The organism is Achromobacter sp. LC458, from assembly GCF_001005835.2.
Classification (GTDB): domain Bacteria; phylum Pseudomonadota; class Gammaproteobacteria; order Burkholderiales; family Burkholderiaceae_B; genus Achromobacter; species Achromobacter spanius_B.
Genome location: NZ_LBHW02000002.1, coordinates 56645 through 113467, shown reverse-complemented (window position 1 = coordinate 113467; position 56823 = coordinate 56645). Strand labels below are relative to the sequence as shown.

Sequence of the window (56823 nt, the reverse complement as noted above, 5' to 3'; positions counted from 1 at the left end):
CGATAGCGTGGTGGCGTTGAGGATGCCTTTGGTGGCCTCGGTGGCGGGCAGCAGGCAGACCAGCAGGTCGGTGTTGGCCAGGAATTGGCCGAACTGGGCTTGGCCCGCATAGGACGGCAGGCCGTCGAGTTGGCTGGCGCCGCGTGACCAGCCGCTGACGGGGAAGCCGACACGTGACAGCAGTTGCGCGGCGGCGACGCCCAGGTGGCCCAGGCCCATGATGCCGACGCGTACGTCCGCGGCAACGCGCAGGGAGTCGAACAGTTCCCAATGTTGGCGTGCCTGGTTATTCACCACGCGCTTGATGTCGCGCGTGAGCATCAGCGCGGACGTCAGCACGAATTCGGCCATTTCGGTTTGGGTGCGGGCGGTGACCATGCGGGCGATGCGCAAGTGCCGGGGTAGCTGGGGGTCGGCCAGGATGTGGTCGACGCCGGCGCCCGCGCTGATGATCAGTTTCAGGTTGGGGAACGTGGCGAGGCGGCCGGCGTCGGGCGCCCAGACCAGCGCGTAATCGACGCTGTCGGGCGCGACGTCTTCATGCCAGCCGACCACGTCCAACTGCGGCGCGAAGGCGTGGAACTGTGCGCGCCATGCGTCGATGGCGGCGGGACCGCCGGAATTGATGATGAGCCGCATGCAAAGGTTCCTTGTTGGCGGACGGGCGTAGCAGACGCGCGTTAGCAGACGCGTGTTAGCAGACGCGCGTCTGCTACGCGCGTACCGGCCGTACGCTGGCAGGCGCTTGCTTGCGAGCGCGCTTGCGGTTTATCCACAGGCGCGCTGCAAGATCTTATCAACGTTCGACGGTGCGATTCCAGCGGGCGTTGAAGGCGGGGCGCGCAGTGTTGATCTGGTCCCAATCCAGGATCTTGGCGTTTTCCATGTAGCCCTGGAAGCGCTTGAGCGCGTCGGCGCTGGCGGCGGACGCCTTGACGTTTTTGTTGGATGGGAAGTGGCCGCCCATTTCCAGTGCCTTGGCCTGCGCGCTGGCGGACAAGAGGTACAGCGCCAATTTTTGCGAGAGTTCGGGTTCGCTGTTCTTGGCGATGACGCATTCACCCACCATCAGGATGACGGAGCCTTCCTTGGGCTGGGCGTATTCCACCGGGATGTCGCGCTTTTTCAGGCGGGCGATGGCGGTGGGGGTCAGCGGGAAGATGGCGGCTTCGTTGGACTGGATCATTTCGGCCAGCTTGGCCGAGTTGGGGATGTATTCCAGCACGTTGGGGCCGATGGTGTCGGGCCACTTCTTGAAGCCGGGTTCATAGTTCTTGTCGTCGCCGCCCTGGATGCGGTTGAACATCAGGAAGCCGTGCAGGCCGAAGGTGCTGCCGGCGGCGGACTGGAATACGACCTTGCCTTTGTACTTGGGGTCGGCCAGGTCCATCCAGGAGGTGGGCGGTGCCCAGCCTTTGTCGGCGAACATCTTGGTGTTGTAGCCCAGGCCGGTCATGCCGATGTCGATGCCGGCGGCCATGCGGTCTTTCATCACGGCGGTGGGGTACAGCTCTTTCAGAACGGGGTCGTCATTGAGCTGTTGGCACAGGCCCATGGAGATGGCGCGCGCCATGATGCCGTCGTCCAGGAACATGACGTGCATCTGCGGGTTGTCTTTGTAGGCTTGCGCCTTGGCCAGTACGTCGGTCGACGTGCCGGGCACGACGACGATTTTCACGTTGTTGGCTTTCTCGAAATCGGGGAACACGTATTGCGTGAAGGCGCGTTCCATGTCGCCGCCGTTCATGCCGACGTACAAGGTCTTTTGCTGCGCCATGGCCCCTGCGGACAGCAACGCCAACGTTGCCGCGCCCAGCAGCCGCTTCCCCTTGCTCAGGCGCGATGCGCCCTGTTTCTTATCCATCATGGTGACTCCTGCGTTTGCTCACGAACACGTTCAGGCCGAGCCACGGCGCCGTGAGCGGCGGCCGCGTATCGTTCAATGCAAAAGGCATCGATAGGAATCGAGGACTGGCCGCGCAGGACCAGTTCGGAAAGCACTTCGCCCACGGCGGGGCCGATCTGGAAACCGGCGCCGGACAGGCCGAAGGCGTGGAACAGGCCGGGGACTCGGGCGCTGGGGCCCAGCACGGGATTGTGGTCGGGCATGTTGCCTTCCACGCCGGTCCAGAAGCGGATGACCTGCGCGCCGCGCAGCACGGGCAGCAGCCGGGTAGCGTTGGCCATCAGCGCGCCCAGGCCGGCGCGGCCGGGCCGTGCGTAGTCGGGGTCGGTGGACACGCCACGGCCACCGCCGATGACGCAATTGCCGCGCGCGACCTGTCGTGCGTAGATGCCACCGCCTTGTATGCCCAGGCTGACGTCCATGAAGAGGGGCAGCGGCTCGGTGACCATCATCAAAGGGTGGATGGACGTTTCGGGTACGGCTTCGCCAAAGTGCTCTGCAAAGCGGCCCGCCCAGGCGCCCGCGCAATTGAGCAGGACGCGGGAGCGCACTTCCAGGCCGTCGGCGCGCACGAGGAAGTGCGTGCCGTCGTGATCGGCCTGGGTAACCTTCACGCCTTCGCGCACGTCGGCGCCCAGCGCCGCCGCCGCGCGCGCGAAAGCCGGTGACACCAGCCGGGGGTTGGCGTGGCCGTCTTCGGGGCAGAAGGATCCGCCCGCGACGTCCTGGCCCAGCCAGCCGAAGCGGCGCGCCAGCTCGCGGCGGTCCAGCATTTGCAGGTGCATGCCGAAGCCGCGCGTGCGCTGGCGATACGCTTCCAACTGCACCATGTCGGCGTTGGACGCGGCCAGCTTCAAATGACCAGAGCGCACGTATTCGCCATCGATGCCGATCAGTGACGGCAGCTGGCCCCACAGTTCATGTGCGCGTCGGGCCAGGGGCATCTGTTCCAGCCCGCGCCCTTGCCGCCGCACACCGCCATAGTTGACGCCGCTGGCGCGCGCGCCGCACAAGGCGGCTTCCAGCAAGACGACGGGTACGCCGGCGCGCCGCAGGAACAGCGCGGCGCTGCCACCGACGATGCCGCCGCCGATGATGGCCACTTCGGTGTCGATGCGCCGCGTCATGTCGACACCTTGTCCTGACGTTCCAGGCACACCACGCGCACGGGTACCGGTTTGACGGGCGGCTGGTTACGCAAGCGGCCCACGTCGGCGGGCGTGCGGCCGCAGGCTTGCGCCAGGACCTCGGCTGCCGCCGCGCCGCACATGCGGCCCTGGCAGCGGCCCATGCCGACGCGTGTCAGCGCTTTGAGGCGGTTCAGTTCTTGCGCGCCCGTGTCGGTGACGGCGCGTCGCACCGTGCCGGCCGTCACGTCTTCGCAGCGGCAGATGACGGTGTCGTCGGCGATGGTTGCGGCCCAGTCCTCGGGAAAGGGAAAGGCGCGTTCCAGCGCGGAGCGCACTCGGCTGTTGGCGGCCAGGCGCGTTTCCAGCAGGCGGGCACGCGCGGTGTCGATGGGTTGGCCGATGTCTTGCAGCAGCGCCAACGCGGCGCGTTCACCCGCAAGTTCGGCGGCGTCGGCGCCGGCGATGGCGGCGCCGTCACCGGCGACATAGACGCCGGGCACGCTGCCGCGTCCGGCGGTATCGCGGCGTGGCGTCCAGTTTCTATCGCGCGCATTGAATTCGAATTCGCAGCCGACCAGGCTGGCCAGTTGGGTTTCGGATCGCAGCGCCAGGCCGTAGGCCACGGCGTCGCAGGGCACGGTGTGTTCGCGCTTGGCCTGGCGATAGGTCAGGCCCGATACGCGGTCCTTGCCATGCACGGCGACGGGCCGCACGCCGCGATGCAGCGGCACGCCATGCGCGCGCAGCCAGGCCATGGTGTACATCCCCTTGGCCAGCAGCCCGGGCGCGCGCAGCATGCCGGGCAGCGCGGCCAGGCGGTCGGTAAAGCGCGCGGTGTCCAGCACGGCGGCCACTTGCGCGCCGGCCTTGGCGTATTGATAGGCCACCAGGTAAAGCAGCGGCCCGGTACCCATGAAGACCACGCGCGATCCGATGGCGCAGCCCTGGAATTTCAGCGCGACCTGCGATCCGCCCAGGGTGTAGACGCCGGGGGTCAGCCAGCCGGGAAAGGGCAGCACGCGGTCGGTGGCGCCGGTGGCAAGGATCAGGTGGGTGTAGGGCACGGCGGTGCTGACGCCGTCTTGCATCACGTCCAGCGTCTTGCCTTCCACGTTCCACACCAGGCTGCCGGGTCGATAGTCGGCGTGCGGCTGCAAGGCGGCCATGGCGCGATGCACGGCATCGGCCTTGCGATGTTCAAAGCCGTACAGCGCGGACTTCGGGCGCTGGAATCCGGGTGGTGGCTGGCGATAGATCTGGCCACCGGCGCGCGGCGCTTCGTCCAGGATGACGGGCCGCAGGCCGTGCGCGACCAGGGCCTGGGCGGCGCGCACGCCGGCCGGGCCGGCGCCTACGATGACGGGCATCACGATGCTCATGCGATGTCGTCCTCGGGCCAGGGTGCCGCGGCCAGCGTGCCGGGCACGGCAGCGGGCGCCATGGGCAGACTTAAAAGGCGCATGCCGGGTTCGACAAACGTTGAGCAGGCACGCAGGCGCGAGCCGTCTTCAAGCTGCATCCAGCAGTCCTGGCAGGCGCCCATCATGCAGAAGCCGGCGCGTGGGGCGCCGCTGAATTCGGAATGGCGCACGCAGTCGGCCTGGGTCAGCACGGCGGTCAAGACAGTGTCGCCGGCCAGCGCGGTACAGGCTTGCCCGTTCAAGGTGAACGGGACGGCGGGCCGGCCCGATTCCGCCAGGCGTTTCAGTATTGCCATGATGCCGGCGCCTCTCTTTTCGCCAACGGCAAGCGTTTCATTGCTGCCCCACCAGCACGCGGTCCAGGCCGTACACGCGGTCCAGCAACAGCATGGTGACGGCGGTCAACAGGATGACCAGCGCCGACACGGCGGCCATCATCGGGTCGATGGATTCCGTGGCGTACATGTACATGCGCACGGGCAGCGTGATGGTGGACGGCGCGGTGATGAAGACGGACATGGTCAGTTCATCGAAGCTGTTGATGAAGGCCAGCAGCCAGCCGCCGGACACGCCGGGAATGATCAGCGGCAGGGTCATCTGGAAGAACACGGTGGCGCGGCTGGCGCCCAGCGACAGCGCGGCGTGTTCGATGGAGCGGTCAAAGCCGACCAGCGCGCCGATCACCAGCCGCATCACATACGGCGTGATGACGACGACGTGCGCGGCGACCAGCCAAGAAAAGCTGCCGGCCATGCCCATCAGCGCGAAAAAGCGCAGCAGCGCCACGCCCAGCACCAGGTGCGGAATCATCAGCGGCGACAGGAACAGGCCATTCAGCACATCGCGGCCCGGGAAGCGGTAACGCGTAATGGCGATGGCGGCCGGCACGGCCAGGCACACGGCGATGGTGGCCGACAGAAAGGCCAGCCACAGGCTGTTCTGAAACGCCTGCATGAAGTTGGGATGTTCGAACACCGCCCGGAACCAGCGCAGCGAAAATTGCGTGGTGGGCACCGTCAGCGTGGAGTCGGGCGTGAACGCCACCAGGCACACGATGACCAGCGGCGCCAGCACGAAGGCCACCACCAGGAAGTTGAACGCCAGCGCGAAAGGGCCGTTTTTCTGCATGTTGGTTCCTTGTCGGCTAGCCCAGGCTGCGTCGGTAAGAGCGTTCGACAACGCGGTTGTACGCCATCATGATGATGACGTTGAGCACCAGCAGCACGATGGCGATGGCCGCGCCCAGCGGCCAGTTCAGCTCGGTCAGGAATTCGTCGTACACGACGGTGGCGACCATCTTCAGCCGTCGTCCGCCCAGCAGCGCGGGGATGGCGAACGAGCTGGCCGACAGGCCGAACACGATCAGGCTGCCCGACAGGATGCCGGGCATGGCTTGCGGCAGCACGATGCGCGTCAGCGTCTGAAAGCGCGATGCGTTCAGCGACAGCGCGGCGTGCTCGACGGTGGGATCCAGCTTTTGCAGCGACGTCCACACGGGGATGACCATGAAGGGCAGCATCACGTGCACCAGGCCGATGATGACGGCGGTGGGCGTGTACAGCAGCGGCCCCATGCCCAGGGCGGCGGCCGCGCGACCGATGGCGCCGCCTGGTCCCAACAGCATGCTCCAGCCGAACGCCCGCACCACCAGCGATATCAACAGGGGCGACAGCACGACCAGCAAAAAGATGGACCGCCACGGCTTGCCCATGCGGGACAGGATGTAGGCTTCGGGCGCGCCGATCAGCACGCAGATCAGCGTGGTGACGCCGGCGATCCAGAAAGTGCGCCAGAAGATCTCCAGGAAGTAGCTGTCGGTGACCACGGCCAGATAGTGTTCGAACGTGTGGCCGGGCAAGATGCCCGCGCCGTAGTCGAACGGCCGAAACGACAGCACGAAGGTCAGCGCCAGCGGCGTCAGCACCAGCGTCAGAAAAACAATGGCCAGCGGGATGGAGCCCAGAATGGCCAGCAGGCCATCATTGCGCGGCTTGGGGCCGGTGGCGGCTTGAGTCAGCGTCGCCATGTCAGGCTGCCTTTTCCACGGCAGGCGCGCGCAACACGCGCAGTACGCCCTCGGCCCAGTCCAGCCCGATGGCCTCGCCATCGTCATGCGGGCGGCGGCCGTCGTTGGGCGTCAGCACGGTCAGCGCCCCCACCGGAGAATCCAGGTCGTACATCCACTGGCTGCCCAGGAAGTAGCGCGTGCTGACCACACAGGCCAGCTTGCCCTGGCCGGCGGGCACCGGCACCAGTTTTTCGGGGCGCAGCGACAGCTGCACGTTGTCGCCGTGGCGCAGGCCTTCGCCGTCGACCAGCACCCGCAGCGCGCCAGTTTCGATTTCGGCTTGCGCGCCGCAACGCGTGACGCGGCCAGGCAACAGGTTGGTCTTGCCGACAAAGCGCGAAATGAATTCGGTTTGCGGATGTTCGTACATGCGAAACGGCGCGTCCACCTGTGTGGCGCGGCCGTCCTGCATGACCACGACGCGATCGCTGATCGACAGGGCTTCGGCCTGGTCGTGCGTGACCATCACGGTGGTGGTGCCGATCTTCTTCTGGATGCCGCGCAATTCAAACTGCATGTCTTCGCGCAGCTTGGCATCCAGGTTGGACAGCGGCTCGTCCAGCAGCAGCACGGGCGGGCGGATGACCAGCGCGCGGGAGAGCGCCACGCGCTGGCGTTGGCCGCCCGAAAGCTCGCGCGGATAGCGGTCTGCGTGCTTGTCCAGCTTGACCAGCGCCAGCGCCTCGCGCACGCGTTCCGCGCGCTCGGCGCGTTCCACTTTGCGCATCTTCAAGCCGAAGGCCACGTTGTCGGCCACGGTCAGGTGCGGAAACAGGGCGTAGCTTTGGAACACGATGCCCAGGCCGCGCGTGTTGGGCTTGGCATGGGTGATGTCGCGCCCATCCAGCGTGATGACGCCCTGGGTCACGTCGGCAAAGCCGGCGATCATCTGCAAGGTGGTGGTCTTGCCGCAACCCGAGGGGCCGAGCAGTGAGACGAACTCGCCCTTTTCAACGGTCAGGTTCAGGTCGGAAACGACGCGCAGGTCGCCGTAGTTCTTCGAGACGTTGTCCAGCCGCAAAAATGACATTTTCCAAACCCCGTCGCCCGATGCGGGCGTTGTGCCGCGCGTTGGCCCGGTTACCCGGCGCGTTAGCGGCTTATCGATGGGGCAGTCTAGGAGTTGCCAAAATACATGGTCAATTAGGGTTTTCCGAACAATCGAATTTATCGGCTGTTATTTCCGTTCATAAGAATTTACTGCTACAAATGATGCTGGATATTTTGTTTATCGGAATTCAATAATGAAGAAAACTGAGACAGCGGACGATTCCAGCGGCCAGGGGGTCTTGCAACGTGCGTTTGCGGTGCTGCGCGTGTTGGCCGATGCCAAGGGTGAAAAGCTGCGGCTGACCGACATCGCCGCGCGTACCGGCCAGGCGCAGGCCACGGTGCATCGCGTGCTGCAAGGCTTGATGCAGGAAGGCGTGGTGGAGCAGCCCGCGCAAAGCAAGGGCTATCAGCTGAGCGTGGCTTTCTTTGCACTGGCAGCGGCAGCAGGCACGCATCAATCCAGCTTGCGCACGCTGTATCGCCCGGCGATGCTGCGGCTGTCGGGCATGCTGAACGACACCATTTTTCTGCTGGTGCGCAGCGGCTTTGACGCGGTCTGCGTGGACCGGGTGGACGGGGCTTTTCCGGTGCGTTCGCATACCGGCGACATCGGCGGGCGCGTGCCGCTGGGCATGGGCCAGGGCGGCCTGGTGCTGCTGGCCAGCTTGCCGGAGGCGGAACGCGAAGAGGTCATCCGCTTCAACATTCCCCGGCTGCACCATCTGGGTTTCGTCGATGAAATCTCGATGCGGGTGCGCATCCAGGAATGCCAGCAATTGCAGTACGCGCGCAGCCAGGGGCAGGGCGTGTTTCCGAATATCGCGGGGCTGGCGGTGCCGGTCCAAGACCGCAACGGCGTCACGGTGGCGGCGCTGAGCGTGGCCGCCCCCATCGAACGCATCAACGACGAGCGCCTGCCGCTGATCGTTGAGATGCTGCGCCGGGAGGCCGACGCAGTGGGCGCCCAGATCAATCCCTTCGACCCGGCGTTGCGGCGGCCCAGCCAGTACCTGGGCGCCGGCAACGGCGCGTAGTCCGCGTCGTGCGCGGTGCGCTTGGTGTGCGGGGTGCGCGAGGTGCCGGGTATGTAGGTAGGGGGCCGCCGCGAACGGCGGTTCAATCACATCGCATGGCGCGCACAGGCGCCGCGTCTCAGGTCGGGTACGTGCCGGGCAGCAGGATGCTGCGGTCGCCCACTTCAAGATTACGGCGGCCGCACAGCGCCATCGTCGTATCCATTTCCTTGTAAAGCAGCTCCAGCACGCGGGTCACGCCCGCCTGGCCGTACGCGCCCAGGCCGTACAGGAAGGCGCGGCCGATCATTGTGCCGCGCGCGCCCAGCGCCACCGCCTTCAGGATGTCCTGGCCGGAACGGATGCCGCCGTCCATCCAGACTTCGATCTTCGAGCCCACCGCATCGGCAATCGACGGCAACGCCGCGATCGACGACATGGCGCCGTCCAGCTGGCGCCCGCCGTGGTTGCTGACGATCAGCGCATCGGCCCCGCTATTGGCGGCCAGGTGCGCATCTTCCACATCCAGGATGCCCTTGATGATGAGCTTGCCGCCCCAGCGCTGCTTGATCCATTCCACATCGTCCCAGCTCAGGCGCGGGTCGAATTGCTCGGCCGTCCAGGAGGACAGCGACGACAGGTCGCTGACGCCCTTGGCGTGGCCGACGATGTTGCCGAACGTGCGGCGCTTGGTGCCCAGCATGCCCATGCACCAGCGCGGTTTGGTCGCCAGGTTGATCAGGTTGCGCAGCGTGGGCTTGGGCGGCGTCGACAGGCCATTCTTGATGTCCTTGTGGCGCTGGCCCAGGATCTGCAAGTCCAGCGTCAGCACCAGCGCGGTGCAGCCGGCGGCCTTGGCGCGGTCGATCAGGTTGGCCACGAATTCGCGGTCGCGCATCACGTACAGCTGGAACCAGAACGGCTTTTTGGTGGCCTCTGCCACGTCTTCCAACGAGCAGATGCTCATCGTGGACAAGGTGAACGGCACGCCGAAATCCGCCGCCGCCTTGGCCGCCAGGATCTCGCCGTCGGCATGCTGCATGCCGGTCAGGCCGGTGGGCGAAATCGCCAGCGGCATCACCACGTCATGGCCCACCATCGTGGTGCGCAACGACCGGCCTTCCATGTTCACCGCTACGCGCTGGCGCAGCTTGATCTTGTGAAAATCGCTTTCATTGGCGCGGTAGGTGCCTTCGGTCCAGGCGCCGGAATCGGCGTAGTCGTAGAACATGCGCGGCACGCGCTGTTGCGCAATGGCGCGCAAATCTTCGATGCAGGTGATCGTAGAAAGGTTAGCGGTCATGAGAGGTCTGAGGAGTGATAGAGGTGCGCCAGCTGCGTTTCGTATTTTTAGAATCTGGAGCCGCCGGCTGCGGGCGGCCTCGCCGCAACGCCTGGGTAACAGGACCTGCGGCGCCGCCCAGTATACGCGCCGAGGCCGGCAAGCGCTGCTTGCCGGCCCCGTTCGCCCCCCCTCTGACCGGGGCTCTTTCGGCCCCCTGTCCACCCAAGCTATCGCGGCCAGACCTTGCTGACCGCGCGGATCGTTGCCCACGCCACCCAACGCGGGCTGGTCAGCCGCGCGCCCGGCAGCCGGCGCATCACATCCACGGCCAGACCGCCGCGCTTGTGCCATTGTTTTTTACGCGTCTGGCTGTCGGTCCAGCGGCCTTCCAGCCACGGAAATTCACGGCGGCCCGGCTTGTAGACCGGCGGCGTGTTGTAGATCAGGATGTACGCCAGACGCGGCGACGGCGACGTATTCGGCCCCGTGAAATGCAAGGTGCGCGCGTCATGCACGGTGATGCCGCCCGGGTCCAGCGGTTCGGCCACGGCCTGGTCGCGGCGAAAGTCGCCGCAGCATTCCAGTGGATGCAGGCTCTTGTCGCCGCCGGGCGAGCGGTGTTCCAGCACATCCCATTTGTTGGACCCGGGGATGAATTGCATGCAGCCGTTTTCCACGGTTGCCGGTTGCAGCGCCAGCCAGATGCTCAGTTCGTTGTAGACAAAGTCGGGCGAACGGAACGCCTCGTCCTGGTGCCACGGCGTCTCGGGGCCGAACGGGCCGGGCTTGAGCAGGGCGTGCTCGCCATACAGCGCCGCCTCTTCGCCCAGCAGTTGCCGCGCCAGGTCCAGCGTGCGCTCGTGGTAAGTCGTCTTGAGCAGACCGGGGGCATAATGACGCGGATCGTGCAGGCTGGGAAACTTGGCGGGCTTGGACGGGTCGTCCCGGCTCACAAAGTCGTACTGCGCACCCTCGTTGTATCCCGTCTTGTTGGCGAACAGGTCCAGCAGGGTGCGGCGGATATAGCCCACCTCGTCCTGCGGACACATGTCCTTCAGGGCCAGGTAACCCTGATCCCTGTAGCGCGCTGTCTCAGCTTCCGACAACAAACTGGTCTCTTCCATAATGGCTTCTCCAAGCTCTGGTAGCGGGTGTTCCCGTTGGCACGTTTTGACATGAGCACTAACGTATCGCTTCGATGCCCATGGGGCCTATAGACCATCCGCTGTAGCCATATCCGCCTATTCATCCCATTGGCGGCGCATCATCCGAAGGAAAATCCATGCAAGACCCTAAAACCGACCCCCATATCGAAACCGTTCTTGTGTCAGTCAGCGGCACGGTGCAAGGCGTGGGGTATCGCCACGCGACCGTGCGGCGCGCTCATATGCTGGGTGTGACGGGCTGGGTGCAGAACCTGCTGGACGGCACGGTCGAAGCCCTGGTGCAGGGCACGCCCGACCAGGTGGACCACATGCTTGAGTGGCTGCGGCGCGGCCCGCCGGGCGCCTCGGTAGAAGAAATCACGACGCGCCGCGAGTACACCGACAAGCGTTACATCCGTTTTGAGCAGGTGTAGGCAACAAATCCGGGTCGCCGTGAAGGGCTAGTCCGGCCGGCCGAGGGATGAGTGTTGCATTACCGGGTTTGGCAGGCCGGAGGGGCGGGGTTGTGACCCGTTCCGGTCACGGGTTTCGATCACCGGTTCCGCAGCCAGCGCCCGCCCACCTGGTTAATGATCAGCCCGGTCAGCACGCCGGCCGCCCCCAGCCATTGCAACGGCTGCAACTGCTCGCCAAAGGCCATCGACGCCGCCCACAGGCCCACTACGGGCACCAGCAGCGAAAATGGCGCGATCTTGGCGGCGGGGTGGCGGGTCAGAAGGCGGGTCCACAGCGTGTAGGCCACCAGCGTGGCCAGCACCGCCAGGTACAGCACCGACAGCGCCTCGCCCCAGCCCATGCCGGTAATCATGCCCACCACCGGCTCCCAGCCGTCGATCAGCACGGCCAGCAACAGGAACGGCAGCACCGGCGCGGCGCTGCTCCAGGCGATGAACGCAAAGGGGTCGTAGCCGGGCGCCTTGCGGCTGGCCAGCCGCACGATCATGTTGGACGCCGCCCACATGAACGCGCCCCCCAGCGTCAGCGCAAAGCCCAGCATCGTCATCTGGCCCGGCCCCTCGCCGCGCCCGCCGGCGATCACGGCCAGCCCCAACGCGGCCACGCCCAACCCGATCCAGTGATGCCGCCGCGCCCGCTCGCCCAGCACGGGCGCAGCCAGCAGCAAGGTGAAGAACGCCTGCGTCTGGATGACCAGCGAAGCCATGCCGGCCGGCATGCCGAATTTCAGCGCGGTGAACAACAGGCCGAATTGGCCCAGCCCCTGCACCAGCCCGTAGGCGGCGATCCAGTGCCACGGCAGCTGTGGCCGGCGCACGAAAAGGATCAGGGGGAAGGCGGCCAGCGCGAACCGAAGCGCGCCCAGCATCATGGGGGACAAGCCCCGCATGCCGACCTTCATGACAACAAAATTAAGACCCCAGATGACCACGACCGCCAGTGCGCAGAAATAGTCTTTTCGGGTGAGATGAGTCGTGGACATGCGGCATTATCGCACCGCCGGAAGGTGCCGGCGGCGTCGATAAACACGAGTTTTCCAGCGCAATTTTCAGCGCCGGACCGTGGGGTTTTTTCAGCGCCTTTTCAGCGTTTTTTCAGCACTGCCGCAAAGGCTTGCACCGCGGTGTCGATGTCCTCGTCCTCGATGTGGCGATGCGTCACGCAACGCAGCCGCGTGCGGCCCCACGGGCGCGTCAGCAGCCCTTCGGCCTGCAAGGCGGCGACCCACTGCGTATTGGTCATGCCGGAATCTGCCGTCTCGACCTGCACGATGTTGGTTTGCGGCACCGTAGCCGACAGGGCCGGCGCCAGGCGGTTGATGCCGTCGCTCAAGCGGCGCGCGCGCACGTGGTCTTCAACCAGCCGCCCCGTCATCGTCTGCACCCCTTCCAGGCCGGCCGCCGCCATGATGCCCGACTGGCGCTGCGTGCCGCCCAGCATGCGGCGCAGCGTGCGCGATTTGGCGATCACGGCCTTGCTGCCCGCCAGCACCGCACCCACCGGCGCGCTCAGACCCTTGGACAGGCACAGCGACACCGTGTCGGCGTACTGCGTGATCTCGTCGGCGGGAACGCCCAGCGCCACGGACGCATTGAACAGGCGCGCACCGTCCAGGTGCACGGGGATACCGCCCGCCTGCGCCATGCCATGCACCGTGCGCATATGGTCCAGCGGCAGCACCGTGCCGCCGGCGTTGTTGTGCGATGTTTCCATCGCCACCAACGACGTCTTCAAGCGGTGGCCGCCCGACAGCAACGCCTCTTCCACACGGTTCAGGTCCATCGCGCCGTCCGTGCCGGACACGCCTTGATAGAACAAGCCGGTGAAGGTGGCCGCGCCGCGCTCCGACGTGTACATGTGGGCCGACGATTCCAGCACCACCTGTTCGTTGCGCTGGGTCTGCGCCAGCACCGCCAGCAGGTTGGCCATGGTGCAGCTGGGCACGAACAGCCCGGCCTCCTTGCCCAGGAGTGCCGCTACGTGCGCTTCCAGCGCGCGCACCGACGGGTCGCCATCCAGGCCGTCATCGCCAATCGGCGCGGTACGCATGCGCTCGTACATAGCCGCGGTGGGGTGGGTGACGGTGTCGCTGCGCAGGTCGACAGGCACGGTCTGATTGTCGGCGGGAGTCCGCTGGGTCATGGGAATCAATGCTGCAAAATTTTGGAAAGAAATTGGCGCGTGCGCGGGGCACGCTCCTCGACATTGCCGAAGAATTCGTCCTTGACGCAGTCTTCGACAATCTTGCCGCCGTCCATGAAAATCACACGGTCGGCAACGCGGCGGGCAAACCCCATTTCGTGGGTCACCACCATCATCGTCATGCCTTCGCTGGCCAGGTCCGTCATGACGTCCAACACTTCGTTGACCATCTCGGGGTCCAGCGCCGAGGTGGGTTCGTCGAACAACATGACGACCGGGTCCATCGACAACGCACGCGCAATCGCCACCCGTTGTTGCTGGCCGCCCGACAGTTCGCCGGGATGCTTGTCCTTGTGCGCCGACAGGCCCACGCGTTCCAGCAGCGTCAGCGCCCGCGCGCGGGCCTCTTGCTTGCCGCGCCCCAGCACTTTGGTCTGGCCCAGGCACAGGTTTTCGGTCACCGACAGATGCGGGAACAACTCAAAGTGCTGGAACACCATGCCGGCCACCGAACGCAGCTTGGGCAGGTTGGTGCGCGGGTCGCCCACCGAAATGCCGTTGACCACGATGTCGCCCTTTTGAAAGGGTTCAAGCGCGTTCACGGTCTTGATCAGCGTGGACTTGCCCGAGCCGGACGGCCCGCACACCACCACGACCTCGCCCTTGCCGACTTTCGTCGTGCATTCATCCAGCACCTGAAAGGAGCCGTACCACTTGCTGACCTGGTTGATCTCGATCATCGGGGTATTCGGAAACAGTTGCATCGTTAAACCCTATCGCAGCACGCGGGTGCGCTTTTCCAGCAGTTTGACCAGGCGGGACGCCGTGAAGCAGATCACGAAATACACCACCGCCACGAACAGGTAGAGCTCGACCAGGCGGCCATCGCGCTGGCCGATCTTGGAGGCCGCGCCCAGGAAGTCGGTCAGCGACAGCACGTAGACCAGCGAGGTGTCCTGGAACAGGATGATCACGCGGGTCAGCAGCGCCGGCACCATGTTGCGAAACGCCTGCGGCAGCACCACATAACGCATGCCTTGCCACGGCGTAAGTCCGATGGCCATGCTGGCCGAGACCTGGCCACGCGCAATGGACTGGATGCCCGCGCGCATGATTTCGCAGAAGTACGCGGCCTCGAACATCGTGAACGTGATGACCGCGGAATTGAACGCCCCCACGCGCAGCGGCGTCGGCGACCCGACCACCCACGCCGCCATGTACGGCACCAGGAAATAGAACCAGAAGATCACCAGCAAGAGCGGGATGGAACGCATCACATTGACGTAGATGCCCGCCGGTACCGACAGCAGCTTGAAGCGCGACAGCCGCATCATCGCCAGCACCGTGCCCAGCGCCAGGCCCATCACGGCGGCCAGCGCCGTCAGCGTCAAGGTGAACGTCATGCCCGTCTGGAACAGGTAGGGCAGTGCGGTCCCGATGACGTCGAAATCAAATTTACCCATCGCGATCCCCTACCGGCCCAGGCCGGCGGTATTGACGGCGACCGGGCCGCTCTTGCTGGCCGCGCCGATCAATCCGGGCACCGCGATATGCCGCTCAAGCTGGCGCATGCCCAGCACGACCATGCCGTTGAGGATCAGGTAGATCACCGTCGCGGCGGAAAACGCCTCGAAGATGTGGAAGGTGAATTCCTGCATGGACCGCGCCTGGCCGGTCAGCTCCAGCAGGCCGATGGTCAAGGCCACCGACGAATACTTGATGGTGCCCATGAATTCCGAGGTCAACGGCGGCAGCACGATACGGAACGCCTCGGGCAGGATGATGTAGCGGTACACCTGCACCTCGGTCAGCCCCAGCGCGGTACCCGCCTGGAACTGGCCGCGCGGCAACGACTGGATGCCGGCGCGCAGCTGCTCGGCCACACGAGCCGACCCATAGAAACCCAGGCACAGCACGGCGGGCACAAATTGCCCCCAGGGTTGCGGCATCTGCTTGATCGCCAAGCCCCAGGCATGCGGCAGCAATTCAGGCAGCACGAAGTACCACAGGAACATCTGCACCAGCAGCGGCACGTTGCGAAACAGCTCGACGTAGGTCGCGCCCAACACATTCATCACGCGCGATTGCGCCGTGCGCATCACGCCCAGCCAGGACCCCAGCAACAGCGAAAAGACCCACGCCGTCAGCGCCAGCGCCAGCGTCCAGCCCACCCCGATCAGGATGGTTTCCAGGAAGGTGTGCACGCCGTCCGGCGACATCTCCAGGAAGACGCTCCAACTCCAGTTGTAGTTCATGCCCGTGCCCTAGATGGCGGCGCCGGTCACGGCGCCTTGCCCCAAAACCGCCGCGGGACGCCTGGGCGTCCCGCGGACTACCTGCTGTTTACTCGTACGCCTTGGGGTCACCCGAATCGGTCGGGTTGGCCAGCGCGCGCTTGAGCGCGTCGCTCATCGGGTACTTCAGGTTGATCTGCTTCGGGGGAATCGGCGAATTGAAGTACTTGTCGTAGATGGCGGCGACCTTGCCGGTCTTGATCAGGTCGAGCACGGCATCGTCCACCACCTTCTTGAAGGCGGGGTCGTCCTTGGGTTCCATGATGCCGTAGGGCGCCATTTCCAGGCCCTTCTTGCCGATCACGAACGCGTCGGGGTTCTTGGACGAAGCCACGGCGCCGTACGCGATGCCGTCATCGTTGGCAGAACCCGCGGCACGGCCCGATTCCACCATCAGGATGGTTTCGGCGGTGTCCTTGGTGGGCGCCATCGTGATGCCCAGATTGCCCTTGGCGTTCAGCCCGGAGATCAGGCGGAAGGTCTGGCCACCGGCCTGGGCGGCGATGGTCTTGCCGCGAAACGATTCCAGGTTGTTGGGATCGACGCCGCCATCCTTGCGCGCCACCAGCACCACCTGCGCCACGAAGGTCGTGGGCGCGAACGACACCAGCTTGTGGCGGTCCAGGTTGTTGGTGGTGTTGCCGCATTCCAGGTCGATGGTGCCGTTGGCCAGCAGCGGGATGCGCGTGGCCGAGGTCGTCGGGTTGTAGCGCACGTCCAGCTTGGGCAGCTTCAACGCGGCCTGGATATGCTTGGCCACTTCCTGGCAGATCTCCACCGTGTAGCCGATCGGCTTCTGGTTGCCGTCCAGATACGCAAACGGCACCGAGGTCTCGGGGTGGCCCAGGGTGATCACGCCGGTTTCGCGGATCTTGTCCAGACGGCTGGGGCCTTCGGCGTGGGCGGTGGCCGCGCTGCCCAACAGGGCGGCAGCGACGGAGATCGCGGCAAATGCTTTCATCTGATTCCCTTGGCGCCGTGCAATCGGCGCGTATTTGTATTCACGATCGGCGGCACCGGTTTGGCCGGCGTCCGCCACGTCCCGCGATGAGCCCCGCGGCTGGCAAAAAGTATCAACTAGCAGTATGGTTTTATCCAGTTCCAATCAGGTATTCCTCTATACGGATTTGATATGGCCATTCCACGGATGGGCTTAAGACACATCGAGGCCTTCCGAGCCGTCATGATGACCGGCTCGATGACGGCCGCGGCACGGCGCGTGCACACCTCGCAGCCGCACGTTAGCCGCTTAATAGCGCAATTGGAAGCGATCACCCAGTTTCCCTTGTTCGACCGCAATGGCAGCCGCCTGAGCCCTACGCAAGACGGCTCGCGCTTCTTTCAGGAGGTGGAAAAAACCTTTATCGGCCTGGCCGGGCTGGAGTCGGCGGCAGCCAGCATCCGCTCGTTCAGCGCCAGCCGCCTGAGCGTGGCGGCCATGCCCCGGCTGGCCGGCGGCATGCTGGCGCGCATCGTCGCCGCCTTCAAGACCGAGTACCCGGACGTGATGGTGTCCATCCATTCGGGCAGCGCCAGCGCGGTGCATAACTGGATCAGCTCGGGCTTTTGCGACACGGGGCTGGCGATGTTGTCGGGCGACAGCCCGGGCATCCAGGTCGAACCCGTGCTGACGATGAGCTGCGTGGCGGTGCTGCCCAAGGGGCACCGGCTGACCAAGCTGAAAAAGCTGAAACCCGCCGACTTCGCGGGCGAGCCCTTCATCGCCTTTCCCAGCGCCACGCCGCTGCGCGAGAAGATCGACGCCGTCTTCAAGGCCGCCAAGGTGGAACGGCAGACCGTGGCCGAAGCGGGGCTGGGCTCGTCGGTATGCGCGCTGGTGGGCGCGGGGCTGGGCGTGGCGCTGATCAACCCCTTGGCCGCGCGCGAAGAGTACGAGGCCAACGGCGTGGAAGTGCGCCCGTTCAGCCCGTCGGTGCCGGTGACGGTGGCGCTGCTGTACCCGCCGTATCACACGCGAACGCGGCTGGTCAGCGTGTTCTCACGGTATGCGCATCAGTTGATGCAGGAAGAGATGGCGGATCTGAAGGCGCGGCCGGCGCGGTAGTAGGGGCTGTGGAGCGACGCGCGCGGCTAGCGGCGTGCGGCTAGCAGCGCGCGGCCAGCGGCGTGCGGCTAGCAGCGTGCGGCGTGCGGCCACTAGCGGCGTGCAGCGTGCGGCATGCGGCCGCGTGCGGCTGCATGGGGGACGCGCGGGGACGCGCGGTGGGCGGCTGAGTGCTACCGCGGCGCTGCTTGGACTCGACCGTCCGCGTGCAGATAACGCATCGTACCGTCGGCATGCATGGCAGGCACGGCCTGACCCTGGCTCCAGCATTGCGCAATCGCGGATGGCACGCCATGCACGCCGTCCCCCGTATGCAGGGCCGCCGGCACGCCGATCCACGCATACACCGGTTCATGCAGCCACGCACCGTTCGCGTCGGCGATGCCGATGTGCAGGCCATCCGGGCTGTGCTCGCTGGCGAGTTCGTTGGCGTGTTCGCAGGTGTGTTCCGGCGCTACGGCGCACAGCCAGCCGTAGCTGCCGTTCCACATCAGGCCGAACAGCATCTGCTGCGTGCAGGGCAGTGTCTCGCGCCGCTCGGCCGTGTCGTAAACGCCCTGGAACCATTCATTCCATTCGCCGTGATCCACGCACTGCAGCACGCGTACATAGCGGCCGACCTGGCCTGCGGGGGGTGGCGTGATGTCGGCGGGGTCGGGCGCGGGCAGCCAGATGATGTCGGCCAGATCGGTATACGCCACGGGAACGACGACATCGCCCTGGCCGTCCACGACGCCGCGACGATCGTCATGGGTCAGGACGCGTATGCGCATCTTGCCGCTTATCCACAAGCCGGCAGGATCGGACTCCGAATCCACGGGCGCCAACCCGGCGTACTGGGCGTCGAGCACCAGGCCGCCTTGGGCGTCGATCAGACCGCACAGGTCGCCGCGTTGCATCACGTAGGCGTGCAGCGCGTCGTCCCAGTTGATGTCGTCCCACACGGGCGGGCTGGCCCAGGCCCCGCGCCGGTCGATCAGGCCCCAGCATTCGGCTTGAAAGGCGGGCGCCAGCCCCCCTGGGGAAAAGTCGCCGGCTGATTCGAAAGCGGCGGGTATCGCCCACGCCCCCGACCTATCCACAAAGCCGATCTGCTCGCCTATCCGCGCCATCGCCAAGCCCTGTGAATAACTCCATACCTCGTCCAGCTGGCACGGCATCAACAGGCGGCCGCTAGTGTCGATCAGACCCAGCTTGTCGTCCTTGAGAACGGCGGCAACGCCGTCTTCAAAACGCCAGATGGAATCGAATTGCGGTGGCACCACCACGCGCCCGTTCTCGCCGCGTCCTTCACGCACGCCCCATAAGTTGTCCACAGCAAAGCGATGCAGGCCATCGCCAAGGTGGGTGTCATGCCGCTTGGCCGGGGAGCCATTGACGGCCCCTTTGTCGTTGTTGTTGTTGTCGTTGTCGTTGTCGTTGTCGTTATCGTTGTCGTTGTCGTTGTCGTTGGGATCGTGTGCGTCACTAGCGCTGGCTTCATCGTCGCCGTCGTCCGCGCCCTCGTCCTCGTCCTCGTCCTCATCGAAATCTTCATAGCGCACCCGCCGGGCGGGCTCTTGCAGGTCAAAGTAGGGATGCGCCAAGCCGCCCAAGCCGACACGCCAGGCCCATCCGGATTCATCGTCGGCGCCCGTTACGCCCAGCAAGCGCAACACTGCCGCGATATCGTCCGCCCGCATGCCGTCCTGCAAAGCCTGCCAACGATCCGCGCACACCGTCCGCGCGTGCGCCAGGTACGCATCCGCGCCATCCGCATGCAGCCATGCCAGCTCATCAAGATTGGCGCTTATCCACAAGCCGGCCACGTCGCCTGGCGCGGCCCCGGCAGCCCGGACCGCCTTGGCAAGCCGCGCATCGATCCGTTCGACCAGGTACGCCACCGCCGCATCCAGCTGCACACAATGGGGCGCATCGCCGCTTGCCGCGTGGCCCCGCACGAAGTCCGCCACCAGGCGCAAGCGATCAAGCCCGGCCTGCGCGGGGGCCGCCAACGCCGCCGTGCCCGCATCGCCAAACACGCGCTGGGACGCATCGGCGGCCCGCAAGGTGCCCTCGGCCAGCAACACCTGCCACAAGGTCGGCAGACTGCCGTTGGCACCGGCAAGCGCTTCTGATGACACCGTGCGACCATCCCGGTCCGCCTGCAACGACAACCACGCGCGATTACCCATACCTGCATCCTTCAAGCACATCGGCCGCGCACCGTCCGCGCGCGACCCGTCAAAAAGAAAGGCCAGCCCTTTCAGGCTGGCCTTGGACTGCCGCTGGCAAACGCTTACGCGTCGATGTTGCCTGCCGACAGCGCATTGCGTTCGATGAACGCCCGGCGCGGTTCCACGTCGTCGCCCATCAGGGTCGTGAAGACCTCGTCCGCCGCGATGGCGTCTTCGATCTGCACGCGCAACAGGCGGCGCACCTTCGGATCCATCGTGGTTTCCCACAGCTGTTCCGGGTTCATTTCGCCCAGACCCTTGTAGCGCTGCTTCGAGATGCTGCGGTCGGCTTCGCTGCGCAGCCATTGCATGGCTTCGCGGAAGTCAGACACGGTCTGTTCCTTGCGCTTGTCGCCTTCACCGCGCGCGGCCAGCGAACGCGAACCGACCTTGCCCAGGAAGCTCTTGGCGGCCTTGGACAGGATGGCGTAGTCCGAGCCGTTGATGAAGTCGGCGTCGATGATGCTGACGCGCACGTTGCCGTGGTGCATGCGCTGCACCGACAGGCGATGGCGTTCGGTGGCTTCGTCAAATTGCGGCACCACTTCCACGCCGTTGCCGCTGACCGGGTCGCGCATGGCGTCGGCCAGGCGCTTGGCGGAATCGGCGGTGGATTCGGCCGTTTCCAGGTTGATCTCCACGCCTTCGGCCATGGCCGACAGCGCGCCCACGTCGAACACCTTCGACAAACGTGCGATAACGCCGTCGGCCGCCACGTACTGGCTGGCCAGGTCGGTGAGCTCGTCGCCACGGATGATGTTGCCGCCCGAGATGATCTCCGCATCCTTCAACGCCAGTTGCAGCATGAACTGCGCTTCTTCCTGGTCGTCCTTCAGATAGCGTTCTTCGCGGCCAACCTTCACCTTGTACAGCGGCGGTTGGGCGATATACACATAGCCGCGCTGCACCAGCTCGGGCATCTGGCGATACAGCAGCGTCAGCAGCAGGGTGCGGATGTGCGCGCCGTCAACGTCCGCGTCAGTCATGATGATGAGGCGGTGGTAGCGCAGCTTTTCCACGTTGAAATCGGGGCCAATGCTGGTGCCCAGCGCCGTGATCAGCGTCGCGATCTGTTCGCTGGCGATCAGGCGGTCAAAGCGCGCCTTTTCCACGTTCAGCACCTTGCCGCGCAGCGGCAGGATGGCCTGGAACTTGCGGTCGCGGCCTTGCTTGGCCGAGCCGCCTGCGGAGTCACCCTCGACGATGTACAGCTCGCACAGCGCCGGATCTTTTTCCTGGCAGTCCGCCAGCTTGCCGGGCAGGCCCGCGCCTTCCAGCACGCTCTTGCGACGCGTCATTTCGCGCGCCTTGCGCGCGGCTTCACGCGCGCGGGCGGCTTCGACGATCTTGTTGCACAGCGCCTTGGCGTCGTTCGGGTTTTCAAGCAGCCAGGATTCCAGCGTACGGGCCACGGCTTCTTCAACGGCCGGACGCACTTCGCTGGAGACCAGCTTGTCCTTGGTCTGGCTGCTGAACTTGGGCTCGGGCACCTTCACCGACAGCACGCAGGCCAGGCCTTCGCGCATGTCGTCGCCGGACGTTTCAACCTTGGCTTTCTTGGCCAGTTCGTTGTCGGCAATGTACTTGTTGATGATGCGGGTCATTGCCGCGCGCAGGCCGGTCAGGTGCGAGCCGCCGTCGCGCTGCGGGATGTTGTTGGTGAAGCACAGCACGCTTTCGCTGTAGCTGTCGTTCCACTGCATCGCCACTTCCACGCCCACCGACACGCCGCCGGCGGCCGACTCGGTGCTGACCGAAAACACGTTCGGGTGCAGCACGGTCTTGGCGCGGTTGATGTATTCAACAAAGCCCTTCACGCCGCCCGAGAACGCAAAGTTCTCTTCCTTGCCCTGACGCTGATCCACCAGGCGGATCTTCACGCCGTTGTTCAGGAACGAGAGCTCGCGCAGGCGCTTGGAAAGGATCTCGTAGTGGTATTCGATGTTGTTGAAGATGACCGGGTCGGCCAGGAAGCGCACTTCCGTGCCGCGCATGTCCGTCGTGCCCGTCACGGCCAGGGGCGCGACCCGCGCGCCTTGGCGGAATTCCATCTGGTGGACCTGGCCGTTGCGGCGGATGGTCAGGCGCAGCCACTCGGACAGAGCGTTCACGCAAGACACGCCCACGCCGTGCAGGCCGCCGGACACCTTGTACGAGTTCTGGTCGAACTTGCCGCCGGCGTGCAGCTCGGTCATGACGATTTCGGCCGCGCTGCGGTGGAATTCGTCGTCCTTGTGGATGTCCGTCGGGATGCCGCGGCCGTTGTCCGTGACCGAGATCGAGTTGTCGGTGTGGATCGTGACGACGATGTCGTCGCAATGGCCGGCCAGGGCTTCGTCGATGGCGTTGTCCACCACCTCGAACACCATATGGTGCAGGCCGGTGCCGTCGGACGTGTCGCCGATATACATGCCGGGGCGCTTGCGCACGGCCTCCAGCCCCTTGAGCATCTTGATCGAGTCAGCGCCGTAGCCGCTGGTCTCGGGAGTGGTGTTCTGCTGATCTGACATGTCTGGTTCGATAACGCTTTAAAGAACGGCCTGGCGGCCGGACCGCCCGCGAGCCCTCAGGCCCGCAAGCGGCACAAACCCACAAGAGGGGTGCGGATCAAATCCGCATGGGCATGACGACGTACTTGAACTGGTCGTCTTCGGGCAGGGTGATGAGCGCCGATGCATTGGCATCGGGCATGACCGACCACTGGATGTTGTCGACTTTCACGTTGGCCAGCACATCAAGCAAATAGCCCACGTTAAAGCCCACGTCCAATGCTTCATGGCCGTAGTCGATGTCGATTTCTTCCTGCGCTTCTTCCTGCTCGGCGTTGGAAGACGAGATCTTCATCTGGTTCTGCGCAAGTTGCAGGCGCACGCCCTTGAACTTGTCGGTGGTCAGGATGGCGGCACGCTGCAGGCTGCCCTGAAGCGCTTCGCGGCCCACCATGAAGTGGCGCGTGTAGTTCGTGGGAATCACACGCGTGAAATCGGGGAACTTGCCTTCGACCAGCTTGGACACCAGTTCCACGTCGCCGAAGCGAAAGCGGATCTGGCCCGGCGCCACATCAATGGAGACCACTTCGTCGGAGTCTTCCAGCAGGCGCTGCATTTCCAGCACGGTCTTGCGCGGCACGATCACTTCGTGGCGTTCGGCGATGCCATCGGCTTCCGTCGAGCAATGCGCCAGACGGTGACCATCGGTGGCGACGGCGCGCACACGACCCGGTTCAAACACCAGCAGCATGCCGTTCAGGTAGTAACGGATGTCTTGTTGCGCCATGGCAAAGTGCACCATGTTGAACAGATGGCGCAGCGTGCGTTGCGGCATCGTCAGCGAGACGTCCCATTGCTCGGGCTGAGCCACGGTGGGGAACTCGCTGGCGGCCAGCGTCTGCAGCGCGAAGCGGCTCTTGGCCGACTGCACCGACAGCTTGTTGCTGGCCAGCGCCAGGCGCACGTCGCCGGTATCCGGCAGCGCTTTCAGGATGTCGAGCAACTTGCGCGCGGCAACCGTGGTGGACTCGTTGTCCTGGCCCACGCCGAAGTCGGCGTGCGTGGTGATCTGTACTTCCAGGTCGGTCGCAATGAAGGCAACCTTGTTGCCTTCCTTGCGCATCAGGATGTTCGCAAGAATGGGCAGGGTATGGCGTCTTTCGACGATGCCCGCCACAGTCGACAGCGGTTTCAGCAATGCATCGCGTGTGGTTTGTACGAGTTGCATGTTCATCCTTTTAGAGTTTGTTCCAACACGTGCAGGGTATGGTTGAGCTCCGCTTGTTTTGCGCGGGCGTCGGAAATCTTGCGTACGGCATGCAGTACGGTGGTGTGATCGCGCCCCCCGAACAGATCACCGATTTCCGGCAGGCTTTTCTGCGTCAGCTCCTTGGCCAGGTACATCGCAACCTGACGCGGCAAGGCGATATTGGCGGGCCGGCGTTTCGAGTACATGTCCGCGACCTTGATCTTGTAGAAATCCGCCACCGTCTTCTGGATGTTTTCCACCGTGATCTGGCCGTTGGACACGGACAGCAGGTCCTTCAGGGCTTCCTTGCAGACATCCACCGTCAGCACGTCGCGGCCGTGGAAGCGGGCGTAGGCCAGAACCTTGCGCAGCGCGCCTTCCAGCTCGCGCACGTTGCTGCGCAGATGCTTGGCAATGAAGAACGCCACTTCCTCGGGCATGGGCACGCCTTCGGACTCGGCCTTGCGCAGCAGAATCGCCACGCGCATTTCCAGCTCCGGCGGCTCGATCGCCACCGTCAGGCCGGAGTCAAAGCGCGAGATCAGGCGGCTGTCGATGCCCGACAGTTCCTTGGGGTACGTATCGCTGGTGATGATGATCTGCTTGCGCTGCGCGACCATTGCTTCGAACGCGTAGAAGAATTCTTCCTGCGTGCGGTTCTTGCCGGAGAAGAACTGGATGTCATCGATCAGCAGCAAGTCCAGCGAATGGTAGTAGCGCTTGAAGTCATCGAACGCCTTGCGCTGGTACGCCTTCACCACGTCGGACACGTATTGGTCGGCATGCACATAGCGCACCCGCACGCCGGTACCGGCAGCGACCATCGCGTTGCCGATGGCGTGGATCAAGTGCGTCTTGCCCAGGCCCACGCCGCCATACAGGAACAGCGGGTTATAGGACGTGCCGGGGTTCTCGGCCACCTGCAACGCCGCGGCGCGCGCGAGCTGGTTCGCCTTACCCGTCACGAAGTTCTCGAACGTGAGATCCGTATTCAGGCGCGAACGCTCGTACACGATGTTGGCCGCGTCGGCGTTGACCGCTTGCGCAGCCACCGTGGTGGCGGGGGGGGGAGGGGCGGCCGTAGCCGGGGCCTGCATGGGCGGCGCGCCGCCCGCGGGCTGTGCAGCGGACAGGTGCGATTGGTCGGGCTGCGGTGCACGCACGGGCGCGACCGGCATGCGCGGGGCGGCTCCATGAGAAGGCAACTCGAACAAGACCTGTACCGGTCGCTTGAACCACTCCGCGGCCAACGCTTCGATCTGGTGGGAAAAATTCTTGCGCACCCAATCCAGCTTGAAGCGGTTGGGCGCGGCAACGCGCAGCACCGCCTGCGTTTCGTCGTACGCAAGCGGGACCAGCGGTCGTATCCACGCGCTGATTTGTTGGGGGGGGAGTTCCTGCTCAAGACGACTGACGCAGGTCTGCCAGAATTCTTTCATGTCGCTCTTATTCAAACCTCGATTCTACCTTGCCTGGGCTGGGGTTATCCACAGGGTAGGACATAAGCGTCTACACTGCCCTGGCTTAACTGTTTGACAAGACAGGGAAAACTTGCTGAAATGGTGGGCTTTTCCGAATTCTGTCTGTCAGAAGGTTTCACAGAGAGCTTAGCCGGAGTTGTGGCAAGTACCCTCCTTTCATAGGTTTGGGCGCTTACTGCACTGTCCGGTTTTTAGCTTTGCTGAATAGGTCGCCTGGGGAGAAATCCCTTGTCCAGAGCCCCGTCTATGCGTTGTTTTTTGCACATGTTGCAAAAATGCTCACTAGATACCCGCTTCTGAATCCGCGACCTGGAACCCTCCGGGCAGGTCCCTTCTGACTTTTGTTCTTTTTGTGGATCGTCCATGAAACGTACCTACCAACCTTCCGTCACCCGCCGCAAGCGCACCCATGGCTTTCGCGTGCGCATGAAAACCCGCGCTGGCCGCGCCATCCTGAACGCCCGCCGCGCCAAGGGCCGCAAGCGTCTGGCTGTCTAAGTTCTGGTTTTCCGGTTCCTTTCCGGAAAAACCTGACTATTTGCACGGACCGGCCATATTGCAAGACCTCTCGCAATCTCGTTCTGGTTCCGCGCAAACGCCTGACCCGCAGTCCATGCCGCGCTCCACGCTTCCCCCGGAGGCGCGGCTGCATCGCCCCTCCGAGTTCGCCGCTGCCCTGAAAGGCCGGCGTCTTGCTCGAGGGGCGTTATTCATTGTGACTTCGGCTCCCAATGATCTGCCCCCCGGCCAGGATGCCTGTGCACGACTGGGGCTGATCATCGCCAAGCGCTTCGCCGCCCACGCCAGTACGCGCAACGCCATCAAGCGGGTCATCCGCGAAGCGTTCCGCCACCGGCGTCTGGCGTTGCCGGCCAAGGACTACGTCGTGCGTTTGCATAGCAAAGTCGCGCCCACTTCGCTTACCTCGCTAAAACGCTTGGTCAGAGCCGAAGTGGACGCTCACTTTGAGCGGATCCTGCGATGATTTTCAAAGCACTGCTCATTCTTCCGATCCGGTTCTACAGGTTCTTCCTGAGTCCCTGGATCGGCAGGCAGTGCCGCTTTACCCCCACTTGCTCGGCGTACGCGATTGAAGCAATCGAACGCCATGGCGCCTGGCGCGGCTTTTGGTTGGCGGTCCGGCGCATAGGCCGTTGCCATCCGTGGTCGCCCGGCGGCTGGGATCCGGTTCCGCAATCCAAGGGAACCAATGGCCCCCCGTGCTGCTCCCACAGCCACCGCACCGAGCACGATTGACGCTAAACTGGCGGGCTTTGCTGGCCCGTATTCACTTCAGTAGGCACCATGGATATCCGACGAACCGTCCTCTGGATGATTTTTTCCTTTTCGCTGTTGCTCCTCTGGAACAACTGGCAAATCCATAACGGCAAGCCGTCCCTGTTCGGGGGCCCGACGCCCGCGGCCAGCACGGCTGAACCGCAGGCCGGCGCCAATAACGCCACGCCTTCGGTGCCCAGCGCCCCCACATCCACGGCCACCGCGCCGTCGGCCGTGCCCGGCGCCACCGCACCCGCTGCCGCGCGTTCGGAAGAAGTCGTCATCACTACGGACGTGCTGCGCCTGACGTTCGACACCATGGGCGCCCAGTTGGTGCGCGCCGAGCTGCTGAAGTACCCGGCAACCGGCCAGGCCGACAAGCCCACCGTGCTGCTGGACCGTTCGGCTGGCTTGAACTACGTCGTGCAGTCCGGCGTGGTCGGCGCGCCCAATGGCCAGAGCTTCCCCACGCACCAGACGCCTTTCCGCGTCACGTCCACCGAACGCCAGATGACCGGCGACAACCTGGTCGTGTCGTTCGAAGGTGAATCGGGTGGCGTGAAGGTCACCAAGACGTTCACCCTGCACAAGGGCCGCTACGACATCGACGTACGCCACGACCTGGCCAACGTCGGGTCCGCCCCCGTCACGCCCGCGCTGTACCTGCAGCTGGAACGCGACGGCAACGACCCGGCCGACACGTCCAGCTTCTATCACACGTTCACCGGTTTCGCCGTCTACTCCGAGCAGGACAAGTTCCAGAAGAGCACGTTCAGCGACATCGAGAAGAAAAAGGCCAACTACATCAAGCAGGCGGACAACGGCTGGATCGCCGTGGTGCAGCACTACTTCGCCACTGCCTGGGTGCCGCCGCAAGGCAAGCCGCGTACGAACGAACTGCTGGAAGTCCAGAAGAACCTGTACGCCGCCCGCAGCATTGAAGCCGTTGGCGAAATCGCCCCCGGTTCGGCCTCGCGCGTGGACTCGCACCTGTGGGTCGGTCCGCAAGACCAGAAAGCCATGGCGGCGCTCGCCCCCGGCCTGGAACTGGTGGTCGACTACGGTTGGCTGACCATCATCGCCAAGCCGCTGTTCACGCTGATGACCTGGCTGCACTCGTTGCTGGGCAATTGGGGCTGGACGATCGTGGCGCTGACCGTGCTGATCAAGGCCATCTTCTTCCCGCTGGCCGCCGCAAGCTACCGCTCGATGGCTCGCATGAAGCAAGTGGCTCCGCGCCTGCAAGCCCTGAAGGAAAAGTACGGCGACGACAAGCAGAAGCTGAACGCCGCCATGATGGAGATGTACCGCACCGAAAAGATCAACCCGCTGGGCGGCTGCTTGCCGATGGTGGTGCAGATCCCGGTGTTCATCTCGCTGTACTGGGTGCTGCTGGCCAGCGTAGAAATGCGCGGCGCGCCGTGGATTCTGTGGGTCCATGACCTGTCGATCCGTGACCCGTACTTCATTCTGCCCGCCATCATGATGGCCACCATGTTCCTGCAGATCAAACTGAACCCCACGCCGCCGGACCCCATCCAGGCCAAGGTCATGATGATCATGCCGCTGGTGTTTGGCGGGATGATGTTCTTCTTCCCGGCCGGCCTGGTGCTGTACTGGTGCGTGAACAACACCTTGTCGATCGCGCAGCAGTGGTCCATCACCCGCTCCATGCAGCGCAAGACCGAAGCGGCGGCAAACCGGTAAATCCGATCTGCCTGACCTATGAAGTCTCAAAAAAACCGGTCCTTGTGGCCGGTTTTTTTTATGCGCGCCGGGCGTCCCGACGCTACAGACTGTTCCTGGAGATGAGTCCATAGTCGATAGGTTTTAATAATCGACAATGCTGTTTCAATCAACTTCACAAACGCAACCTTGGCCCCTATGATGTGTCCCACATACTGCCCTGCGCCCCCGCGCCGGGCGGTATCCACAACACGGCACGGGCCCGCACCGGCTCGCGCCTCCCAGAATTACGTACGGAGTGTGCTATGACCGACAAGAAGAATCTGACCACCGCCTCAGGCGCCCCGGTGGCAGACAATAACAACACGCTCACCGCCGGCCCGCGCGGCCCCGCGCTGTTGCAGGACTTCTGGCTGATTGAGAAACTGGCCCACTTCGACCGCGAACGCATCCCCGAACGCGTGGTTCACGCCAAGGGCTCCGGCGCCTATGGCACCTTCACCGTCACGCACGACATTTCGCGCTACACGCGCGCCAGCATCTTTTCGCAGGTCGGCAAGCAAACTCCGTTGTTCCTGCGCTTTTCGACCGTGGCCGGCGAACGCGGCGCGGCGGACGCCGAACGCGACGTGCGCGGCTTTGCCATCAAGTTCTACACCGACGAAGGCAACTGGGATCTGGTTGGCAACAACACTCCGGTCTTCTTCATCCGCGACCCGCTGAAGTTTCCCGACTTTATCCACACGCAAAAGCGCGATCCCAAGACCAACCTGCGCAGCGCCACCGCCGCCTGGGATTTCTGGTCGCTCAGCCCCGAATCGCTGCACCAGGTCACCATCCTGATGAGCGACCGCGGCATTCCCGCCAACCTGCGCCAGCAGCACGGCTTTGGCTCGCACACGTTCAGCTTCGTCAACAAGGACGGCGAACGCTTCTACGTGAAGTTCCACTTCAAGTCGCAGCAGGGCGTGGTCTGTATGAGCGACGAAGAAGCCGCCCAGGTCGTTGCGCATGACCGCGAAAGCTCGCAGCGCGATCTGTTCGAGAACATCGAAAACAAGAACTTCCCGAAGTGGACGCTGAAGGTGCAGATCATGCCCGAGGCGGAAGCCGCGACGTACCACATCAACCCGTTCGACCTGACCAAGGTCTGGCCGCATGGCGACTACCCGCTGATTGAAGTGGGCGTGCTGGAACTGAACAAGAACCCCGAAAACTATTTCGCGGAAGTGGAGCAGGCCGCCTTCACGCCGGCCAACGTCGTGCCGGGCATCGATTTTTCGCCGGACAAGATGTTGCAGGGACGCCTGTTTTCCTACGGCGACACGCACCGCTACCGCTTGGGGATCAATCACCACCAGATTCCGGTGAACGCACCGCGCTGCCCGTTCCACAGCTTTCACCGCGACGGCGCGGGCCGTGTCGACGGCAACGTGGGCGGCACGCTGAACTACGAGCCCAACAGCGCCGGCGAGTGGAAGGAAACGCCGTCCGCCGGCGAACCGCCGCTGGCACTGGACGGCCAGGCCGCGGCACGTTGGAACCATCGCGTGGATGACGACTACTACTCGCAGCCGGGCAATCTGTTCCGCCTGATGACGCCGGAAAAGCAGGAGCTGCTGTTCGGCAACATCGGCCGCCACATGGCGGGCGTGCCGGAAGAAATCCAGCGCCGTCAGCTGGAACACTTCAAGAAGGCCGATCCGGCCTACGCGGCGGGCGTGGCCAAGGCGCTGGGGCTGACGCTGTAACCCTATAAGGCGATAGGGCGATAGGGCGATAGGGCGATAAGCCTGTAAGCCCGGCAAGCTGCCATCCCGTGGCACGAGAAAAAAGGGCGGTTCCACATGGAATCGCCCTTTTTATTTAACGCTGCATGCCCCAGCGCCGCACCGTCAAACGCTCCAACGTGTCGAACGCCAGGTTTTCCACAAGCAGGCCGATAACCACCACCGCGGCCAGCCCGGCGAACACGCGATCTGTGTATAACTCGTTGCGGTTCTGAAAGATGTACCAGCCCAGGCCGCCCTTGCCGCTGGACGCGCCAAAGACCAGTTCCGCGGCAATCAACGTGCGCCATGCGAATGCCCAGCCAATCTTCAGCCCGGCCAGGATCGCCGGCAGCGCAGCCGGCACCAGAATCTGCAACACATAGCGCAGCCCCGTCAGCCCGTAATTGCGGCCTGCCATGCGCAGCGTTTCGGATACGCCCAGAAAGCCGGCATACATGTTCAGCGCCAGCGCCCACAGCACGGAATGGATCAGCACGAACACCAGGCTGCCTTCGCCCAGGCCGAACCACAGCAGCGCCAGGGGCAGCAGGGCAATAGCCGGCAGCGGGTTGAACATGGCCGTCAAGGTGGAAAGCAGATCGCGGCCAAAGCGCGTCGACACGGCCAGCGTGGTCAGCACGAAGGCCAGCACCACCCCCGCCAGATAACCCTGCACCAAGACGCGCAACGACTGGCCGGCGCGCGCCAATAGCTCGCCGTTGGCAATGCCCTGGGTGAACGCCTGCGCGGTCTGCCACGCGCCGGGCAGCAGCAGGTCGTTATCGGTATAGCGCGCCGCCAGCTCCCACACGCAGGCCAGCAACACCAGGATGAACGTTTTGCGCAAGGCGGCGTGCTGCCACAGCCGCTCTTGCCAGGGCAGGGGCGTCTGGGCGGTCTGCGCGGGCAAGGGCGGCAGGTCGTATTCCACCTCGGCGCGGATCGGGGGCGTGGCGGCGTGTAGCGTATTCATCGGTCGCCCCAGCCTTAAGCCGCCGCGCGCTCGGCCACCGCAGGGGAAGCCGCCGGCGATTCGAACAACAGGTCGTGGATGCGGCGCGCGGCAGCCTGAAAGCCGGCGGAGCCCTGCGTCTGCAAGCCATAGGCATGCGCATTCAGTTCCGCCCGCACCCGACCCGGATGGGGTGACAGCAACAGCACCCGGCTGCCCAATACCAGCGCCTCTTCGATCGAATGCGTGACGAACAGCAAGGTAAAGCGCACGTCATCCCATAGCGCCATCAGTTCTTCCTGCATGCGTCGACGCGTCAGGGCGTCCAGCGCGGCAAAGGGCTCGTCCATCAGCAGTACTCGCGGTTGCATGGCCAACGCCCGTGCAATCGCCACTCGTTGCTTCATGCCGCCCGACAGCGTGTGCGGATAGGCGTCGGCAAACGCGGCCAGACCCACCTTGTCCAGATAGTGCATGGCGCGTTCATCCGCTTCGCGCCGCCCCAGCCTGCGCGACGCCACCAGCGGAAACGCCACGTTCTGACGCAAGGTTTTCCAAGGTGGCAACTGATCGAATTCCTGGAAGACGACAATGCGGTCGGGCCCGGGCCCCGTCACGGCCTGCCCATCAATCGCGATGCGGCCATCCGTGGGTGGGATGAAGCCGGCCACGGCCTTGAGCAGCGTCGATTTGCCGCAACCCGACGGCCCCAACAGAATGAATCGATCCGCTGCATGCACGTCAAAACTGACCTCGTGCGTGGCGCGCACGCGCCTTTCACGCGTCTTATATTCGATCGTCACCTTATCCACAGCCAGCAAGGGCGACGCTTTTTGAACGTTATCCACAGGGCCGGGCGCGATCGATGACATGTCAGCTTCCTTGCGCGGTCACCGCGTCGTCGAAGAAGTAGTCACGCCAGCTGGCCGGCGCGTTCTTGATGGCGCCCACCTGATGCATGAATTGCGCCAGCGCGTACGTGTTCTGCGGTTCCAGCTTGAATTGCACGTCCGGATTCTTGATGACCTTGATCAAGAACTCGCGGTCCTGTTTGGCGCCGGTCACGCGCAAATACGTGTCGGCGGCCTTCTCGGGATTGGCGGCGGCGAACGCGGCCGCTTCTTTCAATGCCGCCTGGAACGCCTTGTACGTCTTGGGGTTGTCGCGGCGGAATTTCTCGGTGGCGAACAACACGGTGGACGAACTGGGCCCGCCCAGCACGTCATAGGAATTGAGCACGATGCGCGCGTTGGGGTTTTCGGCCAGCTCTTGTTCCTGGAAGGGCGGGTTGCCGAAATGCCCGGTGATTTCGGTGCCGCCCGCAATGATGGCGGCGGCGGCATCCGGGTGCGGCAACGCCACGGAAATCTTGTCCAGCTTGTTGAATTGCGCGTCGCCCCAGAGCTTGGCCGACGCCAGCTGCAATACCCGCGACTGCACCGATACGCCCACCGCGGGCACCGCGATGCGGTCCTTGTCGGTGAAGTCGGCAATGGTTTTCACATTGGGGTTGTTGGTGACCAGGTAATAGGGAAAATTGCCCAGCGACGCCACGCCCTTCACGTTCTGCTTGCCGCGCGTGCGGTCCCAAATCGTCAGCAGCGGTCCCACGCCTGCGCCCGCGATATCCACCGCCCCGGACAACAGCGCGTCGTTCACAGCCGAGCCGCCCGACAGCTTTGCCCATTCAACCGAGATATCCACACCTTCGGCCTTGCCGTGCTTTTCGATCAGTTGCTGGTCGCGCGCCACATTCAGCAGCAGGTACACGATGCCGTATTGTTCCGCGATGCGGATGCGCCCTTCGGCCATGGCCGGCGTGGGCGAGGCCAGCGCCAACACCGCCAAGACCAACGCCAGACCCGCGCCGGTAGCGGTTTGGATCAGACGATCCCGAAGTGCAGATGACATGCGCATGGTGTTCCCTGTGGATAAGTGCTTTGTGTCGGCGCCGGCGCGTTTTCAGAACGGCACATCGCCTTCGATGGTCGTGCGGTACAGCTTTCGGCGCAGGTGGTCCGGCGTGCCGCCCGCCAGATGGATCAGCGAGCGGTTGTCCCAGAACACCAGATCGTGCGGCTGCCAACGGTGGCGATAGATGTGTTCGGGGCGCACGCTATGCGCGAACAGTTCCGCCAGCAACGCGCGGCTTTCGTCTTCGGGCAGTCCGACGATGCGCGTCGTGAATCCTTCGCTGACGAACAACGCGCGACGGCCGTTTTCGGGATGCGTGCGCACGACCGGATGCACCACCTCTTGCACCTGCGCAATCTGTTGCGCGCTGAGGTTAGGCCGCCAGTTGCCTTCTTTTTGCAGCTGCCCGTACTGCGCCAGGTACGAGTGCACGGCCCGCTTGCCGACGATGGCATTGCGCAACGCCGCGGGCAGCGTGTCATACGCCAGGTGCATGTTGGCGAACAAGGTATCGCCGCCTTCGGAGGGCAGTTCCTGCGCGTGCAGCAACGAGCCCAGGCTGGGCAATTCCTTGTATGAAATATCCGAATGCCAGTACTTGCCGGCGTCGCCCAAGCCGATGGGCTTGCCGTCTTCCACGATGTTGGACACGGTAAGGATTTCGGGATGGCCAGGCAGATGAAACTGATGCAGCACATGGATCATCAGCGGACCAAAGCGGCGGCTGAAATCGATATGCTGTTGCGGCGTGATCCGTTGGTCGCGGAACACCAACAGGTGGTGGTCCAGATGCGCCTGATGCACGCGAGAGAAGTCCGCCGTGGTCAGCGCCTGAGACAGATCCAGGCCAATGAGCTCCGCGCCGACGGGGCCGGGCAGGGGCTTGATATCAAATGACTGCGCCCGAAGGGCGGGGGCGGCGTCTACTTCGCGCCGCAGGGCGTTGCTCTGGGACATCGATCGCTCCGTGTTGCCTTGCGGCCTATCTGGAACGATCGATTATGGAAACCTCGCCTTGTATCTCAAACGAAGTTATCGGCGTTTGATCAAAGCTGCACGTCATATAGAAAAAGCCGCGAGACAAAGGCTCGCGGCTTCATGCCTGTCGCGTATTAGCAAATAGCCGATCGGTTATTGGCGGGCGTTACGCAGCCGGCAAATAGGCCTCGACCAGCTTCACCCAATACGTGGCGCCCACCGGCAACAACGCGTCGTTGAAGTCATAGTTCGGGTTGTGCAGCTGGCACGGACCCATGCCGTGATAGCTTTCCATGCGGTGATCGCCATCGCCATTGCCCAGGAACAGGTACGCGCCGGGGATCGCTTCCAGGAAGAAAGAAAAATCTTCCGCGCCCATGAAAGGCGGCATGTCGCGCAACACGTTTTCCGCGCCGAACGCGTCTTCAGCGACCTTGGCCGCAAAGGCCGTTTCGTTTTCCCAGTTCACCAGCGGCGGATAGGCGCGCACGAAATCCAGCTCGCCCGTGCCGCCATAAACCTGCGGCAAGGTCGTGGCGATGCGGCGCATGTCGGCCTCGATCTTATCCAGCGTTTCCACCGAATACGTGCGCACGGTGCCGCGCAGCACGGCCTCTCCGGGAATCACGTTGTAGGCATCGCCCGCGTGAATCTGCGTGATCGACAGCACGGCCTGTTCCAAGGGGTTCTTGCTGCGCGAGATCACCGTCTGCAAGGCGTGCACCATGTCGGCCGCCACGATGATGGGGTCGACCGACGCATGCGGTTGCGCGGCGTGGCCGCCCACGCCCTTGATGACGATGTCCCACCGGTTGCTGGAGGCCATCGTGGGGCCGGCCCGAAAGCCAAACTGGTTGACCGGCATGCCCGGCATGTTGTGGATGCCGAATACCGCGTCGCACGGAAACTTGTCGAACAGCCCGTCCTGCATCATGGCGCGCGCGCCGGCGTTGCCGCCTTCTTCGGCCGGCTGAAAAATGAACACGACGGTGCCGTCGAAATTGCGATGGGTGGACAGGTATTGCGCCGCACCCAGCAGCATGGCGGTATGCCCGTCATGGCCACAGCCGTGCATGCGGCCGCTGATGGTGGACTTGTGCGCAAAGCGGTTGTGCTCGGGCATGGGCAGCGCGTCCATGTCGGCGCGCAAGCCGATCGTCTTCTTGCCGCTGCCGCCGCGCAACACGCCGACCACACCGGTCTTGCCCAAGCCCGTATGCACTTCCAGACCCCACGCACGCAAGCGTTCGGCTACCAGATTGGACGTGCGCGTCTCTTGGAAGGCCAGTTCGGGATGGGCGTGGATGTCCCGTCGCAAGGCAGTCAACTCGCCGTGCGCGCGTTCGATTTCGTCTATGGTTTTCATGGCGTTGGAATTAGGAATTAGGAGATTCAGATACGGCTTTCAATCGCTCAATCGCGGGCGCGCAATGCAAACACGCGTTTTCATTGAAGGATTCTCGCGCTTCGCCTCGTTCACGTCCAGTACGGCCATGCATGTGGGCTAGGCCATATCGTTCAAGTGACAGGCGCTGTACTGGCCCGGCGATATCTCGCGCAACAGGGGGCGCTCTTCTTTGCAGCGCGGCATCGCATGCGGGCAACGCGGATGAAACGCGCAACCGCTGGGCGGATCCAGCGGAGACGGCAGCTCGCCCTTGATCGGCTGATATGTGCGCCGCCCGGGCGTCAACGTCGGCAGCTCCTTCAACAGGGCCTGCGTGTACGGATGATTGGCGCGTTGAAAAACGGTGTCGGTCGGGGCAAGCTCGACCACGCGGCCCAGATACATGATGGCCACGCGGTCCGAGATGTGACTGACGACGCTCAGGTTGTGGCTGATGAACAGATACGTCAAATCCAGGTCATCGCGCAGCTGTTCAAACAGGTTCAGCACCTGTGCCTGGATGGACACGTCCAGCGCCGCGACGGCTTCGTCGCACACGATCACGGATGGCTTTAAAGCCAGCGCCCGCGCAATCCCGATACGCTGGCGCTGCCCGCCCGAAAACTGATGCGGATAGCGTTGCGCGAAGGATGGGTCCAAGCCCACCTGCCGCATCAATCCCGCCACGTAGTCGGCCTTGTCGCGGGATCGAATCAAGCCGTGCGCAACGGGCGCCTCGCCGATGATCTCGCGCACGCGCATGCGTGGGTTAAGTGATGCGTAGGGGTCTTGGAAAATCATCTGCACGCCAAGCTCATAGGCGCGCCGCTGTGTGCCCGTCATGGACTTCACGGCTTTGCCCTGATAGTGCACGTCGCCGGAAGTGGGCGGCAAAATGCCGGACACGACACGGCCCAGCGTGGATTTCCCGCAGCCCGACTCCCCCACAATGCCGATGACTTCACCCGGCTGCACGTCCAGGTCCACGCCGGCCACGGCATGCACCACTTGCGTCTTCAAGCCCGCGCCCAGCAGGTTGGCGATGCGGCCGGCCAGGTCCACGGGCTGCACAAAGCGCAGCGCTACGTCGCGCAGGGACAGGATGGGGGTGGCGGCGTCGCGTTGTGCTTCGCTCATTTGGGGTCTGGGTCTCCGGCATGCCAGCAGCGCACCCATTGCGCCGGGCGAACTTCAACGGGCTGCGGTTCGATCAGACAGGCGTCGGTAGCGCGCGGACAGCGCCCCCGGAACGCACAGCCTTGCGGCAGGTTCAACAGCGAGGGGGTCATGCCAGGAATCGGCACCAACGGCTTGCCACGCGATTCCGGCGTGGGGATGGATGCGATCAAGCCATGCGTGTACGGATGCATGGGATGCGTGATGACGTCGTGCGTGCTGCCCGTTTCCACGACGCGCCCCGCGTACATTACGGACACGCGGTCCGCCAGGCCGGCCACCACCGCCAGGTCGTGCGTAATCCAGATCAGGCCGGTGCCGGTCTCGCGGCACAGCTTCTGCACTTCAAAAAGAATCTGCCCCTGAATGGTGACGTCCAGCGCGGTGGTGGGCTCGTCGGCGATGATCAGGCGCGGGGAATTAAGCAGCGCGATGGCAATCGCGACACGCTGGCGCATGCCGCCCGACAACTGATGCGGATAGGCGCGCAGGCGCTCTTGCGGCGACGGAATGCCCACCATCGTCAGCGTCTGCAAGGCCCGCGCGCGCGCCTGCTCGCGCGACACGTTGTGATGCGCGCGCACGGCCTCGATCATTTGCGTATCCACGCGCAGAACAGGGTTCAGCGTCATCATCGGGTCTTGGAAGATCATCGCGATCTCTTCGCCGCGCAGTTGACGCCAGCGCGCGGGCGTCGCGCCGCGCAGGTCTTCCCCATTCAGGCGCAGGTGGCCTTCAACGATGCGGCCGGGCTCATCCAGCAGGCCCATCAACGAGAAGCCCGTGATGCTCTTGCCCGATCCCGATTCGCCGACCAGCCCCAGGATCTCACCTTCAGCCAAGGTCAGGTCCACGCCGTCAACGGCTTTCACCACGCCATTGCGCGTGAAGAAATGCGTTTTAAGTCCCTGGACCTCAAGTACAGGCCGGGCCACGGCCAGGGGCGATTGCACGGCGTTTGTCTGCATCGCGTTCGCCCTTAATTTGCGTGACGCGGGTTAAGCACGTCGCGCAGGTGGTCGCCCACCAGGTTGATGGCGATGATGGCCAGCGCCAGCGCGATGCCGGGAAAAAACGATATCCAGTACTGGCCGGACAACAGGTATTCAAAGCCGTTATAGATCAGCATGCCCAACGACGGCTCGGTCACCGGCACGCCAACGCCCAGGAACGACAACGTGGCTTCCAGCGCGATGGCGTGCGCCAGGTCGATGGTGGCGATGACGATCAGGGGAGGCATGCAGTTGGGCAGCACATGGCGAAACAGCACGCGGCCCCACGACAAGGACATGCAGCGCGCCGCTTCCACATATTCCTTGCCGCGTTCCACCAGCGCCGCGCCGCGCGCGGCGCGCGCGAAGTACGCCCACTGCACAACAATCAGCGCGATGATCACCTTATCCACACCCTTGCCCAGAATCGCCAACAGCATCAGCGCAACGAGGATGGCGGGGAAGGACAACTGGATATCCACAATCCGCATGAGCAACGCATCGATGCGGCCGCCAAAATAGGCGGCGATCAGGCCCACCGTCGCACCGATGCCAAACGCTGCCAGCACCGAGATCGTGGCCACCATCAAGCTTGTGCGCATGCCGTACAGGATGGCCGACAGCAAGTCTCGCGCTTGGCCATCCGTGCCCAGCCAGTGATGCATGGACCCGTCACTGCTTTCGCTGCCGGGCTTGAGCTTGGAATCCATGATGTCCAGCGATGCCAGGTCGTACGGGTTCTGCGGCGCGATCCACGGTGCCAACACCGCCGCGCCGACGATGACCAGCAGCATCACCAGGCCCAGGGTGGCAAGCTTGCTGGCGAAAAAATCAGAGACGAAGCGGCGCCAGGGCGTTTGTTCTTTTTTGGCAGCGATGGGCACGGCGGGGCTGGCGGGGCTGACGGGACTATTCATCGGCGGCTATCCAAGCGTACGCGGGGGTCCAGCACCGTGTAGATGATGTCCACCACCAGGTTCAACATGACCAGAAAGAACACGATCAAGAGCAGGTAGGCCACGACCACGGGGCGGTCCAGGTTGATGATGGAATCGATCAGCAGCTTGCCCATGCCGGGCCACGAAAAGACCGTTTCGGTGACCACGGCAAACGCCATCACCTGGCCAAATTCCAGGCCCGCGACGGTCACGACGGGGATCAGGATGTTCTTTAACAGATGCACGCCCAGCACGCGTTTTTCCGACAGGCCCTTGGCGCGCGCGAACTTGATGTAGTCCATCGGCAGCGCTTCGCGCGTGGCGGCCCGCGTCACGCGGATGATCATGGCGCACTTGGCGATGGCGATCGTTGCGGCGGGCAGCGCCAGGCTCATCCACCCGCTTAAGGTCAACACGCTGAGCTGCAACGAGCCGATGCTGACGGTCTTGCCGCGCCCACCCGCAGGCACCCACCCCAGCATCACGGCGAACACCATGATGAGCATCAGGCCGACCCAGAAGTTGGGCAAGGAAAAGCCCAGCACCGATCCCGTCATGATGGCGCGCGAGCCGGGCGCTTGCGGCTTCAAGCCCGCCAGGATGCCCAGCGGCACGCCGATCAGCACGGACAGCAGCATGGCCACACAGGCCAATTCCACGGTGGCCGGCATGCGCTCAAGGATGAGGTGCATGGCGGGCTCGCCCGTCAGGAAGCTGTTGCCGAAATCGCCGCGCACCGCCTGGCCCATGAAGATCAGATATTGCCGCCACAGCGGCAGATCCAAACCCAGCGATGCGCTGATGGCGGCGCGCTGCGCCTCGGTGGCTTCCGGGCTGGCCAGCATCGAGACCGGATCGCCCACCATGTAGATGCCCGCAAAGACCAACGCCGACATGACCAGCATGACGACGATGGTTTGCAGCAGTCTTCTTACGATTGTTGCCAGCACTGGAGACCGCCCGCGTTGCGCGTTACTTCTTCAGGGTTGCGAACTGCGCAAGCGTGACCTGGTCGGGGCGGCCCTGGTAGCGGATGTCGCCCTTCATCGCCCATACCGACAGTTCAAAGTGCACCGGCAGCATGGCGTAATCGTCCATGGCCATGTTGCTGGCCTTGGACAGCAACTCGGCGCGCTTGGCATCATCCATGGTGGAAGACGCTTCCTTGCCCAGCTCGTCCATCTTGGGATTGGAATAGCGGCTGCGGTTGGTCGTGCCCAGACCCGCTTCCGGGTTGCGCGTGACCAGCAAGGACGTCAGCGCGTTGGACATTTCACCGCTGGTCACGGACCACCCTGCCAGATACGCCGAGAACTGATAGCTGTCGCGATTCTTGAAGAACACCGGCGGCGCCATCGCGTCCACGCTGGTCTTCACGCCGATGCGCGTCCACATCGATGCGATGGCTTGCGCCACCTTCGAATCGTTCACGTAGCGGCCCGACGGCGACCCCAGCGTGATCGAAAAGCCGTTGGGATAACCGGCTTCCTTAAGCAGGGCCTTGGCCTTTTCCACATCGGCCTTGGGTGCCTTCGAATGCTCTTTGCTGGAGCCGAACATGGGGTAGGGCAGCAGGTTGCCGGCGGGCAGCGCCACGCCCCCCATCACGCGTTCCACCAGGGCATCGCGATTGATGGCCAGCGACAGCGCTTCACGCACGCGCTTGTCCTTCATGGGGTTCTTATCGGTGCCCTGGATACCGGGTGACGGCTCGGCGTACTGGTCCAGCGCCACGTACACGACGCGCACCGACGGCGTCTCTTCCACAAAGAGCTTTTTGTCCGCCTTGAGCTTGGGCAGATCGTCGGTGGGGGGGTCCTCGATCATGTCGACGTCGCCGGCAAGCAATGCGGCCACGCGCGCGGCGGCATTGCTGATCGGGCGATACACCACACGGTCCCACTCGGGCTTCTTGCCCCAGTAATTCTCATTGCGCGCCAGCACGAATTCGGCGCCGCGTTTCCATGACACGAACTTGTACGGACCCGTGCCCACCAGGCCATCGCCGCTATTCAATTCGGTGGTGGTCTTGCCTTCAGCCGCCGGGCCCGACGCGGCCTTTTTCGACATGATGGGCAACTGCGCAAGGTTCACCAGCAGGTTGGGCGCGACTTCCTTCGTGGTGATGCGTACGGTCATGGGATCGACCGCTTCGGTCTTCGCCACCGAGCCAAGATACAGCGTGAAGGGCGAGGGGCTGTTGGGTACTTTGGGGACTCGGTCGTAGGTAAATACGACGTCTTCCGCGGTGAACGGCGTGCCGTCCGAAAACTTGACGTTGGGACGCAGCTTGAACGTCCATACCTTGCCGTCAACCGTCCACGATTCGGCCAACGCGGCCTTCGGTTTCAACTGGGCGTCGGTAGCAACCAGGGTGTCGAAGATGGTTTGGGAGATTTGCGTGTTGGGCGTCAACGCGTGGTACTGCGGATCCATCGATGAGGGCTCGGTCTTCAAAGCGATCACCAGATCGCGAGCCATAGCGGAACTGAATGTGCCAAAGGCCAACATCACCGCGGCCGAGCCGCAGGCCAAGACACGCGAAAACCGAGATGCCATCGTGATCTCCCAGAGTTGTTTCGGGTTTTGAACCTCGGGGCCACATTAACCAGCAAACAAGGAGCCGCGCAACAGTTATATTCCCCTATTGTTCTCGCTTCCCCGCCTCTCAGATATGTCCGCTTACGCCCCTATTGCCGCCATTGCCACCGCCCCCGGAAGAGGTGGCATCGGCGTCGTGCGCGTTTCTGGTGCGGACCTGTCCGAATTGGTGCGGCGCATTTTCCAACGCGAACTCACGCCGCGCCACGCGCACTATCTGCCGTTCAAATCCATCGACGGCGAACTGCTGGACGAAGGCATCGCCCTCTACTTTCGCGCACCGCATTCCTATACCGGTGAAGACGTGCTTGAGCTGCAAGGCCACGGTGGCCCCGCCGTGTTGCGGCGCGTGCTGGAAAGCTGCCTGGCGGCCGGGCGCGACCTGGGCGTGCGCCTGGCCGAACCCGGTGAATTCACGCGTCGCGCCTTTCTGAACGACCGCATGGATCTGGCGCAGGCCGAAGCCGTGGCGGACCTGATCGATGCGTCTTCCGTGGCGGCCGCGCGAGGCGCCATGGCGTCGTTGTCCGGCGAATTTTCATCGCGCGTGAACGACCTGTCCGACCGCATCATTCACCTGCGCATGCTGGTCGAGGCGACGCTGGATTTCCCTGAAGAAGAAATCGACTTCCTTGAAAAGTATCAGGCGCGTCCCACCTTGGACGCGCTGACGGCGGACCTGTCCAAACTGATCGCGCAAGCCCGCCAGGGCGTCATCCTGCGCGAGGGCCTGCATGTGGTGCTGGCCGGCCAACCCAACGTCGGTAAATCAAGCCTGCTCAACGCGCTGGCAGGCGACGACATCGCCATCGTCACCCCCATTGCGGGCACGACACGCGACAAAGTGGTGCAGGAAATCCATATCGACGGCGTGCCATTGCACATTGTGGACACGGCCGGATTGCGCGAAACCGAGGACACGGTTGAGAGCATCGGCATCGCGCGCACCTGGCAGGAAATCGAACGGGCTGACGTTATTTTGCATCTGCAGGATGCAACGCAGCCGGGCGATGAACTGGACGCGCAGATCACCGCGCGCCTGCCGCCCCGTACCCCGGTGTTGAAGGTGTTCAACAAGGTGGACCTGTTATCCACAGCGTTCACGCCGGGCGCGGGTGAACTGGGTATCTCAGCCAAGCGCGGGGCCGGCCTGGACGCGCTGCGCGCCGAACTCTTGAACATCGCAGGCTGGAACCCCGGCGCCGAATCACCCTGGCTGGCGCGCGAACGTCACCTGCACGCCTTGCAACAGGCGGCTGAACATTTGGAATTGGCCGGCGAACACGCGGGTCAGGACGACCGGGTGCTGGACCTGTTTGCGGAAGAGCTGCGGCTGGCGCATGAAAGCCTGACGAGCATCACCGGAAAATTCACCAGCGATGATTTGCTGGGCGAGATTTTCTCCCGCTTTTGCATCGGTAAGTAACCGGACAAGGGCCTGATTTGAAAGGCCATATAGCAGATCGCTTTCCCGATCTGCTCCTCGATGCGCGTCCCTACGCCTCGTCAAGAAAACAGGATCTACCTCACGCGCTTATCGGACTGTTCTTATTTACCGGGTCTGGCAGTTGCTTCTAAAAGTGGTCATCGCTAATTGACGCCATCGACGACTACCAAAGTGGGTCGTCCCCAAGAGCACGCCATGCCCTCACCATCTGACTTGCCCACAGCCACCATCTGGCGGTTACTCCAAGCCCGCGCCGCTGCCGCCGCGACAAAGCCGCTGGCAAGAGACCCTGCAACCATACCGGGACTGGTATGCAGGGTTACGAGGCCGGCTGGCGACGCCCTATGGGATGTTCAAGGCTCCCCTCACCATCCCGCTCTGGCTGGGCTGGCTGCTCATCAACGCATTTCCGGACAGCGTTGAAGCCTTCATCCAGTACAACGTGCCGTACACGCCGTTCCCCAAGGAAATCGATAAGTTGTGCGGCTTCGGTGAGAAGCGCAAGCCGGTGATCCGCGTAAACGGAGAACGCATTGATCCATGAAGTGCTGCCGGGCGTATGACAGACAAGGAAATCTGAGGTCCGACTGAACAAACTGAGCTTTTGCTCACGTTATCCATTCAGCTTTCTTTTCAATATTCCTTGCTAAATTTCACCTTTCGGCGTCACCTCTCGACGTCAGTTTTCGCCGCTACTTTCCACACCGCACGCTGCGCGCGCTCGTTGTTCGCCAGTGATTTCGCATACACCGACTCCGGCCGTATCCGATGTGCAATGACGTATCCCGTAATGCAGGCCAACATCAGCGGCAGCATCACTTCATAGCTCAGCGTCATCTCAAAAATCATCAGCGTCGACATCAGCGGCGCGGACGTGGTGGCGGCCAGCAACGCCCCCATGCCGACAACGGCATAGCTGGAAATTGCCGACACATCACCCGCCGGCAACAGCGCTTGCAACCCGCTCGCATACAGCGCACCCAAGGCCGCTCCCACAAACAGCGTCGGCGTGAACACGCCGCCGACCGCGCCCGACCCCACGCTGGCGCCCGTGGCCACTATCTTCATCAGCAAGATGGCCGCCACGGCCTGCCAGGCCCATTGCGTATGCAGCATGCTGTTGACCACGCTGTAACCATTGCCCCAGACCTGGGGGTTGACGACCGATAAGGCACCGACCACCAGTCCGCCCAATGCCATCCGGAGCCAGAGCGGGAAGGGCAGCCGCGAAAACGTGGCGCGCGACAGATCCAGAAATCGCAGGAATTGAGGCGCGACCAGGCCAGCGGCGACGCCCAGACCCAGGTAATTGATCACTTCCCACCCCGACACAAATTCAAAATGCGGCATATGGAAGACAGCGTCGTAGTGCAGGATCTGGCGCGTGACGATGTTGGCCACCACTGACGACACCACAAGCGGCACCAGCGTGGCGGACGAAATTACGCCAAAGACGATCTCGGATATGAACAAGGCGCCCGCAATGGGCGCGTTATAGGCGGACGTGATGCCTGCCGTGGCCCCACAGGCGACCAATAGGCGCAGATGGCGGGGCGGCAGCAGCAGGAATCGGCCGGTCAGCGATGAAAACATGGCGGCCAGCTGGACCATCGGACCTTCGCGCCCGATCGACGCCCCGGAGCCGATTGAAAAAATGGACGACAGGCTGCGCGCGAGTGTCTGGCGCAGGCCAATGACGCCGCGGCCAATGGAAATGGCTTCCATATAGTCGGCTGCGCCCCGCTTTGGCAGCCACCGGGCAGCCATTTGCAGGACGAGACCGGCGACGGCGCCCCCCGCAGCGGGCAGCAGGAACCGTTGCCAAGGGTCCAGCCCCCGCGCCAGCGACACCATGCCGCGCGGAACCTCTTCGCCGCCCAGCAACATCTGCGTCCAGCCCAGCAGTTCGCGAAACACCACGGTTGCCAGGGCGCCGAACAGCCCCATCAGCGCCGCCGCGCACAAGGTGGCGGGCAGATTGTCGGCCACCAAGCGGGCCCTTAACCGGTAAACCAAGCCGTGTTTCGCCCTGGATTTCATGATGCTTTTTTCTATAGCCATCGCCGGATTTTACGGCGGAAGCTGCTCACTTTTTGTTCAGTCCCCTGTCAAGAAAGCGCCGGCGCGCCCCCTCGAATGCCCGGTCGCCCAAGTGCCTCAAAAGGCGATTTTGACCCCCTGCAAGAGCGAAAAACCCGGTAGGCAACGGCCGGTTTTTCGGGGTAAAAGTGCCGCTTTCCACCCCAATTCCCATGGCCGACCCTGTGGATAACTCCTAAGTAGCCAGGTTGTGCACATTGTGTGGAGGCAAGTTGAACAAGGTGGTGTTTTTGGGGGTGGCCGAAATGTTGTCCAACTTCAACTTTTTTCCCACACAGAGTTCTTGCACAGGCAAAAACCGCTGCAAGCTGATGAAAAGAATGAGGTTTTCAAGGTTAAGGTAGTTATCCACAGGCCTTATTAATCATTAGTCTTTATATAAAGAGAAATAAAGGAAAAGCCAAACATGCTTTCCCATTCCGCCCAGCCACTCCCCCCCGGACTCCGTCCATGCGCATCCTTCTGATAGAAGACGAAGCCGAACTTGCTCGCTGGCTTTCAAGAAGCCTGGCTCGACACGCAGGCTTTGTCGTCGAATGGGCTGACGACGGATTGGTCGCCGAAAGACGGTTGGCAATCGAAGAATTCGATGCGGTCGTCCTGGATCTGGGACTTCCCGGTATGGACGGCCATGCCTTGCTGGCAAAAATTCGCGCGCGAGACGATCGAACGCCGGTGTTGGTCTTGACCGCGCGCGATTCCTTGGCCGAAAAAATTGGAACGCTGCATCTGGGTGCAGACGATTTCCTGCCGAAACCGTTTGTTGTGGAAGAGTTGGAAGCGCGTTTGATCGCACTGATTCGGCGCAGCCGGGGACGCGAACACCCGCGTCTGTCTCTGGGAAACCTGGTTTTTGAGACTGCGGCTCAAAAATTCATGGTCTCGGGACAGACTTTGCAGTTATCCCCACGTGAACATGCCGTACTTCGGGTGTTGATTCAGAAAAGTGGCGAGCCCATCAACAAGCAGCAAATTCTTGACCGCATCGTGACGGACGATGCGGACATCAACCTGGAAGCCATCGAAGTGCTGGTACACCGCCTGCGCAAGAAATTGGCGGATACCGGTGTGCAGATCGTGACCATGCGGGGCATGGGCTACTGCCTGGAGAACCTTGTTGACAACTAGAAATCCGAGAAAAACGGGTTTTTTCGCGGGAAAAAAACGTAATCGCACCCTGAAAACGCAGTTGCTCTGGTGGCTTATCCCCACGTTGGTCCTGGTGATGATGGGCGCGCTGTGGCTGTCGAACCATCAACTGCGCAACCAGGTCGACATTGCCTATGACCGATCGCTGGCTGGCGCGCTTCGCGCGATTGACCACAACATATCCACAGCCAGCGGTGGATTAGCCATGGAACAGCCTTACCTGATGCTTGAATTTTTTGAGCTGACGGCCAATGGCAGCGTTTTCTATCGCGTGGCAACCGAAGACGGGCTGGCCGAAATCGGGCATCCCGGCTTGCCGTTGCCCGAGCAGCCGCTGGAATCGGGCGAACCGCGTTTTTTTTACGCGACCTACCAGGGCGCCCCGGTGCGCGTCGCCGCGCTGGCCCGGCCGATGGATCCGCCCCTGTATGCAAACAAAGGGGGACGGGTAATCGTGCAGGTGGCCGAGGGGCTGGAAAGCCGCCAGGCGTTCATGCACCAGGTGCTGTTGCGCTCGGTGGAACGGGACCTGGCCGTGATTCTGATCAGCGTTCTGGTCATCATCCTGGGGGTTTTCATGGCGCTGCGCCCCTTGGTTCGACTAAGGCAGGAGGTGGAAGGGCGTTCTGGAGACGATTTAAGCCCCGTCAGCGCATCCGAGATGCCGGGTGAGGTCCTGCCCCTGGTTTCGGCTGTAAACCTCCACATGGCCCGTTTTGCGGCCCAGGCGAGGGTGCAGAGCCAGTTCCTTGACGACGCCTCGCACCAATTGCGCACGCCCTTGTCGGTTTTGCGTACCCAAACGGCCTATGCCCTGCGCGAAACAGACCCCCAGGAGGTCCGTACAGCCCTTCTGGCGATGCAGGAGGGCCTGGACAGGGCCGTGCGCGCCACCAACCAAATGCTCGCCCTGGCGCGCGCTAAGGACGCTTCCGTGGCCGAAGGGGGGTTTACTGCGGAACCGGTGGATCTGGTCGAGCTGGCCGACGCCGTCATCCGAAGCCTGCTGCCCGCCGCGCGAGCGCGTCAGCTGGACATCGGGCTGGAAGCGGAAAGTCGGCCGGTATGCGTCAGCGGCGCGGAGTGGCTACTGCGCGAGGCCGTCACGAACCTGGTCGATAACGCCATCCGCTATGCGCGGCCGGCCGGCGAGGTCACCGTGACGGTGCACGTGGAAGGGAGCCAAGCGCGTCTGGCCGTCGAGGACGACGGCCCGGGGATGTCCGCGGACGACATCGCGCGCGCCTGCGTGCGTTTTCGCCGGGGTGCGGCAGGCAAGAACACGTCGGGGGCGGGCCTGGGCTTGGCCATTGTGGGCACCATTGCCGGAATACTGGGCGCCACCCTCGTCCTGGAAAACCGCAAGCCCTTGCCGGGCTTGCGTGCGGCCCTGGTGTTTTCCCTGGCGCCCGCCCGCAACCGCGATCCCGATGCTGCGCCGCGTCACGAAATCGCGCGAAATTGAAAGGGTTTGGAAAGCTTCGATTTTGTACGGTAGGGTTCGCTGGGCCCATGCAGGCAAGGCATCGCCGGCCTGGCGGCATCAGCCATACCTAGACCTATAAAACCTGGAGAAGAGACAAATGCAGACCAGCCTGAAGCTGCGCCTGGCCGCCGTGGCCGCACTTGGCGCGATGACCCTGTCCCTGGGCGCCGCCCACGCCGCCGACGAGCCGCGCCGCCCCGAATGCATCGCACCGGCCCAGCCGGGCGGCGGCTTTGACCTGACCTGCCGCCTGGCGACCGAGGGCTTGAAGCAAAGCGGCGCGATCAAGAACACGATGCGTATCGTCTACATGCCGGGCGGCATCGGCGCGGTGGCCTACAACAACATCGTGGCGCAGCACCCCAATGAACCCGGCACCATCGTCGCGTTCTCCGGGGGTTCGCTGCTGAACCTGGCGCAGGGCAAGTTTGGCAAGTACAACGTCGACGACGTGCGCTGGCTGGCGGCCATCGGCACCGACTACGGCGTGGCTGTGGTGCGCAACGATTCTCCGTATACGGACCTGAAAAGCCTGATGGACGCGTTCAAGCAGGATCCCACCAAGATCGTGCTGGGCGCCGGCGGCACGGTGGGCAGCCAGGACTGGATGAAGGCGGCGTTGACCGCCAAGGCGGCGGGCGTGGACTTCAAGAAGATGCGCTTCGTCGCATTCGAAGGCGGCGGCGAAGCGGTCACCGCGCTGCGTGGCGGGCATATCCAGGCGTACATGGGCGACGCGGCCGAAGCGTTCACCATGCTGGAAGGCGGCGCACCGATCCGCGTGCTGGCCGTGTTCAACGACCAGCGCCTGCCCGGCAAGTTGGGCACGGTGCCCACGGCCAAGGAACAGGGCTACGACATCGTCTGGCCCATCATCCGGGGCTTCTACGTGGGTCCGAAGGTGTCCGACAGCGACTATCAGTTCTGGGTCGACGCGTTCAACAAGGCGACTGCCTCGCCTGAGTTTGACAAGCTGCGCCAGCAACAGGGCCTGTTCCCCTTCAACAAGACCGGGCCCGACCTGGATGCCTACGTTAAGAGCCAGGTCAAGGTCTATGGCGAACTGGCGGATTCGTTCGGCCTGATCAAGAAGTAAGCCGGCCGCAAGGCCTTCCCACCGATCGCGCCTTGCCGGCGCCCCCGCGCCGCCGCGTTTGTCGGTGGCGCGCGGGGGCGGCTGCGTCCGCGCATTCATTCACAACGGAAAGTGGATCATGAACGATCGAATCCTGGGCATCGGCGCACTGGCGCTGGCCGCCTTCATGACATCAGCCGGATGGGGCATCGAAGCCCCATTCGCCTACGAACCGGTCGGCCCGCGCGCCTTTCCCCTGTTGGTGGCGGCCATGATCGGCCTGTGTGGCCTCTGGCTGATCTACAAGGGCGGCCACCCCGTTGAATCAAACCCGCCGGGCGCCAACGGGCGCATCGCGCTGATGATGGCGTTTACGGTCGCCTACGCGTTCCTGTTCCAGTGGCTGGGATTCATCGTCGCGACCACCCTGATGACGATCTTCGTCGGCCGCCTGTTTGCCGGCAGCTGGATCAAATGCGCCATCGGCGGCATCGTCATGAGTCTTCTCTTTTTTGTGTTGTTCGACAAAGTGCTGGACGTCGTCCTGCCGGGCGGCTTGCTGGAGACCCTGCTATGAGCAGCATTCTTGATCATCTTTCGATCGGATTCGGCGTTGCGTTTTCGCTGACCAACATTTTGGTTGCCATGATCGGTTCGTTCATCGGCACCCTGGTGGGCGTGCTGCCCGGCCTGGGGCCCGTCAACGGCGTGGCGATGCTGATTCCCATCGCGTTCGCGATGAACCTGCCGCCGGAAACCGCGTTGATCCTCTTGGCCGCGGTGTACGTGGGTGCGGAGTATGGCGGCCGTATCACGGCAATTTTGCTGAACGTACCGGGCGAGGCAAGCGCCATCATGACGACGCTTGATGGTTACCCGCTGGCGCGACAAGGCATGGCCAACGTGGCGTTGTCGCTGTCGGCATGGTCGGCGTTTTTCGGCGCCATCGTGTCGGTGGTGGGCATCATCCTGCTGGCGCCGTTGTTGGCCAAATGGGCGTTGGCGTTCGGGCCGGCCGAGTACTTCGTGCTGATGATCTTCGCCTTCTGTTGTCTGACCAGCTTGCTGGGAAAACAGCCGGTCAAAGGCGTGCTGGCGGCGATGATCGGCCTGTCGATTTCGGTGGTCGGCGTGGATGCGAACTCGGGCGTATATCGCTACACGTTTGAATCGGTGCACTTGGCTGACGGTATTGATTTCGTGGTGGTGGTTATTGCGTTGTTCGCGGTCAGCGAGATGCTGGAAATGTTGGAAAAGGTGATGGCTGGGCATAGCGTCGAGGTCACGCCCAGTGGGCGCAAGCTTTTCAATCTGAAAGAGCTGGCGTTCACGTGGTGGAGCGTGGTGCGCAGTGCGCTGGTGGGCTTCGGCGTGGGGGTGTTGCCGGGGGCGGGCGCAAGCGTGGCCGCGGCGGTCGCGTATTCGCAAGAAAAACGCATCATCGAAGCCAAGGATCCCGATGCCAAGTTCGGCAAGGGCGACATGCGCGGCTTGGTCGCGCCGGAGGCGGCCGCCACCGCATCAGCGATCGGTTCTTTTGTGCCGATGCTGACGCTGGGCGTGCCCGGGTCGGGCACGACGGCGGTCATGATGGGGGCGCTGACGCTCTACAACATCACGCCGGGGCCGGTGCTGTTCGATACCAAGCCCGAACTCGTGTGGGGCCTGATCGCGTCGTTGTTCGTGGCAAACGTGCTGCTCTTCGTCATGAATGTGCCGCTGGTGCGCCTGTTCTCGAAGGTACTGTCGGTGCCGGGGTGGCTGATGGTGCCGGGCATTTTGTGCATCAGCTATATCGGCGTCTATGCCATCAACGCCGGCACGTTCGACTTGCTGCTCGTGGCTGGCATCGGCGCGCTGGGATACTTCCTGCGCAAGTTTGGCGTGCCGATGGCGCCGCTGGTGCTGGGCGTCGTGCTGGGCAACATGATGGAACAGAACCTGCGCCGTGCCTTGTCGATGACCGATGGCGATGTGCGAGTGTTGTTCGCCAGTCCAGTGTCGATGTCGATGTGGGCGGCGGCGGTTGCGGTCGTCGTAGTTCCGCAGGTTCTTCGCCGCGTGCGGCGTGCGCGAAAAGCGGCGGAGAACGCGGCTTGACGTAGGCAACAGGGGCGCTTTTAAGCGCCCCTGTTGTTTGATTTATGAATATGAGTAATCGCTCATATTCCGGTGCTTTGGTTTTTGTTTTGGTTTTGGTTTTGGTTTGGCCTCTGGCTAGACTTGCGCCAATCGTTCCAAGGCGGCGTCCAAGGTCGCGTCTTTCTTTGCAAAGCAGAAACGGACGATATGGTGGTTGGATTCCGCCGCGTCGGGTTGGCGATAGAAAGCCGAAACGGGAATCACGGTCACGCCGTGGTTGACGGTCAGGTCGCGGGCGAAGTCGGCTTCGTTCTGCTTGGAAATCTGGCTGTAGTCCGCCAGCAAAAAGAACGTGCCCGGGCTGGGCAACGGCCGGAAACGCGTCTTGGCCAGGCCTTCCGACAAACGATCGCGCTTGGCTTGGTAGAACGCCGGCAGATCCAGATAAGGCTTGGGATCACGCATGAACTCGGCCAGCGCGAACTGCATCGGCGAGGGCACCGTGAACACCATGAATTGATGCACCTTGCGCAGTTCGGCGCTAAGTTGGCGCGGCGCGCAGCAGTAGCCGATTTTCCAGCCGGTGGTGTGATAAGTCTTACCGAAAGAAGAAATCACGAATGCGTGTTCGGCCAGCAACGGACGACGCGCGACGCTGGCGTGCGGCTTGCCGTCAAACACGATGTGTTCGTAGACCTCGTCTGACACCAGCAAAACGCCGGTGTCCCGAACGATGGCTTCCAGCGCATCCAGGTCGCTGTCATCGAGCACGGCGCCCGTGGGGTTGTGCGGAAAGTTCAGCATCAACAGGCGCGTCTTGGACGTGATGGCGTCACGCACGCGCTGCCAATCGATGCGGTAGTAGGGGTCGGCTTCGGTGGGCGCGCGCAGCGGCACCGGTACCGCGGTGCCGCCGGCCAGACGGATCGCGGGCAGGTACGAGTCATAGCAGGGCTCGATGACCACCACTTCGTCGCCGCTGCCGACGGCGGCCAGCACGGTGGCCATGAGGGCTTCGGTGGCGCCGCTGGTCACCGTGATCTCGGTTTCCGGGTCGTAGGCGTGGCCATACAGGGCCTGGGTCTTTGCCGCGATGGCTTCGCGCAAGGGCGCCACGCCGGGCATGTACGGATACTGGTTATGCCCGTTCGCCATGGCCTGCGTGACCAGCGCGCACAGCGCTGGGTCGGGATCAAAGTCGGGAAAGCCCTGACCCAGGTTGATGGCCTTGTGCTCGATGGCCAGGCGGCTCATGACGGTGAAGATGGTGGTGCCAACGTCGGGAAGTTTGGATCGGATCATGGTGGATGCGAGGGAATGCGCGATGGGCGAAGAGAGTTTTCGTAAGTATCCCACTAACTCATAATTCGTTTTTTTCGCAATGAGCGAAAGCGATAAACGTGGATGGGATCGTGCGGCGGAACATGTTGTTGAGGGTGGCGGGGGGATTGTCGATTGCGTCGGTGGGCGCGCTGTTGGCGGTGTGGGCGCATATGCCCTTGCCTTGGATGCTGGGCGCCTTGCTGGCGACGGCTGCAACGCGCATTGCCGGCGTGGGAACCGCCTGCCCGCGCCCGGCGCGCAATGGGGGCCAGTGGGTGATCGGCACGTCGCTGGGTTTGTATTTCACGCCGCAGGTGGTGGAACACATCGGCAGCAACGCCGGCCCCATCATCGTCGGCATGGTGTTCGCCCTGGGGCTGGCGTTCATGGGTACCGCGATGCTTCGCCGCTATACGGATGCCGACTTTAAGACTGCCTGGTTTGCATCGGCCATCGGCGGGGCCAGCGAAATGGCCAGCCTGGCGGAACGCCACGGCGCGCGCATTGACCGCGTTGCCACAGCTCATAGCGTGCGCGTCCTGCTGGTGGTGATAACGGTGCCGTTTATCTTCCAGTGGTGGGGCGTGGCCGGCCTGGATCCGACGGTGCCTGGACCCCAGAGGGTGCACGGCTCGGGCCTGGCCGCATTGGTGCTGCTGACGTGCCTGGGCGGGCTGGCATTCATGAAGCTGCGCTTGCCAAATCCGTGGGTGCTGGGGCCCATGGTGGTGGCAATGCTGTTAACTGTTTTCGGCATTGAACTGTCCGCGCTGCCCGACTACGTGCCCAAGGCGGGACAGCTGCTGATCGGCTGGTCGCTGGGAGACCGTTACCGCCCGGATTTCTTTCGCGCGGCGCCGCGTTTTATTGCGGTGGTGGCCGCCTTCACGCTGGGCGCCCTGGTGCTGGCTTTTGGTTTGGGCGCACTGCTGTCGTATTGGTCGGCAGCCCCGGCCCCGACGCTGATATTGGGGACGACGCCGGGGGGCATTGCTGAAATGGCCATCACGGCCAAGGTGCTGCAACTAGGCGTGCCGGTGGTCACCGCGTTTCACGTTACGCGCATGGTTTTCGTCGTGACTGTGACGGGGCCGATTTACGCCGTTCTTGCGCGGCGGCAAGCCTAATTCCGCAGTGCGGGCCTTGGGCCGAGTCTGAAAAATGCGACATTGGGGTAAACAACAATATGAGTCGCCGATGCCGGATGAGTATGCTGATTCCGCAGTTGATTCAAGCAGCGCGCGGACTCGTTCTGTTGCTTGGCGACGAGCGAGAACACAGCGGCAACGCAGGGTTTTATACCGGTCGTTCAGTTCTCACGGCGTCCCCCTTGATTCATTGCATTTCAAGTTAATTACAGGACGCTAGAGAAAATGGCTCAGAAGGGCAAAGTTAAGTGGTTCAACGCTGACAAGGGTTATGGCTTCATCACCCCGGATGTTGGCGGAACCGAAGTTTTCGCACACTTTTCCGCCATCCAGGGCCGCGGCTATCGCAGCCTGAACGAAGGGCAGGAAGTCGAATTCGAAGTTAAGGATGGTCCGAAAGGACCTCAAGCGGCCGAAATTCGCCCGCTCTAAATCGGGAAATCCCTTTTCCCGTCTGCCAGGTCCAAACCTGGCTACAACGCCCCAAGATCTCCGGATCTGGGGCGTTGTTTCATTTGTGCGGCCTTATGGTCAGCAACGCCTGTGGGTCAGCGATAGCTTGATGTTAGTGTCCACTAACATGTTCTCAAACCTTGGATAACTCTGTGGATAATTATTTTTGAGCATCGAGGTTTGGGTGCTCATTAATGAAGCACCGTGCTCGGCATATACGGGGTTTTGCACAGATTTTTGGTTTTTACCATTTACTCGATGGCGCCGGCCAAGCAAGGCTCAAATGGCGGCCTGCCATGCCCTCGTATCAGAAGAAAACCAGCATTTCCCCAGGGAAAATGGGCGCTTGGCGGCACTTTTCAATGGGGCCGTCTTTCGGATGGGGCCGCCGTCGGTGAGGGGTTTAGCGGCCGTTTAGACCGGCCTTTTTTTCATTTCGGCGCGGTTGTTCACAAAGATATCCCCATCCCGGTTATGCACAGATTCTTGCCCGAAAGCCGCCGAAATAGCCTGCTCAGCCTGTGGATAGAATTGGGGATAGGAACGCGGGCCGGCCCGTTTTGGCATCGCGTCCAGCCCGCCAGATTGTGCTTTCGCTGTTCGCTGTGGGAGTTTTCTGCCCAGGCCGCGTCAATCGCGAAACAGGTTCTCTCCAAGTGCGGAAGAACTCTGCGAAGCCGGCCGAGCGAGTTTTCCACAGGGTTCACATGAAACCGCCGCCTCTCCTCCAAATGGATGATGGCGCACGGCGTTTCCGCCGGGCAAGATACTTGTGCAATCAATAATTGCTGCGCCCGTGCTTGCGGAAAATACGCGTGACAAAAACGGTAAGTCTGCACAAGTTTGTGGATAAACCGTGCGCGAGTTTTCGTCGCAATTTGACTTGCCGCTGCGGATCTAGTTCCCAGCAATGGCGATCGCTTCAAATTAAAAGTTGGCAGGACTTGTGGGCGGTATTGCGTGCGGATTGGCATCTTATCCACAAAGTTGTCCACGTGAAAAATAGCGTTCGCTTGGGTTTGGCTTAATGCCAGATTACTCGCGCGTCTGACGGGGAATTCCTCTGATTTGAAGCGGGTTCTCCTATGAAGCCCGCTCTAGTAATTTAAATGCCAATGCTGATGTTGCCGTCGCGGACTGGCTGGTTTGAATCACGGTAAGGCCGCTTGGTTGTCGTCGGCCCAACAAGTTATCCCCAAAGTTGTTCCACGTGAATTCGCCTGCGGTTATTAGGTCTTCAGCTCGCCGGTTGTCGATAAGTCGTTCGTCTGGGTTTCGGGAATGGAGTCGACTTACTCACATGACGGTGTGCATAACCTGGAGCCATTAGGTGGCCTCCGTCTGATTGGCTCGTTCTCGGAAGTTCGACGCTGGCGCGACTGTGAGAGTTCAAATTCGGGAGCAGTACATAAATGCTCTGTCGGGCTTCTTGCGTGGTGATGCAAGCGGTGATATTTCCTGGGCTCAATTTTTGCTGTACAGAAAAGTTTGCCTTCGCACTCCCCGTGGTCTCGTCGGTGGACGGTTTCCCTAAATAAAAAAATAACGGCTTGTTCTGGGTAAGGGGTAGGGTAGGGGGTAAAAAACGCTTTTTTTTTAGGTATGGGCGTTGCGTTTTCTTTGCAGTTAATTGGCTGAGTCATCGCGCGCTCGAGGCCAATCAGGTCGATGCACCGTCGCAAGTCTGGATAGACCTCGGCCTACACGCGAGGATGTTCCACGTGAAACACCCGCGCTATGGCGATTACGCGACAAGGAGGGGGGTGTTTCACGTGGAACAAATACCCCAGGCGTTATTGAAGAGATTGTGGTCCTTTCCCCCTCGGGCGCTCAACCGATGTTTCACGTGAAACGTCGCCCGCTACTACTCTATCGGACCGTGGATACAGGGCAACCATTCCACGGAAAAGGAGTCGCTGTCTTTTCTGCCCACTACGTTCGGCATGGTTCGATGTTTCACGTGAAACATCGCGGACGCCCGGTTGTTCCACGTGAAACATCGGGGTGGGTTCAGGATCAAGGGCGAGGAACCTCCACGCCGACCCCCCGTCAGCTTGCCAGCGTGCTTTTCGTTCTTCACATTCGGCGATATGTTCCACGTGAAACATTGAACGGGACGCCGGCACTTGCCGACATATTCGTCGATCGCGCCTCACCGCGCGTTGTCAATAACAGACGCCGCAGCTGCAACAGCACGCTCAATCTGAGTGCCGGAATGTTTCACGTGAAACATGCAATCCCTGCCTCTATAATGAGCACCGAACGCCTTCTTATCTTTCCTTCCCATCATGGACTATCCCCGCGAATTCGATGTCATCGTCGTTGGTGGCGGCCACGCCGGCACTGAAGCGGCACTGGCTGCTGCCCGCGCTGGCGCGCGCACGTTGCTGTTGACGCACAACATCGAAACCCTAGGCCAAATGTCTTGCAATCCCTCCATTGGCGGGATTGGCAAGGGCCATCTGGTTAAAGAAGTCGACGCCCTGGGTGGCGCGATGGCTTTGGCCACGGACGAAGCGGGGATTCAATTCCGCATTCTCAACGGCTCGAAGGGGCCGGCTGTGCGCGCCACGCGCGCCCAGGCCGACCGAGTCCTGTACCGTCAAGCGATCCGGGGCCGCCTGGAGAATCAGCCGAATCTCTGGCTGTTCCAGCAAGCGGTGGAAGACCTGATGGTGGAAGGGGACCGTGTCGTTGGCGCTGTGACGCAGGTCGGCCTGAAGTTTCGTGCAAAGACCGTCGTCCTGACGGCCGGTACCTTTCTGAACGGCCTGATTCACGTGGGACTGCAAAACTATTCGGGCGGCCGGGCGGGTGATCCTCCCGCCATTTCCCTGGGCCAGCGACTGAAAGAACTGAAGCTGCCGCAGGGGCGCCTGAAGACCGGAACGCCCCCGCGCATCGACGGGCGGACCATCAACACCAGCATCCTGGAAGAGCAACCCGGTGACCTGGACCCGGTCCCCGTGTTCTCTTACATGGGCAATGTGTCCATGCACCCCCGCCAGCTTCCCTGCTGGATTACGCATACCAACGCGCGTACCCACGACATCATCCGCGGTGGCCTGGACCGTTCCCCGATGTACAGCGGCGTCATCGAAGGGGTGGGCCCGCGATACTGCCCGTCCATCGAAGACAAGATCCATCGTTTCGCCGACAAGGAATCGCACCAGGTCTTCCTGGAACCCGAAGGGTTGGATACGCACGAGGTCTATCCCAACGGCGTCTCCACCAGCCTGCCGTTCGATGTGCAGCTAGAGCTGATCCACTCTCTGCGGGGGCTGGAAAACGCGCACATCATGCGCCCGGGCTACGCGATCGAATACGACTACTTTGATCCACGTGGATTGAAGAGCACCCTTGAGACCAAAGCGATTGGCGGTCTGTTTTTCGCGGGTCAGATCAACGGTACGACTGGGTACGAAGAAGCTGCCGCGCAAGGCCTGCTGGCA

General features: G+C 63.1%; 51 protein-coding genes (2 of these 51 only partly in view). 19 read left to right on the top strand and 32 right to left on the bottom strand.

Annotation, left to right across the window (positions count from 1 at the left end; genetic code table 11):
• From YH64_RS02710 to YH64_RS02675, 8 genes are all read right to left on the bottom strand, one after another.
• A protein-coding gene (locus YH64_RS02710) for a glyoxylate/hydroxypyruvate reductase A (RefSeq protein ID WP_046804023.1) crosses the window boundary here: on the bottom strand, nucleotides 1-639 show its 5' portion. Its footprint begins 297 nt before the window's first position; the window shows 639 of its 936 coding nt (coding positions 1-639); its start codon is at nucleotides 637-639; its stop codon lies beyond the left edge, outside the window.
• A gap of 157 nt (nucleotides 640-796) precedes the next feature.
• Nucleotides 797-1867 carry an ABC transporter substrate-binding protein gene (locus tag YH64_RS02705; RefSeq protein WP_046804024.1) on the bottom strand — a complete coding sequence of 357 codons (1071 nt, stop codon included), beginning with the start codon at nucleotides 1865-1867 and terminating at the stop codon, nucleotides 797-799.
• Nucleotides 1864-3033 (bottom strand): FAD-binding oxidoreductase, encoded by a 1170-nt coding sequence (locus YH64_RS02700; protein ID WP_046804025.1) that lies wholly within the window; start codon nucleotides 3031-3033, stop codon nucleotides 1864-1866. Before YH64_RS02700 ends, YH64_RS02705 begins: the two co-directional genes overlap by 4 nt.
• Nucleotides 3030-4415, bottom strand: coding sequence for an NAD(P)/FAD-dependent oxidoreductase (locus tag YH64_RS02695; RefSeq protein ID WP_046804026.1), 1386 nt, complete (start codon nucleotides 4413-4415; stop codon nucleotides 3030-3032). Before YH64_RS02695 ends, YH64_RS02700 begins: the two co-directional genes overlap by 4 nt.
• Complete coding sequence (locus YH64_RS02690) at nucleotides 4412-4753, bottom strand: (2Fe-2S)-binding protein (RefSeq protein WP_046804027.1); 342 nt, start codon at nucleotides 4751-4753, stop codon at nucleotides 4412-4414. The genes YH64_RS02695 and YH64_RS02690 overlap by 4 nt, the downstream gene beginning before the upstream one ends.
• A gap of 37 nt (nucleotides 4754-4790) precedes the next feature.
• Nucleotides 4791-5585: an ABC transporter permease gene (locus tag YH64_RS02685; protein ID WP_046804028.1), complete on the bottom strand. Its 795-nt coding sequence runs from the start codon at nucleotides 5583-5585 to the stop codon at nucleotides 4791-4793.
• A 16-nt stretch (nucleotides 5586-5601) separates the two neighbouring features.
• On the bottom strand, nucleotides 5602-6483 hold the full coding sequence (locus YH64_RS02680; protein ID WP_046804029.1) for an ABC transporter permease: 882 nt from the start codon (nucleotides 6481-6483) through the stop codon (nucleotides 5602-5604).
• Nucleotide 6484: 1 nt separating this feature from the next.
• Nucleotides 6485-7555: an ABC transporter ATP-binding protein gene (locus tag YH64_RS02675; RefSeq protein WP_046804030.1), complete on the bottom strand. Its 1071-nt coding sequence runs from the start codon at nucleotides 7553-7555 to the stop codon at nucleotides 6485-6487.
• Between YH64_RS02675 and YH64_RS30320 the strand changes: the two genes are divergently transcribed.
• Nucleotides 7549-7770, top strand: a complete 222-nt coding sequence (locus tag YH64_RS30320) for a hypothetical protein (RefSeq protein ID WP_221935888.1) — start codon at nucleotides 7549-7551, stop codon at nucleotides 7768-7770. The genes YH64_RS02675 and YH64_RS30320 overlap by 7 nt on opposite strands.
• Nucleotides 7770-8612, top strand: a complete 843-nt coding sequence (locus tag YH64_RS02670; protein ID WP_104142370.1) for an IclR family transcriptional regulator — start codon at nucleotides 7770-7772, stop codon at nucleotides 8610-8612. The genes YH64_RS30320 and YH64_RS02670 overlap by 1 nt, the downstream gene beginning before the upstream one ends.
• A gap of 118 nt (nucleotides 8613-8730) precedes the next feature.
• Here the strand turns inward: YH64_RS02670 and YH64_RS02665 are convergent, their stop codons facing one another.
• Together YH64_RS02665 and YH64_RS02660 are read right to left on the bottom strand one after the other, a co-directional pair.
• On the bottom strand, nucleotides 8731-9894 hold the full coding sequence (locus tag YH64_RS02665) for an alpha-hydroxy acid oxidase (RefSeq protein ID WP_046804031.1): 1164 nt from the start codon (nucleotides 9892-9894) through the stop codon (nucleotides 8731-8733).
• Nucleotides 9895-10103: 209 nt separating this feature from the next.
• Nucleotides 10104-11000, bottom strand: a complete 897-nt coding sequence (locus YH64_RS02660) for a phytanoyl-CoA dioxygenase family protein (protein ID WP_046804032.1) — start codon at nucleotides 10998-11000, stop codon at nucleotides 10104-10106.
• Nucleotides 11001-11158: 158 nt separating this feature from the next.
• On the opposite strand from YH64_RS02660, the gene YH64_RS02655 reads away from it, so the two are divergent.
• Complete coding sequence (locus YH64_RS02655) at nucleotides 11159-11455, top strand: acylphosphatase (protein WP_046804033.1); 297 nt, start codon at nucleotides 11159-11161, stop codon at nucleotides 11453-11455.
• Nucleotides 11456-11574: 119 nt separating this feature from the next.
• Here YH64_RS02655 and YH64_RS02650 read toward each other — a convergent pair whose 3' ends face one another.
• From YH64_RS02650 to YH64_RS02625, 6 genes are all read right to left on the bottom strand, one after another.
• Nucleotides 11575-12480, bottom strand: a complete 906-nt coding sequence (locus YH64_RS02650; protein ID WP_046804034.1) for an EamA family transporter — start codon at nucleotides 12478-12480, stop codon at nucleotides 11575-11577.
• Between the two features lie 101 nt (nucleotides 12481-12581).
• Entirely contained in the window at nucleotides 12582-13640 is a 1059-nt protein-coding gene (locus YH64_RS02645) for a low specificity L-threonine aldolase (RefSeq protein ID WP_046804035.1), read from the bottom strand.
• Nucleotides 13641-13645: 5 nt separating this feature from the next.
• Nucleotides 13646-14380 carry an amino acid ABC transporter ATP-binding protein gene (locus tag YH64_RS02640; RefSeq protein ID WP_046804059.1) on the bottom strand — a complete coding sequence of 245 codons (735 nt, stop codon included), beginning with the start codon at nucleotides 14378-14380 and terminating at the stop codon, nucleotides 13646-13648.
• A 33-nt stretch (nucleotides 14381-14413) separates the two neighbouring features.
• The gene (locus YH64_RS02635; RefSeq protein ID WP_046804036.1) at nucleotides 14414-15103 is read right to left on the bottom strand and encodes an amino acid ABC transporter permease; all 690 of its coding nucleotides are present in this window, start codon (nucleotides 15101-15103) and stop codon (nucleotides 14414-14416) included.
• Nucleotides 15104-15112: 9 nt separating this feature from the next.
• The gene (locus YH64_RS02630; RefSeq protein WP_046804037.1) at nucleotides 15113-15895 is read right to left on the bottom strand and encodes an amino acid ABC transporter permease; all 783 of its coding nucleotides are present in this window, start codon (nucleotides 15893-15895) and stop codon (nucleotides 15113-15115) included.
• Nucleotides 15896-15983: 88 nt separating this feature from the next.
• A complete protein-coding gene (locus tag YH64_RS02625; RefSeq protein ID WP_046804060.1) occupies nucleotides 15984-16895 on the bottom strand; it encodes an amino acid ABC transporter substrate-binding protein in 912 nt (303 codons plus the stop codon).
• 171 nt (nucleotides 16896-17066) lie between these two features.
• Here YH64_RS02625 and YH64_RS02620 point away from each other — a divergent pair, with 171 nt between their 5' ends.
• A complete protein-coding gene (locus YH64_RS02620; RefSeq protein WP_082134415.1) occupies nucleotides 17067-17999 on the top strand; it encodes a LysR substrate-binding domain-containing protein in 933 nt (310 codons plus the stop codon).
• Nucleotides 18000-18172: 173 nt separating this feature from the next.
• Here the strand turns inward: YH64_RS02620 and YH64_RS02615 are convergent, their stop codons facing one another.
• The 4 genes from YH64_RS02615 to dnaA form a co-directional block, all read right to left on the bottom strand.
• Entirely contained in the window at nucleotides 18173-20173 is a 2001-nt protein-coding gene (locus YH64_RS02615) for a WG repeat-containing protein (protein ID WP_046804039.1), read from the bottom strand.
• Between the two features lie 104 nt (nucleotides 20174-20277).
• Entirely contained in the window at nucleotides 20278-22725 is a 2448-nt protein-coding gene (gyrB, locus tag YH64_RS02610; protein WP_046804040.1) for a DNA topoisomerase (ATP-hydrolyzing) subunit B, read from the bottom strand.
• A 97-nt stretch (nucleotides 22726-22822) separates the two neighbouring features.
• On the bottom strand, nucleotides 22823-23932 hold the full coding sequence (dnaN, locus tag YH64_RS02605) for a DNA polymerase III subunit beta (RefSeq protein WP_006227714.1): 1110 nt from the start codon (nucleotides 23930-23932) through the stop codon (nucleotides 22823-22825).
• A 2-nt stretch (nucleotides 23933-23934) separates the two neighbouring features.
• Complete coding sequence (gene dnaA / locus YH64_RS02600; protein ID WP_104142377.1) at nucleotides 23935-25392, bottom strand: chromosomal replication initiator protein DnaA; 1458 nt, start codon at nucleotides 25390-25392, stop codon at nucleotides 23935-23937.
• 405 nt (nucleotides 25393-25797) lie between these two features.
• On the opposite strand from dnaA, the gene rpmH reads away from it, so the two are divergent.
• From rpmH to YH64_RS02575, 5 genes are all read left to right on the top strand, one after another.
• A complete protein-coding gene (gene rpmH, locus YH64_RS02595) occupies nucleotides 25798-25932 on the top strand; it encodes a 50S ribosomal protein L34 (protein WP_003816025.1) in 135 nt (44 codons plus the stop codon).
• Between the two features lie 115 nt (nucleotides 25933-26047).
• Complete coding sequence (locus YH64_RS02590) at nucleotides 26048-26419, top strand: ribonuclease P protein component (protein WP_046806088.1); 372 nt, start codon at nucleotides 26048-26050, stop codon at nucleotides 26417-26419.
• The gene (gene yidD / locus YH64_RS02585) at nucleotides 26419-26691 is read left to right on the top strand and encodes a membrane protein insertion efficiency factor YidD (protein ID WP_082134561.1); all 273 of its coding nucleotides are present in this window, start codon (nucleotides 26419-26421) and stop codon (nucleotides 26689-26691) included. The genes YH64_RS02590 and yidD overlap by 1 nt, the downstream gene beginning before the upstream one ends.
• Before the next feature lie 48 nt (nucleotides 26692-26739).
• Entirely contained in the window at nucleotides 26740-28419 is a 1680-nt protein-coding gene (yidC, locus tag YH64_RS02580) for a membrane protein insertase YidC (RefSeq protein WP_046806087.1), read from the top strand.
• A gap of 284 nt (nucleotides 28420-28703) precedes the next feature.
• Nucleotides 28704-30149 (top strand): catalase, encoded by a 1446-nt coding sequence (locus YH64_RS02575; protein ID WP_046806086.1) that lies wholly within the window; start codon nucleotides 28704-28706, stop codon nucleotides 30147-30149.
• Nucleotides 30150-30264: 115 nt separating this feature from the next.
• Here YH64_RS02575 and YH64_RS02570 read toward each other — a convergent pair whose 3' ends face one another.
• From YH64_RS02570 to YH64_RS02525, 10 genes are all read right to left on the bottom strand, one after another.
• Nucleotides 30265-31143, bottom strand: coding sequence for an ABC transporter permease (locus tag YH64_RS02570; RefSeq protein ID WP_046806085.1), 879 nt, complete (start codon nucleotides 31141-31143; stop codon nucleotides 30265-30267).
• 14 nt (nucleotides 31144-31157) lie between these two features.
• Nucleotides 31158-31994 (bottom strand): ABC transporter ATP-binding protein, encoded by an 837-nt coding sequence (locus tag YH64_RS02565; RefSeq protein ID WP_046806084.1) that lies wholly within the window; start codon nucleotides 31992-31994, stop codon nucleotides 31158-31160.
• A gap of 1 nt (nucleotide 31995) precedes the next feature.
• Nucleotides 31996-33033: an ABC transporter substrate-binding protein gene (locus YH64_RS02560; protein WP_370512720.1), complete on the bottom strand. Its 1038-nt coding sequence runs from the start codon at nucleotides 33031-33033 to the stop codon at nucleotides 31996-31998.
• Nucleotides 33034-33084: 51 nt separating this feature from the next.
• Nucleotides 33085-33993: a TauD/TfdA family dioxygenase gene (locus YH64_RS02555; RefSeq protein ID WP_046806082.1), complete on the bottom strand. Its 909-nt coding sequence runs from the start codon at nucleotides 33991-33993 to the stop codon at nucleotides 33085-33087.
• A gap of 187 nt (nucleotides 33994-34180) precedes the next feature.
• A complete protein-coding gene (locus tag YH64_RS02550) occupies nucleotides 34181-35380 on the bottom strand; it encodes a M20 aminoacylase family protein (RefSeq protein ID WP_046806081.1) in 1200 nt (399 codons plus the stop codon).
• Nucleotides 35381-35518: 138 nt separating this feature from the next.
• A complete protein-coding gene (locus YH64_RS02545) occupies nucleotides 35519-36538 on the bottom strand; it encodes an ABC transporter ATP-binding protein (RefSeq protein ID WP_046806080.1) in 1020 nt (339 codons plus the stop codon).
• A complete protein-coding gene (locus YH64_RS02540) occupies nucleotides 36535-37545 on the bottom strand; it encodes an ABC transporter ATP-binding protein (protein WP_046806079.1) in 1011 nt (336 codons plus the stop codon). The genes YH64_RS02545 and YH64_RS02540 overlap by 4 nt, the downstream gene beginning before the upstream one ends.
• 11 nt (nucleotides 37546-37556) lie before the next feature.
• Entirely contained in the window at nucleotides 37557-38486 is a 930-nt protein-coding gene (locus YH64_RS02535) for an ABC transporter permease (RefSeq protein WP_046806078.1), read from the bottom strand.
• The gene (locus tag YH64_RS02530) at nucleotides 38483-39457 is read right to left on the bottom strand and encodes an ABC transporter permease (RefSeq protein ID WP_046806077.1); all 975 of its coding nucleotides are present in this window, start codon (nucleotides 39455-39457) and stop codon (nucleotides 38483-38485) included. The genes YH64_RS02535 and YH64_RS02530 overlap by 4 nt, the downstream gene beginning before the upstream one ends.
• A gap of 22 nt (nucleotides 39458-39479) precedes the next feature.
• Complete coding sequence (locus YH64_RS02525) at nucleotides 39480-41066, bottom strand: ABC transporter substrate-binding protein (RefSeq protein WP_046806076.1); 1587 nt, start codon at nucleotides 41064-41066, stop codon at nucleotides 39480-39482.
• 115 nt (nucleotides 41067-41181) lie between these two features.
• Here YH64_RS02525 and mnmE point away from each other — a divergent pair, with 115 nt between their 5' ends.
• Both mnmE and YH64_RS02515 read left to right on the top strand, forming a co-directional pair.
• The gene (gene mnmE, locus YH64_RS02520; protein WP_046806075.1) at nucleotides 41182-42534 is read left to right on the top strand and encodes a tRNA uridine-5-carboxymethylaminomethyl(34) synthesis GTPase MnmE; all 1353 of its coding nucleotides are present in this window, start codon (nucleotides 41182-41184) and stop codon (nucleotides 42532-42534) included.
• Nucleotides 42535-42904: 370 nt separating this feature from the next.
• The gene (locus YH64_RS02515; RefSeq protein ID WP_046806074.1) at nucleotides 42905-43099 is read left to right on the top strand and encodes a hypothetical protein; all 195 of its coding nucleotides are present in this window, start codon (nucleotides 42905-42907) and stop codon (nucleotides 43097-43099) included.
• Nucleotides 43100-43221: 122 nt separating this feature from the next.
• Here YH64_RS02515 and YH64_RS02510 read toward each other — a convergent pair whose 3' ends face one another.
• On the bottom strand, nucleotides 43222-44616 hold the full coding sequence (locus tag YH64_RS02510) for a ClcB-like voltage-gated chloride channel protein (protein ID WP_046806073.1): 1395 nt from the start codon (nucleotides 44614-44616) through the stop codon (nucleotides 43222-43224).
• Nucleotides 44617-45105: 489 nt separating this feature from the next.
• Between YH64_RS02510 and YH64_RS02505 the strand changes: the two genes are divergently transcribed.
• The 5 genes from YH64_RS02505 to YH64_RS02485 all read left to right on the top strand — a co-directional run bounded on the left by YH64_RS02505 (nucleotide 45106) and on the right by YH64_RS02485 (nucleotide 50465).
• Nucleotides 45106-45783 (top strand): response regulator, encoded by a 678-nt coding sequence (locus YH64_RS02505; protein WP_046806072.1) that lies wholly within the window; start codon nucleotides 45106-45108, stop codon nucleotides 45781-45783.
• The gene (locus tag YH64_RS02500) at nucleotides 45773-47269 is read left to right on the top strand and encodes a sensor histidine kinase (RefSeq protein WP_143215225.1); all 1497 of its coding nucleotides are present in this window, start codon (nucleotides 45773-45775) and stop codon (nucleotides 47267-47269) included. Before YH64_RS02505 ends, YH64_RS02500 begins: the two co-directional genes overlap by 11 nt.
• A gap of 169 nt (nucleotides 47270-47438) precedes the next feature.
• Nucleotides 47439-48386: a Bug family tripartite tricarboxylate transporter substrate binding protein gene (locus YH64_RS02495; RefSeq protein ID WP_370512721.1), complete on the top strand. Its 948-nt coding sequence runs from the start codon at nucleotides 47439-47441 to the stop codon at nucleotides 48384-48386.
• A 118-nt stretch (nucleotides 48387-48504) separates the two neighbouring features.
• Nucleotides 48505-48942, top strand: a complete 438-nt coding sequence (locus tag YH64_RS02490; RefSeq protein WP_046806070.1) for a tripartite tricarboxylate transporter TctB family protein — start codon at nucleotides 48505-48507, stop codon at nucleotides 48940-48942.
• Entirely contained in the window at nucleotides 48939-50465 is a 1527-nt protein-coding gene (locus YH64_RS02485) for a tripartite tricarboxylate transporter permease (RefSeq protein ID WP_046806069.1), read from the top strand. The genes YH64_RS02490 and YH64_RS02485 overlap by 4 nt, the downstream gene beginning before the upstream one ends.
• 117 nt (nucleotides 50466-50582) lie before the next feature.
• Here YH64_RS02485 and YH64_RS02480 read toward each other — a convergent pair whose 3' ends face one another.
• On the bottom strand, nucleotides 50583-51749 hold the full coding sequence (locus tag YH64_RS02480) for a pyridoxal phosphate-dependent aminotransferase (RefSeq protein ID WP_046806068.1): 1167 nt from the start codon (nucleotides 51747-51749) through the stop codon (nucleotides 50583-50585).
• Between the two features lie 122 nt (nucleotides 51750-51871).
• Here YH64_RS02480 and YH64_RS02475 point away from each other — a divergent pair, with 122 nt between their 5' ends.
• The 3 genes from YH64_RS02475 to mnmG form a co-directional block, all read left to right on the top strand.
• The gene (locus YH64_RS02475) at nucleotides 51872-52897 is read left to right on the top strand and encodes an AbrB family transcriptional regulator (protein WP_046806067.1); all 1026 of its coding nucleotides are present in this window, start codon (nucleotides 51872-51874) and stop codon (nucleotides 52895-52897) included.
• 246 nt (nucleotides 52898-53143) lie between these two features.
• Nucleotides 53144-53350: a cold-shock protein gene (locus YH64_RS02470; RefSeq protein WP_046806066.1), complete on the top strand. Its 207-nt coding sequence runs from the start codon at nucleotides 53144-53146 to the stop codon at nucleotides 53348-53350.
• 2309 nt (nucleotides 53351-55659) lie between these two features.
• Nucleotides 55660-56823, top strand: the 5' portion of a protein-coding gene (gene mnmG, locus YH64_RS02465) for a tRNA uridine-5-carboxymethylaminomethyl(34) synthesis enzyme MnmG (RefSeq protein ID WP_046806065.1). It continues 756 nt past the right edge of the window; only the first 1164 of its 1920 coding nucleotides appear in the window; its start codon is at nucleotides 55660-55662; the stop codon falls past the right edge of the window.

Coding starts and splice junctions, on each gene's coding strand:
- YH64_RS02705 (WP_046804024.1), bottom strand. CDS start 1,867: ATGATGGATAAGAAACAGGGCGCATCGCGCCTGAGCAAGGGGAAGCGG.
- YH64_RS02700 (WP_046804025.1), bottom strand. CDS start 3,033: ATGACGCGGCGCATCGACACCGAAGTGGCCATCATCGGCGGCGGCATC.
- YH64_RS02695 (WP_046804026.1), bottom strand. CDS start 4,415: ATGAGCATCGTGATGCCCGTCATCGTAGGCGCCGGCCCGGCCGGCGTG.
- YH64_RS02690 (WP_046804027.1), bottom strand. CDS start 4,753: ATGGCAATACTGAAACGCCTGGCGGAATCGGGCCGGCCCGCCGTCCCG.
- YH64_RS02685 (WP_046804028.1), bottom strand. CDS start 5,585: ATGCAGAAAAACGGCCCTTTCGCGCTGGCGTTCAACTTCCTGGTGGTG.
- YH64_RS02680 (WP_046804029.1), bottom strand. CDS start 6,483: ATGGCGACGCTGACTCAAGCCGCCACCGGCCCCAAGCCGCGCAATGAT.
- YH64_RS30320 (WP_221935888.1), top strand. CDS start 7,549: ATGACATTTTCCAAACCCCGTCGCCCGATGCGGGCGTTGTGCCGCGCG.
- YH64_RS02675 (WP_046804030.1), bottom strand. CDS start 7,555: ATGTCATTTTTGCGGCTGGACAACGTCTCGAAGAACTACGGCGACCTG.
- YH64_RS02670 (WP_104142370.1), top strand. CDS start 7,770: ATGAAGAAAACTGAGACAGCGGACGATTCCAGCGGCCAGGGGGTCTTG.
- YH64_RS02665 (WP_046804031.1), bottom strand. CDS start 9,894: ATGACCGCTAACCTTTCTACGATCACCTGCATCGAAGATTTGCGCGCC.
- YH64_RS02660 (WP_046804032.1), bottom strand. CDS start 11,000: ATGGAAGAGACCAGTTTGTTGTCGGAAGCTGAGACAGCGCGCTACAGG.
- YH64_RS02655 (WP_046804033.1), top strand. CDS start 11,159: ATGCAAGACCCTAAAACCGACCCCCATATCGAAACCGTTCTTGTGTCA.
- YH64_RS02650 (WP_046804034.1), bottom strand. CDS start 12,480: ATGTCCACGACTCATCTCACCCGAAAAGACTATTTCTGCGCACTGGCG.
- YH64_RS02645 (WP_046804035.1), bottom strand. CDS start 13,640: ATGACCCAGCGGACTCCCGCCGACAATCAGACCGTGCCTGTCGACCTG.
- YH64_RS02640 (WP_046804059.1), bottom strand. CDS start 14,380: ATGATCGAGATCAACCAGGTCAGCAAGTGGTACGGCTCCTTTCAGGTG.
- YH64_RS02635 (WP_046804036.1), bottom strand. CDS start 15,103: ATGGGTAAATTTGATTTCGACGTCATCGGGACCGCACTGCCCTACCTG.
- YH64_RS02630 (WP_046804037.1), bottom strand. CDS start 15,895: ATGAACTACAACTGGAGTTGGAGCGTCTTCCTGGAGATGTCGCCGGAC.
- YH64_RS02625 (WP_046804060.1), bottom strand. CDS start 16,895: ATGAAAGCATTTGCCGCGATCTCCGTCGCTGCCGCCCTGTTGGGCAGC.
- YH64_RS02620 (WP_082134415.1), top strand. CDS start 17,067: ATGGCCATTCCACGGATGGGCTTAAGACACATCGAGGCCTTCCGAGCC.
- YH64_RS02615 (WP_046804039.1), bottom strand. CDS start 20,173: ATGGGTAATCGCGCGTGGTTGTCGTTGCAGGCGGACCGGGATGGTCGC.
- gyrB (WP_046804040.1), bottom strand. CDS start 22,725: ATGTCAGATCAGCAGAACACCACTCCCGAGACCAGCGGCTACGGCGCT.
- dnaN (WP_006227714.1), bottom strand. CDS start 23,932: ATGCAACTCGTACAAACCACACGCGATGCATTGCTGAAACCGCTGTCG.
- dnaA (WP_104142377.1), bottom strand. CDS start 25,392: ATGAAAGAATTCTGGCAGACCTGCGTCAGTCGTCTTGAGCAGGAACTC.
- rpmH (WP_003816025.1), top strand. CDS start 25,798: ATGAAACGTACCTACCAACCTTCCGTCACCCGCCGCAAGCGCACCCAT.
- YH64_RS02590 (WP_046806088.1), top strand. CDS start 26,048: ATGCCGCGCTCCACGCTTCCCCCGGAGGCGCGGCTGCATCGCCCCTCC.
- yidC (WP_046806087.1), top strand. CDS start 26,740: ATGGATATCCGACGAACCGTCCTCTGGATGATTTTTTCCTTTTCGCTG.
- YH64_RS02575 (WP_046806086.1), top strand. CDS start 28,704: ATGACCGACAAGAAGAATCTGACCACCGCCTCAGGCGCCCCGGTGGCA.
- YH64_RS02570 (WP_046806085.1), bottom strand. CDS start 31,143: ATGAATACGCTACACGCCGCCACGCCCCCGATCCGCGCCGAGGTGGAA.
- YH64_RS02565 (WP_046806084.1), bottom strand. CDS start 31,994: ATGTCATCGATCGCGCCCGGCCCTGTGGATAACGTTCAAAAAGCGTCG.
- YH64_RS02560 (WP_370512720.1), bottom strand. CDS start 33,033: ATGTCATCTGCACTTCGGGATCGTCTGATCCAAACCGCTACCGGCGCG.
- YH64_RS02555 (WP_046806082.1), bottom strand. CDS start 33,993: ATGTCCCAGAGCAACGCCCTGCGGCGCGAAGTAGACGCCGCCCCCGCC.
- YH64_RS02550 (WP_046806081.1), bottom strand. CDS start 35,380: ATGAAAACCATAGACGAAATCGAACGCGCGCACGGCGAGTTGACTGCC.
- YH64_RS02545 (WP_046806080.1), bottom strand. CDS start 36,538: ATGAGCGAAGCACAACGCGACGCCGCCACCCCCATCCTGTCCCTGCGC.
- YH64_RS02540 (WP_046806079.1), bottom strand. CDS start 37,545: ATGCAGACAAACGCCGTGCAATCGCCCCTGGCCGTGGCCCGGCCTGTA.
- YH64_RS02535 (WP_046806078.1), bottom strand. CDS start 38,486: ATGAATAGTCCCGTCAGCCCCGCCAGCCCCGCCGTGCCCATCGCTGCC.
- YH64_RS02525 (WP_046806076.1), bottom strand. CDS start 41,066: ATGGCATCTCGGTTTTCGCGTGTCTTGGCCTGCGGCTCGGCCGCGGTG.
- mnmE (WP_046806075.1), top strand. CDS start 41,182: ATGTCCGCTTACGCCCCTATTGCCGCCATTGCCACCGCCCCCGGAAGA.
- YH64_RS02515 (WP_046806074.1), top strand. CDS start 42,905: ATGTTCAAGGCTCCCCTCACCATCCCGCTCTGGCTGGGCTGGCTGCTC.
- YH64_RS02510 (WP_046806073.1), bottom strand. CDS start 44,616: ATGGCTATAGAAAAAAGCATCATGAAATCCAGGGCGAAACACGGCTTG.
- YH64_RS02505 (WP_046806072.1), top strand. CDS start 45,106: ATGCGCATCCTTCTGATAGAAGACGAAGCCGAACTTGCTCGCTGGCTT.
- YH64_RS02495 (WP_370512721.1), top strand. CDS start 47,439: ATGACCCTGTCCCTGGGCGCCGCCCACGCCGCCGACGAGCCGCGCCGC.
- YH64_RS02490 (WP_046806070.1), top strand. CDS start 48,505: ATGAACGATCGAATCCTGGGCATCGGCGCACTGGCGCTGGCCGCCTTC.
- YH64_RS02485 (WP_046806069.1), top strand. CDS start 48,939: ATGAGCAGCATTCTTGATCATCTTTCGATCGGATTCGGCGTTGCGTTT.
- YH64_RS02480 (WP_046806068.1), bottom strand. CDS start 51,749: ATGATCCGATCCAAACTTCCCGACGTTGGCACCACCATCTTCACCGTC.
- YH64_RS02475 (WP_046806067.1), top strand. CDS start 51,872: ATGTTGTTGAGGGTGGCGGGGGGATTGTCGATTGCGTCGGTGGGCGCG.
- YH64_RS02470 (WP_046806066.1), top strand. CDS start 53,144: ATGGCTCAGAAGGGCAAAGTTAAGTGGTTCAACGCTGACAAGGGTTAT.